This is a genomic window from Binatus sp. (SeqCode) (assembly GCF_049584895.1).
Classification (GTDB): Bacteria; Desulfobacterota; Binatia; order Binatales; family Binataceae; genus Binatus.
In genome coordinates this window covers 57672-114050 of sequence record NZ_JBAUYR010000030.1, presented here as the reverse complement: position 1 = coordinate 114050, position 56379 = coordinate 57672, and the positions used below count along the sequence as shown (strand labels likewise).

At 59.4% G+C, this 56379-nt stretch carries 57 protein-coding genes and 1 pseudogene (2 of these 58 running past the window's edge); 28 read left to right on the top strand and 30 right to left on the bottom strand.

Features of this window, described 5'->3' with window-relative positions; translation table 11 throughout:
- The 4 genes from WB650_RS05535 to WB650_RS05520 all read right to left on the bottom strand — a co-directional run.
- Window positions 1-623: the 5' portion of a hypothetical protein gene (locus tag WB650_RS05535; RefSeq protein WP_423959715.1), read on the bottom strand. The gene continues 91 nt to the left of window position 1, outside the view; 623 of the gene's 714 nt are visible here — the first part of the coding sequence; the start codon lies at window positions 621-623; its stop codon lies beyond the left edge, outside the window.
- Window positions 624-661: 38 nt separating this feature from the next.
- Window positions 662-859, bottom strand: a complete 198-nt coding sequence (locus WB650_RS05530; protein WP_423959713.1) for a hypothetical protein — start codon at window positions 857-859, stop codon at window positions 662-664.
- Window positions 860-887: 28 nt separating this feature from the next.
- Window positions 888-2336, bottom strand: coding sequence for a hypothetical protein (locus tag WB650_RS05525; protein WP_423959711.1), 1449 nt, complete (start codon window positions 2334-2336; stop codon window positions 888-890).
- A gap of 134 nt (window positions 2337-2470) precedes the next feature.
- Window positions 2471-2686 (bottom strand): hypothetical protein, encoded by a 216-nt coding sequence (locus WB650_RS05520; protein WP_423959709.1) that lies wholly within the window; start codon window positions 2684-2686, stop codon window positions 2471-2473.
- A gap of 136 nt (window positions 2687-2822) precedes the next feature.
- On the opposite strand from WB650_RS05520, the gene WB650_RS05515 reads away from it, so the two are divergent.
- Entirely contained in the window at window positions 2823-3038 is a 216-nt protein-coding gene (locus WB650_RS05515; RefSeq protein ID WP_423959707.1) for a hypothetical protein, read from the top strand.
- Between the two features lie 17 nt (window positions 3039-3055).
- On the opposite strand, the gene WB650_RS05510 is transcribed toward WB650_RS05515, so the two are convergent.
- From WB650_RS05510 to WB650_RS05480, 7 genes are all read right to left on the bottom strand, one after another.
- A complete protein-coding gene (locus WB650_RS05510; protein ID WP_423959705.1) occupies window positions 3056-3334 on the bottom strand; it encodes a hypothetical protein in 279 nt (92 codons plus the stop codon).
- Window positions 3331-3837 (bottom strand): ERCC4 domain-containing protein, encoded by a 507-nt coding sequence (locus tag WB650_RS05505; protein WP_423959704.1) that lies wholly within the window; start codon window positions 3835-3837, stop codon window positions 3331-3333. The genes WB650_RS05510 and WB650_RS05505 overlap by 4 nt, the downstream gene beginning before the upstream one ends.
- A gap of 251 nt (window positions 3838-4088) precedes the next feature.
- Complete coding sequence (locus tag WB650_RS05500) at window positions 4089-5186, bottom strand: phage/plasmid primase, P4 family (RefSeq protein ID WP_423959702.1); 1098 nt, start codon at window positions 5184-5186, stop codon at window positions 4089-4091.
- A gap of 4 nt (window positions 5187-5190) precedes the next feature.
- On the bottom strand, window positions 5191-5604 hold the full coding sequence (locus WB650_RS05495; RefSeq protein WP_423959701.1) for a hypothetical protein: 414 nt from the start codon (window positions 5602-5604) through the stop codon (window positions 5191-5193).
- Window positions 5601-6482, bottom strand: a complete 882-nt coding sequence (locus WB650_RS05490) for a bifunctional DNA primase/polymerase (RefSeq protein WP_423959699.1) — start codon at window positions 6480-6482, stop codon at window positions 5601-5603. The genes WB650_RS05495 and WB650_RS05490 overlap by 4 nt, the downstream gene beginning before the upstream one ends.
- A gap of 602 nt (window positions 6483-7084) precedes the next feature.
- Complete coding sequence (locus WB650_RS05485) at window positions 7085-7321, bottom strand: helix-turn-helix transcriptional regulator (RefSeq protein WP_423959697.1); 237 nt, start codon at window positions 7319-7321, stop codon at window positions 7085-7087.
- 81 nt (window positions 7322-7402) lie between these two features.
- The gene (locus WB650_RS05480) at window positions 7403-8599 is read right to left on the bottom strand and encodes a tyrosine-type recombinase/integrase (RefSeq protein WP_423959695.1); all 1197 of its coding nucleotides are present in this window, start codon (window positions 8597-8599) and stop codon (window positions 7403-7405) included.
- Between the two features lie 301 nt (window positions 8600-8900).
- On the opposite strand from WB650_RS05480, the gene WB650_RS05475 reads away from it, so the two are divergent.
- The 4 genes from WB650_RS05475 to WB650_RS05460 are packed head-to-tail and all read left to right on the top strand — an operon-like array spanning window position 8901 to window position 12547.
- Complete coding sequence (locus tag WB650_RS05475) at window positions 8901-9563, top strand: TetR/AcrR family transcriptional regulator (protein WP_422305019.1); 663 nt, start codon at window positions 8901-8903, stop codon at window positions 9561-9563.
- Window positions 9560-10447: an efflux RND transporter periplasmic adaptor subunit gene (locus tag WB650_RS05470; protein ID WP_422305021.1), complete on the top strand. Its 888-nt coding sequence runs from the start codon at window positions 9560-9562 to the stop codon at window positions 10445-10447. The genes WB650_RS05475 and WB650_RS05470 overlap by 4 nt, the downstream gene beginning before the upstream one ends.
- Window positions 10401-11411 carry an ATP-binding cassette domain-containing protein gene (locus WB650_RS05465; RefSeq protein ID WP_422305023.1) on the top strand — a complete coding sequence of 337 codons (1011 nt, stop codon included), beginning with the start codon at window positions 10401-10403 and terminating at the stop codon, window positions 11409-11411. Before WB650_RS05470 ends, WB650_RS05465 begins: the two co-directional genes overlap by 47 nt.
- A gap of 11 nt (window positions 11412-11422) precedes the next feature.
- Window positions 11423-12547 (top strand): ABC transporter permease, encoded by a 1125-nt coding sequence (locus WB650_RS05460; protein WP_422305025.1) that lies wholly within the window; start codon window positions 11423-11425, stop codon window positions 12545-12547.
- Window positions 12548-12798: 251 nt separating this feature from the next.
- On the opposite strand, the gene WB650_RS05455 is transcribed toward WB650_RS05460, so the two are convergent.
- From WB650_RS05455 to WB650_RS05435, 5 genes are all read right to left on the bottom strand, one after another.
- On the bottom strand, window positions 12799-13167 hold the full coding sequence (locus tag WB650_RS05455) for a response regulator (protein ID WP_422305027.1): 369 nt from the start codon (window positions 13165-13167) through the stop codon (window positions 12799-12801).
- A gap of 4 nt (window positions 13168-13171) precedes the next feature.
- Window positions 13172-14590 (bottom strand): two-component system sensor histidine kinase NtrB, encoded by a 1419-nt coding sequence (locus tag WB650_RS05450; protein ID WP_422305029.1) that lies wholly within the window; start codon window positions 14588-14590, stop codon window positions 13172-13174.
- A gap of 116 nt (window positions 14591-14706) precedes the next feature.
- Window positions 14707-15510 (bottom strand): response regulator, encoded by an 804-nt coding sequence (locus WB650_RS05445; RefSeq protein ID WP_422305031.1) that lies wholly within the window; start codon window positions 15508-15510, stop codon window positions 14707-14709.
- A 221-nt stretch (window positions 15511-15731) separates the two neighbouring features.
- Entirely contained in the window at window positions 15732-16742 is a 1011-nt protein-coding gene (locus tag WB650_RS05440) for a mechanosensitive ion channel family protein (protein WP_423959692.1), read from the bottom strand.
- Window positions 16743-16835: 93 nt separating this feature from the next.
- Entirely contained in the window at window positions 16836-17444 is a 609-nt protein-coding gene (locus WB650_RS05435) for a TraR/DksA C4-type zinc finger protein (RefSeq protein WP_422301647.1), read from the bottom strand.
- Window positions 17445-17930: 486 nt separating this feature from the next.
- Between WB650_RS05435 and WB650_RS05430 the strand changes: the two genes are divergently transcribed.
- The 8 genes from WB650_RS05430 (at window position 17931) to WB650_RS05395 (ending at window position 25869) form a co-directional block, all read left to right on the top strand.
- Window positions 17931-18464: a hypothetical protein gene (locus tag WB650_RS05430; protein WP_422301649.1), complete on the top strand. Its 534-nt coding sequence runs from the start codon at window positions 17931-17933 to the stop codon at window positions 18462-18464.
- A 95-nt stretch (window positions 18465-18559) separates the two neighbouring features.
- On the top strand, window positions 18560-19177 hold the full coding sequence (locus tag WB650_RS05425; RefSeq protein WP_422301651.1) for a hypothetical protein: 618 nt from the start codon (window positions 18560-18562) through the stop codon (window positions 19175-19177).
- Window positions 19178-19234: 57 nt separating this feature from the next.
- Complete coding sequence (locus WB650_RS05420) at window positions 19235-19702, top strand: CYTH domain-containing protein (protein WP_422301652.1); 468 nt, start codon at window positions 19235-19237, stop codon at window positions 19700-19702.
- A 34-nt stretch (window positions 19703-19736) separates the two neighbouring features.
- Window positions 19737-20312 carry a CBS domain-containing protein gene (locus WB650_RS05415; RefSeq protein ID WP_422301654.1) on the top strand — a complete coding sequence of 192 codons (576 nt, stop codon included), beginning with the start codon at window positions 19737-19739 and terminating at the stop codon, window positions 20310-20312.
- A 72-nt stretch (window positions 20313-20384) separates the two neighbouring features.
- Window positions 20385-22784 carry a cation:proton antiporter gene (locus tag WB650_RS05410; RefSeq protein ID WP_423959690.1) on the top strand — a complete coding sequence of 800 codons (2400 nt, stop codon included), beginning with the start codon at window positions 20385-20387 and terminating at the stop codon, window positions 22782-22784.
- A gap of 236 nt (window positions 22785-23020) precedes the next feature.
- Window positions 23021-23659: a DUF4142 domain-containing protein gene (locus WB650_RS05405; RefSeq protein ID WP_422301657.1), complete on the top strand. Its 639-nt coding sequence runs from the start codon at window positions 23021-23023 to the stop codon at window positions 23657-23659.
- A 20-nt stretch (window positions 23660-23679) separates the two neighbouring features.
- Complete coding sequence (locus WB650_RS05400; RefSeq protein WP_422301659.1) at window positions 23680-24240, top strand: hypothetical protein; 561 nt, start codon at window positions 23680-23682, stop codon at window positions 24238-24240.
- Window positions 24241-24255: 15 nt separating this feature from the next.
- Window positions 24256-25869 (top strand): DUF748 domain-containing protein, encoded by a 1614-nt coding sequence (locus WB650_RS05395; RefSeq protein ID WP_422301661.1) that lies wholly within the window; start codon window positions 24256-24258, stop codon window positions 25867-25869.
- Window positions 25870-26163: 294 nt separating this feature from the next.
- On the opposite strand, the gene aqpZ is transcribed toward WB650_RS05395, so the two are convergent.
- From aqpZ to WB650_RS05375, 4 genes and pseudogenes are all read right to left on the bottom strand, one after another.
- On the bottom strand, window positions 26164-26904 hold the full coding sequence (gene aqpZ, locus WB650_RS05390) for an aquaporin Z (RefSeq protein ID WP_422301663.1): 741 nt from the start codon (window positions 26902-26904) through the stop codon (window positions 26164-26166).
- A 161-nt stretch (window positions 26905-27065) separates the two neighbouring features.
- Window positions 27066-27663: pseudogene (locus WB650_RS05385) on the bottom strand (YceI family protein).
- Window positions 27664-27733: 70 nt separating this feature from the next.
- Entirely contained in the window at window positions 27734-29032 is a 1299-nt protein-coding gene (locus WB650_RS05380) for an MFS transporter (protein WP_422301667.1), read from the bottom strand.
- The gene (locus tag WB650_RS05375) at window positions 29025-29780 is read right to left on the bottom strand and encodes an enoyl-CoA hydratase/isomerase family protein (protein ID WP_422301668.1); all 756 of its coding nucleotides are present in this window, start codon (window positions 29778-29780) and stop codon (window positions 29025-29027) included. Before WB650_RS05375 ends, WB650_RS05380 begins: the two co-directional genes overlap by 8 nt.
- Before the next feature lie 151 nt (window positions 29781-29931).
- Between WB650_RS05375 and WB650_RS05370 the strand changes: the two genes are divergently transcribed.
- The 12 genes from WB650_RS05370 to WB650_RS05315 all read left to right on the top strand — a co-directional run bounded on the left by WB650_RS05370 (window position 29932) and on the right by WB650_RS05315 (window position 42443).
- Complete coding sequence (locus WB650_RS05370) at window positions 29932-30633, top strand: TetR/AcrR family transcriptional regulator (protein WP_422301670.1); 702 nt, start codon at window positions 29932-29934, stop codon at window positions 30631-30633.
- On the top strand, window positions 30633-32147 hold the full coding sequence (locus WB650_RS05365) for a 4-hydroxyphenylacetate 3-hydroxylase family protein (RefSeq protein ID WP_422301672.1): 1515 nt from the start codon (window positions 30633-30635) through the stop codon (window positions 32145-32147). The genes WB650_RS05370 and WB650_RS05365 overlap by 1 nt, the downstream gene beginning before the upstream one ends.
- 128 nt (window positions 32148-32275) lie before the next feature.
- Window positions 32276-33346: a Rieske 2Fe-2S domain-containing protein gene (locus tag WB650_RS05360; RefSeq protein ID WP_423959686.1), complete on the top strand. Its 1071-nt coding sequence runs from the start codon at window positions 32276-32278 to the stop codon at window positions 33344-33346.
- Window positions 33346-34038 carry a TetR/AcrR family transcriptional regulator gene (locus WB650_RS05355; RefSeq protein ID WP_423959684.1) on the top strand — a complete coding sequence of 231 codons (693 nt, stop codon included), beginning with the start codon at window positions 33346-33348 and terminating at the stop codon, window positions 34036-34038. Before WB650_RS05360 ends, WB650_RS05355 begins: the two co-directional genes overlap by 1 nt.
- Entirely contained in the window at window positions 34020-35474 is a 1455-nt protein-coding gene (locus tag WB650_RS05350) for an aldehyde dehydrogenase family protein (RefSeq protein ID WP_422301677.1), read from the top strand. Before WB650_RS05355 ends, WB650_RS05350 begins: the two co-directional genes overlap by 19 nt.
- 76 nt (window positions 35475-35550) lie before the next feature.
- Window positions 35551-36402: a fumarylacetoacetate hydrolase family protein gene (locus WB650_RS05345; protein WP_423959682.1), complete on the top strand. Its 852-nt coding sequence runs from the start codon at window positions 35551-35553 to the stop codon at window positions 36400-36402.
- Window positions 36403-36421: 19 nt separating this feature from the next.
- Window positions 36422-37315, top strand: a complete 894-nt coding sequence (locus tag WB650_RS05340) for a VOC family protein (RefSeq protein WP_422303799.1) — start codon at window positions 36422-36424, stop codon at window positions 37313-37315.
- Between the two features lie 56 nt (window positions 37316-37371).
- Window positions 37372-38553, top strand: coding sequence for an acyl-CoA dehydrogenase family protein (locus tag WB650_RS05335; protein ID WP_422303798.1), 1182 nt, complete (start codon window positions 37372-37374; stop codon window positions 38551-38553).
- 6 nt (window positions 38554-38559) lie between these two features.
- Window positions 38560-39699 (top strand): acyl-CoA dehydrogenase family protein, encoded by a 1140-nt coding sequence (locus WB650_RS05330; RefSeq protein WP_422303797.1) that lies wholly within the window; start codon window positions 38560-38562, stop codon window positions 39697-39699.
- Between the two features lie 34 nt (window positions 39700-39733).
- On the top strand, window positions 39734-40549 hold the full coding sequence (locus tag WB650_RS05325; RefSeq protein ID WP_422303796.1) for a DUF1932 domain-containing protein: 816 nt from the start codon (window positions 39734-39736) through the stop codon (window positions 40547-40549).
- A gap of 173 nt (window positions 40550-40722) precedes the next feature.
- The gene (locus WB650_RS05320; RefSeq protein WP_422303795.1) at window positions 40723-41655 is read left to right on the top strand and encodes a hypothetical protein; all 933 of its coding nucleotides are present in this window, start codon (window positions 40723-40725) and stop codon (window positions 41653-41655) included.
- A 65-nt stretch (window positions 41656-41720) separates the two neighbouring features.
- Window positions 41721-42443, top strand: coding sequence for a DUF4410 domain-containing protein (locus WB650_RS05315; protein WP_422303794.1), 723 nt, complete (start codon window positions 41721-41723; stop codon window positions 42441-42443).
- Between the two features lie 91 nt (window positions 42444-42534).
- Here WB650_RS05315 and WB650_RS05310 read toward each other — a convergent pair whose 3' ends face one another.
- The gene (locus WB650_RS05310; protein WP_422303793.1) at window positions 42535-44010 is read right to left on the bottom strand and encodes a PLP-dependent aminotransferase family protein; all 1476 of its coding nucleotides are present in this window, start codon (window positions 44008-44010) and stop codon (window positions 42535-42537) included.
- A gap of 125 nt (window positions 44011-44135) precedes the next feature.
- On the opposite strand from WB650_RS05310, the gene WB650_RS05305 reads away from it, so the two are divergent.
- Genes WB650_RS05305 through WB650_RS05295 form a run of 3 tightly spaced genes read left to right on the top strand, consistent with a single transcriptional unit; the run spans window position 44136 to window position 46022 of the window.
- Window positions 44136-44549 (top strand): PaaI family thioesterase, encoded by a 414-nt coding sequence (locus tag WB650_RS05305; RefSeq protein WP_422303792.1) that lies wholly within the window; start codon window positions 44136-44138, stop codon window positions 44547-44549.
- A 33-nt stretch (window positions 44550-44582) separates the two neighbouring features.
- Window positions 44583-45395 (top strand): glutathione S-transferase family protein, encoded by an 813-nt coding sequence (locus tag WB650_RS05300; RefSeq protein ID WP_422303791.1) that lies wholly within the window; start codon window positions 44583-44585, stop codon window positions 45393-45395.
- A 9-nt stretch (window positions 45396-45404) separates the two neighbouring features.
- Entirely contained in the window at window positions 45405-46022 is a 618-nt protein-coding gene (locus WB650_RS05295; RefSeq protein WP_422303790.1) for an alpha/beta fold hydrolase, read from the top strand.
- A gap of 6 nt (window positions 46023-46028) precedes the next feature.
- On the opposite strand, the gene WB650_RS05290 is transcribed toward WB650_RS05295, so the two are convergent.
- The 9 genes from WB650_RS05290 to WB650_RS05250 form a co-directional block, all read right to left on the bottom strand.
- Entirely contained in the window at window positions 46029-46394 is a 366-nt protein-coding gene (locus tag WB650_RS05290; RefSeq protein ID WP_422303789.1) for a hypothetical protein, read from the bottom strand.
- A gap of 11 nt (window positions 46395-46405) precedes the next feature.
- The gene (locus WB650_RS05285; RefSeq protein ID WP_422303788.1) at window positions 46406-46792 is read right to left on the bottom strand and encodes a hypothetical protein; all 387 of its coding nucleotides are present in this window, start codon (window positions 46790-46792) and stop codon (window positions 46406-46408) included.
- Between the two features lie 217 nt (window positions 46793-47009).
- Window positions 47010-48176: a hypothetical protein gene (locus WB650_RS05280; RefSeq protein ID WP_423959678.1), complete on the bottom strand. Its 1167-nt coding sequence runs from the start codon at window positions 48174-48176 to the stop codon at window positions 47010-47012.
- A 63-nt stretch (window positions 48177-48239) separates the two neighbouring features.
- The gene (locus WB650_RS05275; RefSeq protein WP_422303786.1) at window positions 48240-52622 is read right to left on the bottom strand and encodes a G8 domain-containing protein; all 4383 of its coding nucleotides are present in this window, start codon (window positions 52620-52622) and stop codon (window positions 48240-48242) included.
- Between the two features lie 227 nt (window positions 52623-52849).
- Window positions 52850-53368: a hypothetical protein gene (locus tag WB650_RS05270; RefSeq protein WP_422303785.1), complete on the bottom strand. Its 519-nt coding sequence runs from the start codon at window positions 53366-53368 to the stop codon at window positions 52850-52852.
- A 1-nt stretch (window position 53369) separates the two neighbouring features.
- On the bottom strand, window positions 53370-54125 hold the full coding sequence (locus tag WB650_RS05265) for a hypothetical protein (protein ID WP_422303784.1): 756 nt from the start codon (window positions 54123-54125) through the stop codon (window positions 53370-53372).
- A 30-nt stretch (window positions 54126-54155) separates the two neighbouring features.
- Window positions 54156-54998 carry a hypothetical protein gene (locus WB650_RS05260; protein WP_423959675.1) on the bottom strand — a complete coding sequence of 281 codons (843 nt, stop codon included), beginning with the start codon at window positions 54996-54998 and terminating at the stop codon, window positions 54156-54158.
- Entirely contained in the window at window positions 54995-55810 is an 816-nt protein-coding gene (locus WB650_RS05255) for a potassium channel family protein (protein WP_422303782.1), read from the bottom strand. Before WB650_RS05255 ends, WB650_RS05260 begins: the two co-directional genes overlap by 4 nt.
- 10 nt (window positions 55811-55820) lie before the next feature.
- A protein-coding gene (locus WB650_RS05250; RefSeq protein WP_422303800.1) for a DUF2950 domain-containing protein crosses the window boundary here: on the bottom strand, window positions 55821-56379 show its 3' portion. It continues 368 nt past the right edge of the window; only the last 559 of its 927 coding nucleotides appear in the window; the start codon falls outside the window, past its right edge; it ends in the stop codon at window positions 55821-55823.

The window sequence follows — 56379 nt, the reverse complement described above, 5'->3', positions numbered from 1 at the left end:
GCCATGAAACGCTCGATGTTAAGGCGCTCGTAGAGTTGTCGACCGTAAGTGCCATGCTCCATCTCTCGTAAGCGCGGCGGCGCGTTCACTTCGGAGCGCAGGTAGGCCTCGACTGCGATCAGGTCGCAGAAGTCCTCCGAGAGGTTACGATACAGCCCCCAATTGCTCGCATTGCGATCTCCGGCCGCCTCCACAAAGTCTCTCTGCGTCGCGAACACGAGCTTCGCCGCCGGAATCACGGCGTCGATCGCGACGGAGAGTGCACGCACGGCCTCTTCGCACTTCTGCTTTTTCTCTTCCGCGATATCGCACTGAGCCTCCAGCTCTGCGATCATCTCGCGCTCGGTCGCGTTGGCAATCTCGGGGCCAAGTGACTCACACTTTGCGGTTAGCCTGTCGCGCTTCGACCTGAGTTCCTGCAGCTCGCGGCCGGCCGCCTCGCCTCCATCGGGAGACTCGATCGAATCGCGTCCAAGCCGCTGCTCGCGTGCGAGAATTTCCGAATCGAGGCTGCTGACCTCCCCGAGGGCCTCTTCCATCGCCTGGGCGAGCACGCTGCTATCTAGTGCGTCGGGCGCCGCGCCTAGCTTCTCGCGAATGAACTGTACGATCCCCTTCGCCATCGTCGTGACTCCTCTCGATTTAGATTCGTCCTTTCCCGTTAACTGCGTTTGTGTTGATTCGGTGGCTCCGCCTGCAAGCGGCCTGCGGCTGCCTCAGACGCCAGCGCGTTGCCGTGCTTCTCGTTGAAGCAATCCGGGCAGAGCCAGCGGCCATCACGCGCGCCCTTTCTCTGCTCGACGGGAAAGCGCCGATCACAATCCGCGCACTGCTGCATATCTTTGATTTCAGTTGCCATCGTCGTAACTCCTTTCGTTCGCTTTCGTTTAAGGGATGTAGCCTTTTTCGCGCGCGAGCCGGATCACCCGCCGCGCATCGTCCGCGCTTAGCGGACGGATCGGCGGAGGCGGGGTTGCGGGCTTTACATACTTTCCAAGTCCGACAGCTTCGAGGTCGGGTTGGTTGTCCTGGATAGCCTTCACGCGCGACGCCCGCAGTTTGGCCGGATCGCTGACTCCATAGGTCAGGGCGTTGTAGTCGTTGATGGTGTTAGTCCGCAGATCGTTCATCGTGGGCAGACCCTTGATGGCCGCCAGTCTGTTGTAAAAGTCAGGACCGATTCCGACTGCTGTCACTCCCGGAAGAGATTGAAACGCTCGCTTGATTTGGTCGTTGTCCAGCCGCCGCTGCTGGCCCTCCACCGTCGTGAGTTGCCGCTTCTGATTCTCGATCGCTGCGTTGAGCGGGATCGCACCCTTGCCATAAAGCTCGGCATTCATCGGCCCGTTGATGGTGCCGCGCAAGGTCTCAAGATCATTCTCATCGTTCGTCGCAGCGATCTGTTTTTGCATGGCGGCAATCGCACCAGGATTCCCGGGCGGCATAAAGGCGTAACCAGTTATCTGCTGATAGTGCTCGGGGCTGATCAGACGATGGGTCGCGGCGTTCTCTAGCCCCGCGGTGTCGAGATTGCCTTCATGGACCTGTTGCAAATATTTCTGCGTGAGACTCGCATCGAGATTTCCATTTGCTACGTCCATCATTTCCTTCGGGCGACGCATCGTCGCAGTTGCCGTAGCGATTGACGTCGCTTCCTGCGCAGGGTCGATCGAGGTCGCGTATTGCTTGAGATAGTCACCGAGGTACGGTGCGAGCGCAGGATTAACCGCGACGGCTCTAGCGCCCTCGGTAAAGATCGTGCGCGCCGCCAGCTGATGGTAGTACTGATTCTCGATCGGGCGCGCCGTAGGGTCGACGCCTTTATCGATGAGGGCCACCAGGCCGCCGTGCGGATTGTTCAACGCTGAGTTGGCATCGGCACCGAGATGAAACACCGGATGATCGTTCGGCCCGGCCGTTGAAGGATCGAAGGGCGTGCCATCCGCATTGAAGGCTTGAATTCCCTGCCCGATAGTCGCGGATGCCATCCTGATCTCGCTCTGCATCCTGAAATCATTGTCCTGATGGACTCTTTCTGCAGCCTCCGTTGGGAAGGAACCGAACTGCTCGGCAAGGTGTTGCGCCATCGCGAGTTGTAGATTTCGGGCGACGGCTCGATTCGGTGGATTCGGATTCGCGGGGTCTGTAGTGCCGGTCAGATGCTGCTGGGCGAGAGCATTGCTGGCCTTCTGGAAGTTGCTGATCATGTCCGGTATCTGCTGCCCGGAATTCAGTGCGGCGACCTTCGCCTGGCCGACGTCAGCCTGGAATTGCCCCATACGCTTCATCGTGTCGACTGCGTTGGCTTGGGCTTGCTGCTTCAGAGATATGTCCATCAATGGAGCGGCGGCCGCTTCTAGGGCTGGACCGGCGGTGTCGATTATTGGCTCGGGGCGAAATGGATCTCTGGGAAGGTCTGGACTAGGAGTCAGGGTGCGTTGCTCCACAGTCTGAATTGGCGTCCCGCTGCTCATTCGATTGGTCTCCCTTTCTCGAGTTCGATTTGTTTTCCGTACACCGAGTGTAACAACCGCATCCGCTCTTCGTGCTCTCGATCGCGCTCGCGGTGCTCGGCGGTTGGTGTCTTGGGCGCGTGCACTTCTTGTTTCTCGGCACGCCAGCGGTCCAGTGAAATGACTTTCCCCATGGTTGCGCCCTGCCTATAATTCCGTTCCGTGAAGCGCATCCTGGCAGCCCTCTGCGCTTGCTTGTTCGGCTACGGCGTAGCTGTTGGGGCCTTGGTCGCGGAGCGCCCCCTCGACACGCCCGCTTTCGCCGCACCATTCATGAGGTGGTGCTACAAGGATAGTCCGACGATTCTCATGTTTCCCGTTAAGGTCGAACAGTCGTGGACGGCGCCAATAGTCTTTCGAGATGAGGATAGCTGCGAACGGTTCCGGCTCGCCGAACCTGTCGACGATCTGATGCGGCAATCCTTCTGCGCACCAATGGCGCTCCTGCCGGGCGCTTCGTATCGTGGACTCGATCGCGAACATCTCGCTGTCTCGCCGACCGGGATCTGGTTTTATCAGCAGTGAAATCATCCGGTCTGGCCTTAGAATGGGATGTCGTCATCCATCGGCGCGGGCCCGGTCGCTTGCCTGGCGCCGGCATGGTTGCCGTTCGCCGAATCCTTGGGCCTCACGCTCAAGCCGTAGAACTTGCCCTTGTCGGATTCATTGAGCCAGCCGGACAACCAGAAGCTCGAAGCTCGGTTGCAGTGCGGGCAGACTACGTTGTCGAGCGAGCCCGAAATGTCGGGATCCTTTTTGCCCTGGCGCTTGCGCTTGTTGGCGCTGATGATGCCACTGTTCTTGTAATCGCTTCGTGTCATGAGAGACCTCGTCCTTCGGGTTCAACTGCCGGGCCCGCGATGCCGCAACCAGTGCGTGATGCAAGCTCGTACCGTGCGTGACGGAGCAGGGTTGCTACCGTGGTGGCTGCGAGCGCTCGATTACCTGCGAAGATCGGGGCGACAGAATATTTGAAGGTCCAGGCCAGCACGGAACCCATTACCTGACTTGCGGTAAGCTGTCTGCCAGCCGTCGCCGCGACGAGATCAGCGAGCGTCCCCTCTATGACCAGCGCTCGATAGTGGAATTGCGCGAGCCGTGCGAGTTCGCGCTCGAAGCGGTCACGCTGGCCGCCGATGCAACCCAGCAGGTCGCTGACCGATTTGCGCTCGATGCCGACCACGTCGCGCATGTCGACGCCATCGGCGAGAACGCTATAGTCGCCGGTCTTGAGGGTGGCGCGTTCCGTGGTGACGCCGCCGGGGAACAGCAGCGGGGTCTGCTCTCTCGAATCGATCAGCACGGTTAAGGATAGAGATCGCATACCTATCGCCTATTCATGGTACCTAAAGCGGTACCTATTCCAAATACTCCCCGAGAAACTTGTTGAAAATCCTACCATATTCTGATTAAGCCCCACTGACTCGGTCTCTGAGAATCGCGCGCCAATCCCATGCTTTCACTCGAAGAGTGCAGACTGTGCAGACGCCCCAGTATTAGGACGTACGCACGCGCGCGTGTGACGCTCCGATATAGTAAGTCTGCACGGTCTGCACTCCGTTGAGGCGATGCTCCTCACAGCAGTTCCTCGGAGCGGGTGAGGCGAGCACGTTCTGCGCCGGTCAACTGGAAGCCAATGGGCACCATCCCGGCGTTGGTTTTGAATTTCCCCACGTCGTGGTCGCCGAGCATCGTGCTGAAGGCGTTGTAGCTGGCCGGGCGCTCGCGCCGAGTCCCGCACCACTCGTTGAACGACTTGATGAGAAGGCTGATGAGGTCGCGGCCTTTCGCACCGTGCGGGTCCACGTCTTCGCAGCACTCGGCGCGCCACTGGGCGAATATGTCGTCGTTAGAAATTGACTCTGAGCTGTCGGCGATGACCTGCGGCGGCGGTTTCAATCCGATCCGTTGCCACTCTCGGCAGCCGTCGATCATCCATCTGAAAATTGCCGGCCATTCGGCGCGTAGCTTCGCAGCGAGCCCGTTGTCGCGCCGTGCAATGCGCTCAGGCGGAAGGTCGGGCGATGCTGGCGCACCGTCGGGGTCGATGAACTGCATCCTGAACTCGACCAATAACAATCGCTGAATGGCGGCGGCGTTATGACTCTCGAAAGTCGGTCGGTGGTTTCCGAGCACCATCAGCTTGCCGACTACCGGGAAGGTAACCGGGTTGCCGCGCATCGGATTTGCCGTCAGCATATCGCCGCCGACGATCTCCATAAGGCGCGACTGATTCCAGCACGCGCCCTTGCGGATCTCGTTGGCGACGATGAGGCGCGCACCGCGAAGCGGCATGAGTTCAGCTCGATGAGGTTCGACGGGGCGCTGCATCAATACTTCCGATGGTAGCCTCACCGCGTAGTCGCGCAGGATTCCGAACGGCTGGTCGGCGAAGAGATTTTTCCCACTGCGGCCGGTGCTGTGCAGGAAGAGAAATTTTTGCTCAGTCGTCAGACCCGTGCACAGATAGCCGCACCATCTTTGAAGGAAGGCGATTAGCTCGAAGTCGGGCCCGCTGTGGTCGCGGAGCGGAAAAGTCGTCTCGAGGAAGCGTTGCCATTCGGGCGCTGGGGTTCCTGGCGGCGCCGAATCGACAGCGCACCGTTTGGAAATGAAATCCTCCGGGCGTGGCGTGCGGAGGCCGTCTTCACTGGAACTCTGGTCTTGCAGCATGGCTCTATTCACCACCTAGACACACAGTCTTAGTCGGGGCGCCGAGCAGCAGCGGGTCGGCGTCGAATTCATTGGACAACATTGAAATGCTCTGATCGTCGGACGCCAGCGAGCTGACAGCGTATCGGGCCTTTGCAGAAGTGAGAGAGCGCGCGAATTGCTCGTATCGCTTGATTGCGAGCGCCGCCGCTCCCGCACGCCGGCAAATGTCGCGGGCCCAGTCAAATACTTGACGGCGTTGGTCGCGGCGCCAGCAGGTACCATCGAAAACAAACCATTCATTCAGGTCGCCTACGAAGCGCGCCTCGTGGCGATGTTCGTTGACGAAGTCGAGCGCCAACTTCTCTTCTGAGAATTCATGGATCGCGATCGCTTTTGCCGACTTGGGCTTCGCGTTCAGCTCGAAAACGTTGGTCACGGCGCGGCCTCCGTAGCCGGCTCAATCCACACCACATCCCGGAGCGGCCGTTGCCGCGGGTGGGCGAGACCGGCTTCGAGGCAACGTGCGATCGTATCGTGGGAGTGGCTCGGATTCGGCCATGCATCGGCGATTGCGTGCAACGCCGCTCGAAGCTCAGTGGCATCCGCTTCCCCACCGCCTGCGAGTTGGCCGAGTTTAAACGCGGTGCGGCTGAGCCGGTCGTTGCGGCAACCTTCGGTAGCTGCTGCGAGTTCGCCGAGCTCGTCATCGATGATCTTGCGCGCCCAGGCGCCGACGTGTCCGTCGAATTCCTGCGGCCGAAGCGGCATCACCGCGACTTGCCGCTTAACCTGTTCCTGCAATAGCCAGTCAATTAGCCAGTCGGGCGCGTCGGCAATAGCTACTTCGCCGAGCGCGTGTCCTGAATCGTACTGATATTCAAAGCCCTGGTTGTGGGTGCCAGCAGCAACTGCCATTCCGCCGGTGCCGCGAACATCTATTCCTGGCGCCAGCGCGCCCGCAGAATTTCTCACTTCGATTCCTGGGCATCTGAAGTAGTAATGCAACCCCTTGCGCGTGCGCACCAAGACCGTCACGGGCATGCCGCGCATCTCAAGCCACTCGATCGCGTCAGCGCTATCGGCGTCGACGACAAAGATTTTCGTCGCGAGGCCGGTGGGGATAGCTGCGCCTGCATCAGGAAATCGCCGGCACCAGTCGGCGACCTCGCCGTCAGAGGGCGGTTGCGATTGGAAGTCGCGCCACTTAACCAGCGGCAACTTGCCCGCTTCGCTGCATGCGATGGGGAATGCCCACAGATTGTGCTCGGCGAGATGATCCAGAATGCGCCTCAAGCGCCGCAACGTTGGTCTCATTGCAGCACCGTGTTCGGTGGCCGAAGCTGAAGCTGCGCAGTCGCTCGCGCGAGTCGTGCCCGGAGCGTTTTGTTTTCGGCGATCAGAACTACAAGGGATTGTCGCTGTGCCTTGATGACGCTGTCCGCGAGACTGACGAGAACGTCGACGGGGATTTCGGCGCCACTTGTAGCCCTCGGCGCACTATGACAAGGTGATGCGAGTTTGGCGGGTCGTGATTTTGCCACGGCTCGGCCTCCTGTTTGAAAACGCTGCGGAGTGTAGACCGCGGCGTTTTCGTTTCTGTGGAATTGATTGACTTAGTTGAGCGGGGTCCGGGTCCGGTGCAGGCGCTCGGGCAGCGCTGCGCGTTGCCGGGCGTCGTGTGCGTGGGCGCCTGGCTGAGCGCATGATCAAGGGCATCATCAGCCGCCAGACCATCTGCAGGAAGTCATGCAGACGCCGCCGGCGATCCAGACCGCGAAGTTCGCGCATGTGTCGCGCCTTCAGCGCGGTGAGCCGGACCTCGAAGGCGCTCGGTTGAAGTAAGAGTTCTGTGCCGGCGCAGAGTCCAGAAGGCGCGCGCGATCGCGCATAATCGCGGAGCAAGCTTCGCACGGTGGTTAGGCCGCGCGCGCGGCGCCGTAGGCGGCGTGTGGGCGAGTCGCCAACCAGTTAATGATCTCGCTACGGAGCCACCCGTTTTTCCTGCCGGTGATTTTCATCGGCGCTGGAAACTGGCCCTCTCGGCAGAGCCTCCAGATCGTCACTTGATGGAGTCCGACCAGCTCAACGACGTCGCGGGTCGCGAGAACGGGGTCTGTAATCTCAGGTGATTGTGAGTTACTGCTTGATCTCATTCCATTTTACCTACTGGTTTGAGGATCAAGTTCAAGCCCATCGCGCAATTATTATCCACTCTGGCTAGATGACAACGGTTGTCACGCTCGTAGGTTTACCACCTTCTTTGCAGCGGGCGTACTGGAGACGATAGCGGCGAGTCGCCGGTCCCATTTGAGCAGCGCCGCGCGCTTCTCCTTGTCGTAGCTGTGCCGGTCGTAGACCTTCGTCACGCCGCCCTCCGTATGATTCAGAATTTTTGAGACCGTCAGCCGGTCGACCCCGATCGCTGTCATGCCCGAGGCCGCAGTGCGGCGCAGGTCATGAAAGCGGAAGTCGACCAACTTCGCGCGCTCGCGGATGCGAACAATCCACTTCTGAGGATTGGCGACCGCGCGCCCGATCCTGCCACCAGTAAATACAAATTCAGATCGTTTATCGACTGGGAGTGAACGCAGAAGGCTGACCGCGGTGGGCGCCAGCGGGATGCGGTGTTCTTCGCCGTTTTTGGATCTGGCCGCCGGCAGCGTCCACATCGAATGATCGAGATCGAGTTCTGACCACGCTAGTCCTAAGATCTCCGTTTTCCTGGCGGCTGTAAGTAGCGCCAACTTGTAGATGGCCCGCACCTTGAGCGGCTCGGGCTCAAGCGCTTTCCACAGTTCGCGGACCTCATCATCGGAGAGTCGGCGCTCGCGCGATTTTTCGAGAGCTGGCCGCGGCACCTTGTGAGCCGGATTGAACTCCATCAGATCGCGGCCGATCGCGAAGTTGAAGATCGTCGAACATAGAGCCCGTACGCGGTTGGCGTGAATTGGCGCGCCCCGAGCGACAATTTCATCCAGCAGTGCGATGACGTCGCGTCGGCGAATATCCGGCAGTTTGCGATTCTTCCAGACGGGCAGCAGGTCGGCGTTCAGCATGTATACGTCCTCGGCCACGCTGCGCGGTTTCTTTTTCGGCCGGGCGTGATGCTTGAGGTAGAGATCGGACAGCTCGCCGAAGGTCGGATCCACTTTGGCCTGAGCCCGTTCTTGTGCTGGATCTGCTCCTTTGACGATATCACCGAGCTTGCTAGTCGCCTCGTCGCGCGCATCTGCGACGGACATATCGGGGAACCGGCCAAGCGCGAGGCGCCGCTTGCGGCCGTGCTGTCGATACATCAGCAGCCACGTCTTGGTGCCCCCCTTCGAGACGCGAATTCCGAATCCAGGCTTGCGCGTGTCCCAATAATCGATCTGACCCGTCGCAGGCGATTTCAATGCTGCGACCGCTGTGGCAGTGAGGTTCTTTTTCATCAGGGGCTCCTACGGATTTAGGTACCAGTTAGGTACCATCTTGGCCGCAATAGCCTGCAATGTCAAGAATCGATTAGAACGCAGAACACCGCGTCCACGTTGGGGTATCAGCTCAATCTATGATTGCGGCTCATAGCAGCAAATTGCGAGATAAACAGACTTCGGATCTGAGGGTTGGGGGTTCGAATCCCTCCGGGCGCGCCACCTCCCGCCGCGATAGACGGTCTCTAGCGCACGATCTCCGGGTGCCCGTTGACTCGTCGCCCTCCCCCATTCAATATTATGACTGACTGGTCAGTTTATGGATAAAAACAACACAAATTCGTCTGGAATTACAAACGGACGTCCTTTTCATGTTCACGACGAACAGGCTGCCAAGCGCGAACGGATACTCGCTGCCGCGCTCAAGCTGTTCGCGCACGAGCCCTACCAGGCGGTCACGATGGACCGCGTCGCCGTAGCTGCCGGGGTCGCCAAAGGGACGCTATATCTCTACTTTCCGTCGAAGGACGCGCTCTATCTCGGCGTTTTGAGCGACGGCCTCGACACCGCCTATCGCACCTATCAGGCCAGCGCCGACCCGAAGCTGCCGGTGGTCGAGCGGATGCGCCGTTCGATTGCGGTGATGGTCGAGTTCTACGATCAGCGGCGCGATTTTCTTCAGTTCTATGCGACCGAGGAGCCGCGGCTGTCCGAGGCGCGCAATCGGATCATCGAAGGATCGCGCGAACGCGCTTTCAATTTTTTCGCGTCACTGATTGAAGAAGGAATCCGGGTCGGCGTGTTTACGCGGGTCGATCCGCGGCTCGCGACCTTTACGATCCAGGGCGCGATTCGGTCGGTGCTCCTCTACTACGGACCGAGCCGCCCGGTTTCTGAGATAAGCCGCGAGCTTGGCAACCTGATGCTCCGATCGCTCGGCGCAGACCCGGTGCAGGTCTCGAAGCCGGTGCATCCGCAATGATTCGAACTCTTGTTCGCAGAGTCATCCGGCTGGCTATTCTCGGCGTCGTTATCTTCGGATTCTATATGTTCGGGCACGCCTACCTGTGGCCGCCCGAGGATCGTTCGAACATCAAGGTGGTCGGCATGGTCGAGGCGCCCGAAGTAAATATCACCAGCCGAATCGGCGGGCGCATCAAGCAACTCGATTTGCTCGAGGGCGACCACGTCAAGAAGGGACAGGTGGTCGCGTGGATCGAGGACATCGATCTGAAGAATCAGCTGGCCAAGTCCAACGCCGATCTCGCTCATGCGCAGGCCAACCTGGCGCAAGCGCGGCGCGACCTTGCGCGCAACGAAACGCTGGCGAAGGCAAATGTGGTTGGGACCAAGGTTCGCGATGATGCTATCACCCTCGTGCAGCAGGACGAGGCCGACGTGCTGAGTGCGCAGGCCAATTCGAAGTTCTATGCCGATCAAATCGTAGACACCGAGATAAAATCGCCGGTCGATGGGGTCATCGTCAGCAAGGCGCTCGAGGTCGGTGAATGGGTGACTCCGGGCGTGCCGATTCTGACCGTTGACGATCTCTCGACGATTTGGGCGCGGGTCGACGTCGAAGAGACCGACCTTGGTTCGCTCTACATCGGTAAGTCGGCGCAGGTCGAGTTGCCGACGAATCCGCCGCAGATTTTCACCGGGCGCGTGATGGCAATCGGGCAGGAAGGCGAGTTCGCGACCGAGCGCGACGTGCGGCGCGGACGCCAGGACATCCGCACCTTCTACGTCAAGGTCCAGGTGTTGCAGGCCGAAGGCGAACTCAAACCCGGGATGACCGCGGAAGTCACTTTTCCGCGCAATGATGGAACCCGACTCACTAGCAATACAAACCAAAGACCTGACTAAGCGCTTCGGCGCTTTCACCGCGGTCGACAAGGTCAACTTCGAAGTCCGTCGCGGCGAGGTCTTCGGACTGCTCGGGCCCAACGGCGCCGGCAAGACGACGCTGGTGCGGATGCTGACCACGTTGATACCGCCGAGCGGCGGGCAGGCATTCGTCGCGGGCTTCGACGTTGCGCGCTATCCACGCCAGGTGCGCGAGAATATCGGCGTCATTCCGCAGGCGCTCACCTCGGATCTCGATCTGACAGGATGGGAGAACGTCGATATCTACGGCGAGTTCTTCGGCCTGTCGCGCCGCGAGCGCCGCGAACGAGGGCATCGCCTGCTCCACCTGGTCGGGTTGACCGAGCGCGCGAATGATCTGGTCGCGACTTACTCCGGCGGGATGCGCCGACGCCTTGAAATCGCGCGCGGCCTGATTCATTCGCCCGACGTGCTGTTTCTCGACGAGCCGACGATTGGACTTGATCCGCAAAGTCGCCGCGCGGTGCACGACCTGCTCGAAACGCTGCGCAAGGAAAGCGAGATCACTATCTCGCTCACGACGCACTACATGGACGAGGCCGAGTCGCTCTGCGACCGGATCGCGATCGTCGATGGCGGCAAGATTATCGCGCTCGACACGCCGGTCGGACTCAAGTCGATGGTGCCGGGCGCGGACCGGATCGATCTGGTGGTCGAAAAAAATCCCGACGCGATCGCCGAGATGCTGCGGCCGATGCCGTATCTGCGCGAGGTGAATCGCGACGGCGGCAACCGCTTGCAGCTTTCCTCCAACGATGGCGCACACGCGATTCCGAAGATCCTCGAGGCGATCGACGCCGCCGGCGATCGCGTGACTTCGATCACCGTGCAGAAGCTCTCGCTCGAAGACGTCTTTATCCATTACACCGGGCGCACGCTGCGCGACGAGCCGGCCAAGAAGGTCAGCATGTTCGTCGGCGCCGGGATGCCGCAGCAGCGCTGAGGAGGCCGCCGATGTTTGGGCTCAAGTTCCTGGCAATCATGCGCCGCGACCTCAAGAAGCTGACGCGCAATCCAATCACACTGGTCTCAGTCATCCTGATGCCGATCGTGTATCTCGTGATCATCGGCAATTCGTTCCAGGGCCAGCTCAAGCATCTGCCGATCGTGGTCGTCGAGCAGGATCACGGACTCTACGCGCGCCGCATCGTCGAACAGTTGCTCGCGCTGCAGGCGGGACCGAAGACCGTTGACGTCACCTTCGAAACCGATCCGGGCAGCGCCGTTGACGAAGTGCGCGACGGACTCTTCAAGGGCGTCGTCGTCATCCCGCCCGACTTCAGCCACGACGTCGCCGAAGGCCGTATCGCGCAGATTGGACTGTTCACCGACAACGTCGACAGCATCAGCTCGCAGACCCTCGAAGGCGTGCTCGACCAGGCCGCCGCAACAATCAAAGTTGCCTATGTCACCGCGCGCGAACCCAAACTCAACGACATCTCGCTGCGCCCGAGTTGGCTGTTCCCGTACGTCGACTACGATCGGTCGCTTATCCCCGGCGTTATCGTGATGGCCATCTTCATGGGCTCGCTGATGTCGGGCGTGTTCAACTGGGTGATGGACAAATTCATGGGCGTCACCGAGTGCTACCTGGTGACTCCGCTCTCGCGATGGGACATCGCCGGCGGCATCCTGGCCAGCGGCGTGACGGTGACCAGCATCGGCGGGATACTGGTCTTGTTCCTGGGCCTGATGATCACACGCGGGCGAATCCTGGGCGGTCCGATGGCGCTGTTGATGCTGATCGGAATAATCATCATCAGCGCGACCGGCCTGCTCGCGATGACGTTCTCGATGCTCGGGCGCGCGGGCCATCCGCGTCTGGTCGGCACGTTCTCTGGGTTTCTGAACGTGATCCTGTTTTTCCCGAGCGGCGCGATCTATCCGGTCGAGAGTTTCCCGCCGTGGCTAAGAGCCTTCGCGCATTTCAATCCTGAGACTCATTCAGTGAGCGCAATCAAACAGATCCTTTTCAAAGGCGCAGACTTCACCGCAGTAAGCGGCGACATCGCATTCCTGCTGGTGTTCATGGTGCTGATGCTGGTGCTGGCGAGCGTCTCGTTCAAACGGACGCTGTAGTTTCTCCGCGCAGGTGGGTCCCTCTCATCTGGTCCCCCTTCCCGCTCGGGAAGGGGCTAGGGGTTAGGTTGCTGCGCGTCAACGGCAACGCTGCATCAAAAGAAGGAGCGCTGCGCGATTTCAGAGACCGGAACCGGGTTCGCGTCGCGCGAACCTGTCCGGAGGCCAGAAGCCATTTCCTGCCGCTCGCGTTGCTCGCTTCGTCAGGATGAGAGAATTTGCTCGCGCTGCTCGTTTCGTCGGAGATCTACTCACCGCCCAAGCGCTTCGACGATAACCCTTTGCAGTTCGGCGATTGAGACTGGTTTCAACAGCGAGATGTTTGCTCCGGCGGCGTGGGCGGCGTTGTTCAGTTCGGGGGCGTTGTGTCCGGACATCACGATAATCGGCGTGGTCTCCGACTTGGCGCGGATGTGACGGATGATCTCGATGCCGCTGGTGTCGGGCAGGCTCAAGTCGGTTATGACCAGGTCGGGCGACTCGGCATCGATCAACTGGATCGCTTCGTTCGCATCGAAGGCCGCGATGCAATTGTGGCCCGCGCGTTGGAGCAGTCTCACGTACGCGTCTACCAAGTCGCGCTCATCGTCCACGATCAATATTTTGGCTGGCGCAGGCATCGGCCTAGCGGCCCGATCGACTGCTGTGTGCGGCAGTCATTTGCGGTGGCGGCGACGTTTCTTCGCGCGCCGTAAGCTTCGCGCGTCCCGATGACGACTCGCCCATCGTCGGCAGCGTTATTGCGAAAGTGGTGCCTTTGCCCATCTCGGATTCGACGGTGATGCTGCCGCCGTGGTCTTGCACGATCCGTTGGCTCAACCAGAGACCCAAACCGGTCCCTTTCGCCTTGGTCGTGAAAAACGGCTGAAACAGTTTGCCGAGCACGTCGCTCGGGATTCCCGCGCCGTCGTCCACGATTGCCAGGCGAAGATGGCCCGCGCGTCCCGGCGCAGGAGCCACCTCGATTCGTATCAGGTGCGCGCCCGCGTCGCGCGCGTTCAGAATAAAATTGATGAGCACCTGCTCGAGGCCAGTTGGCTCCGCCATCACCGGCGGCAGCGAGCGATCCAGGCTGGTCTCGTATCTCAACGCGCTGCCCTTGGCCTCGGCGCCGACTATCAGCATCGCCTCTTCGACCGCGACGTTCATATCCACCGCCTGGCGCGAGCCGGGGCGCTGACGGGCGAGCGAGAGCATGTTGTGCGAGATGCGGCTGGCGCGCTCGATGTTCTTTTGCAGGACCAGCAAATCGTCGCGCGTTTGCTTGCTGAGATCCTGATCCGACGCCAGCATCAGCTCGATTCGCGAGGCCATCACGGCCAGCGGGTTGTTGAGCTCGTGCGCGATTCCGGCGGCGACGGCGGCGAGCGCGTCGACGGTTTCATTACGGCGCGCTTCTCGCTCCATCGCCCGGCGCTCGGTGATATCTGTGATGAAGGCGATCACCAGCTTGCCGTGATGGGTATGCACGACGTTGAGACTGACCTCGACGGGAAATTCAGTGCCGTCCTTTCGGCGCCCCGCAATGTCCATCCCACGGCCCATCGCGCGGGATCTTGGCGCTCCAAAAAAAGCGCTGCGATGCGCCTCGTGGCGATAATGGAAGCGTTGCGGCACCAGGATTTCTATCGGCTGACCCACCAGCTCCATTTCATGGTAACCGAACATCTCCTGCCCGCGCGGATTGAGCTGCCGAATCATTCCGTTGCTGTCGGCGGAGATAATTCCCTCGACCGATGACTCGAAGTAGCCGCGCGCACGCACGAGAGCTTCCTCGCGAGCCGCAACCGAGACGCGGATGGTCTGCATGTAGCGTGCGGCGACGAGGTAGAGCAGGAGAGCGTTGACGCACACGAACATCAGGCGGTTGAGGTCGTTCGAATGCGCCGGCATCAGCGACAGCACCCGATCCGACATGGCAACCCAGATTAGTCCGCCAAGCGCATAGTAAAACGCGATGCGCAGGGGCCGGCTGCGATAGATCGGCACATGATTCAATGCGCCGTGTTCGGTCAGTTTGTGGGTGCCGTTATCGTGCGCCATCAGGACGGTTACTTTAGTCCTCCGGCGCGCTCCAAGGTAGCGGGGTCGTCTTAGGCCATCTTCAGGTCATTTGGGCCAATTCGAGAGCCTTCGATATTCAACGACGACAGTTCCCGCTAGTGGATGCTCATTACTGGCGCGTGGCGCGGCGGATGAGATTCATGCCGCGCACTGGGGATCCCGAGGTCGCGCGTCACGTTGCCAAGAGCGGTTGCGATGAACGCCACGTTGGAAATTCGACGTTCGTCCTGGCGCATCGGTACTATCGTCATCGAAACCGGGATTTCGGCGCCGTCGCTTCGGACCTGCCAAGTTGGGAACCGTGGGATGATTTCGCCGCCGAGCGCTCGATCATACATTCGGCGGATTTCTTCGCGTCGACCAGCAGGCAGCAGAATCTCGTTGGCGAGGCCGAGAATCTCGAGCTCGGCGTACCCGTACATTTTTCGAGCCGCCAGGTTAATCGCGGTGATCCTGCCGGCGACGTCTACGCTATGAACTCCGTCAGGAATCGAATTGACGACCATCGCCATCAGCTCGTTGAAATCTTCGCGCCGCTTGCTCTCCATCGCGGCCCCGGTCACCGCCGCCAGCTCTTCGAAGCCGTCGGGCTTTAGCAGGTAGTGATACAGCCCGTGCTTGAACGCTCCCGCCACCACCTCTTCGCCGCCGTTGCCGGTGAGCATGATCACGCGGCTTCGCGGCCATCGCTTGCGCACGCGCTGGAGGATCGACAATCCGTCGCTCCATCCAAGCCAATAGTCGGTGATCACGATGTCGCAGCCGTCGCGTTTGAGGTGCTCGTTCATCCCAATGGGATCGTCGGCGGCCAGGATCTCCGCGTTCGGAAACGCATGGCGGAGCCGAGCCTGGATAACCATCCGATCGGTAGGGTTGTCTTCCACCAGCAATAAGAACATGCGGAAAAATCCTCGCGCGCGTGAGACGGCACTACGGCATTTCAAAGGAGAGCAATCACTATGCCGAGCGGAAGGGAATTCGTGACGGTTCTGAAAAGCACGAGACGGCTACGAAACAAGGCCGAGGGCCGCACGTAGCGCGCAGTGCCGTCAATTGGGTGTTCCGTAAACTGACCGAGCCGCGTCCTGCAATGAGACACTTCCCGGCACGTTGCTCCCGCTCAGGCCAATTTAATGTCCTTTTGCCGATACCCTTCGGCTACGCGCTTGAAGAACTCGTGGCGTACTTTTTCTATTGCTGCACTGTCGCCGACCCGCAGCAGCACTGCCAATCCCAACCCACTGGCGCTCGCGCTCTGAAAATATACCGAAGGTTCAAATTCAGCGCCGTCACCGTTGACCGACTTCATCGCCGCCGACGCCGACTCGCGGGTCACATCCTCGATGAGCTGGAGATCGGGGCCGGCGGCCACGTTCAGATCGACCTCAACGTTGAGCGCGCCGTCCGATGCGCGCTGGTTGGTTAGAATTGCGTCCACCAGTTGCGAGTTGGGGACAACCACCGCATTGTTGTTCATCATCCGGAACTTGCTGCTGCGCCATCCGAGATCGGTCAGCCATCCCTCCTGGCCGGTCGAGAGCTTCACGTAGTCCCCGACCATCAGCGGCTTGTCGATCACCACGAAGAAGCCCGAGAGCGTGTTCTTCAAAGTCTCCTGGAGGGCCAGCGCGATCGCCAGCGAACCGATACCCAGCGTCGCCAGCAGCGGGCCGATTGAAATTCCGGCGCTTTCCAGGAACATCAGGACGCCCAGGCCGAACACCAGCCCACGCGCGAAGCCAGTCATCAGGCCGTAGCTCTGGCCCAGCACTGGAAATCGAATCGCGGCTCGCCGCATCCAGGAGATCAGGAGACCGTCGGCGAACACCACCAGGGCCAAAATCGTGCCAGCTGAGGTGATTCCGGCGATGACTCGATTCCAGCGATCGGGAATCGGCTCGAGACTCAGCGCCACAATCAGCGCGAGCACGACTGCTCCTATCTTGAGCGCGGGCGAGAGCGCGCTCAGGAGAGCCTCCATCCAATCCCGGTGAGAACCGGTCAGACGCCGGATCAAGCGCAGGACAATCCGGGTGGCGACGAGAAAAATAAACGCCAGCGCGAAAAACGCGCCGACCACGATCGTCCACTTCCAGAAAAAGTACTGAGTCAGGTTTGCCGGTAGACTCATGGGACGCAGGATTACCCCCGCCCTGGGGTAGAGCGAACCCACGTTGGGGTTCGCTGCAAGCAACCGGATCCCGTCGGATTGATTACCGGGGGTCTAGCGCGCCTTTTTCTGCAGGGGCGGTTTCTTTGCTTTCGGCGGACGTCCGCGACGACGCTTCTCGACGCCGGTCGCTTCGAGCTCGTCTTCGTCGGGGCCGAATGCGCTGTCCACCTGCACGTCGTCGTCGGCGGTGGGAACCCGTTCGACGTGCTCTTCAGCGTCGTCCGGATTGTTGAGCTCTTCGGGTCCGGTCCATCGACCGCCGAACGGTTTGGAGAGTCCGCTTTGACCGCTTCGAGCTTCGGTGTTCGCTTCGTTCTGGCAATCGACACAAAATTGCGCGAACGGGATCACCTGGAGACGCGCCAGCGGGATTTCATCGCCGCATCGCGCGCAGGTTCCGTAGACTCCGGCGCCGAGCCTAGCGATTGCCGCGTCGATCGCGCTGAGCCGTTCTTGCGCGCGATCGAACAGGGCAGCGTGCGTCTCGACTTCCGACAACGATCGCGCCACGTCCATTTCGTCAGCGGGAGGCTGGCCGCCATTGCGGGCCTGCTCGCGCATCAATTCTTTGACCCGGGCGAGCGTATCGGCACGCTCTTTAGCGAGCAGACGCTTGAGCGCATCGATTCTTCGTCCGCCGGTATTAACTGCGGATGCCATCTTAGTCTTCTGCCTCTTTACGATTTTTGCAGGTGAAGTTTTTGCAGGTCTATTTTTTGTTCGAGTCTTCATTTTGTCCGACCGTTCAACTTCGATCTTTTAATATCAGCATTGATCGTGCCTCGCGCCACTTTCTGAGAACGAGCGGACTTAATACTCTTTCCACGCACGATTCGAGTCCAGTAGTCTCATATACGGAAATTGTTTCAATTTGGTTGCTTACCGATCCCCGGAGCGCGGCAGTGTATCCGGATCTGAGGGCGGGCGCGAGAGGCTTTCGAAGATCAAAGACGCGCCTGTGCAAAATCGATCGCTTAGCGGACAATCGCACTGATGCCGCATAATTGAGCAGCATCCGATGCCGTTGAACCGTCGAAAACGCTGATTTCCTTGTTGATTTCTCGTTTAGGTTGCTCAAAGAACGTTGGCACAGACAATGCTGAGCAGGCAGGAGTTTTAATTCGGCTCAAGGAGGATCCAATTCGAATGTCTGCAGCTGTATCAGAACAGGTTCTCCAATACGGCCCTTCGAATCAAACTCGGGTAATGAACGAATGCTCGGGGCCTGATCCGTGGCTGAGCGCGCGCTTCGAGCCGGATTTTCTGGTGCCGGTTCAGTTTTTCGATCTCACGCGGCGCCGATCGATGCTCGATGGCGAAACGCGGCTGGTGTTCGCGGTGCTGGAAGACGCGGTCCGATGCTACGTCAAGACAGTGAACTCGATGCGGCGAAGCGACCGCGAGCAATACGAGGAAGTTCAGCGATGGTTCAACGCGGAAGCGGGAATCCATAGTCCGTTTTCTTTCGAGTACGTTTGCGACGTGCTCGGAATCGAAGCGGCGTCATTGCGCGGGCGGCTGGGGATGCTGAGTGTCGACGATCTGCCGACCAAGCAGATGCGATCGGTCGGGCGGCGGCAGGTTGTGCGCGCCGGGCGGTCGTCGCGCAAGCGATCGAATGGGGGAGAGCGTGGATCGTCTGGACGAGGGGTAGGAATGCGGGAGGGCGCGAGCCTTTAGCAACTGAAGGGCGAATCACGCAGCCTGATTTTTCCCAAGCCGGGCGAAAATGTTATCGTGTTAGTCAGCCGCGATAGAGTCTCGGCGCGACGACGATGAGTAATCCGCTCGGAAGATTCGAATTCCGGATTTGGGGAAATCACCTTAGCCCCTTTCGAGATCGGCTGACCGCGATCGCGGTGCCGTCGGAACCGGTTGAAAGCGCGGAAACCTATATCCTGTCGCGTACGACCGACACCGCCAACGTAAAAATTCGCGCCGAGTTGACGGACATCAAGCTGATGACCGAGCAGGTCGGGCGGCTCGAGCGATGGCGGCCGGTGCTGAAGTCCGCGTTCCCACTCGATGCGCGCACGATCGTCGAGCAGGTGTTTCCGCATCTTGGGGTGCCGGTCGAGCAAATCACACAGCCGTCTTACACGCATGGCGAATTTCTTCGCGACCTGGTGCGGCCGCATCGCGATCTTTCGATTGTGCCGGTGGTAAAATTGCGGTGCCAGTTCAGGTCGGAAAAGTTCACGGCGGAATTTGCGGAAGTTCAAATCAGCGGCGGCGCCACTTCGGAGACTGTTGAGATAGAATCGGACGACCCTGCTGCGGTTCTTCGGGCGATCGCAAAACTTGGACTAAACTCTCACGCGAATATAAACTACGTTCGTCACCTGAAGCTGATGACGGGAATGACACCGCGCGCGAGCGCCACGGCCAGCTAGGCGCAGGCGCGAAAGCATCGACGGCATTCGGCTGTCGCGGGGTGGGCACCGAAAACAATGGCGAAGGAAATCGAGCGTAAGTTCCTCGTTCATCCACGAAAATGGAGCGACCTTGGGGCCGGCCAGCCAATTCGCCAGGGATACCTGTGCGCCACGAAAAAATCGTCAGTGCGGGTGCGGACGTACGGAGACCACGCGTATGCAACGATAAAGGGACACACGTCGGACATCACTCGCGACGAATACGAATACGAGATACCGGTGAAGGACGCGAATGAGATCCTGGACAACCTGTGCGAGCATCCACCGATCGAAAAGACCCGCTACCGAATCCTGTACAAGGGCCACACGTGGGAGGTTGATGAATTCGGCGGCGCAAATCACGGACTGACGCTCGCCGAAGTCGAGCTGAAGGATCCCAAGGAAGATGTTGAGCTGCCAGATTGGATCGATCGCGAAGTGAGCGACGATCCGCGCTATTTTAATTCGAACTTGTCGGCCAAGCCGTTCTCCACCTGGAAATAATCACGGCGAGAGCCGACCTCAGGAGTACAATTCTTTGAAAGTCGCCGACTTGATGACTCGTGACGTTCACACGTGCACGATAGATGATTCGTTAAATGGGGCCGCGCGGATAATGTGGGACCACGATTGCGGATGCGCGCCGGTGGTCGATGCGCACGGCAAGCTGGTCGGAATCGTGACCGATCGCGACATCTGCATGGCCGCGTACACCCAAGGCGTGCCGCTCGATGCAATCCGGGTCGAGCGGGTGATGTCGGCGCGAGTGATTTCATGCGGGCGTGGGGACGAGCTCGAGACCGCGCATCAACTGATGCGGACGCACGAGATTCACCGCCTTCCCGTGGTCGATACGCGCGGCCGGCCGATCGGAATCCTGTCTTTGAGCGACGTCATCAATCATTGGCATGGGGATCGCGCAGCCGAGCAGGCGGTCGAGATCGCGGCGACGTTCTCAGCGATTCGGCGCCGTCGCGAGCGCACAGCGGCCGCGCATGCGGCGTCGAATGGAGATACGCCAAACGGAGATGCGGCATCCTCGCAAGTATCGGCCAAGCCGCCGCCGAAAAGAAAACGCACGCGCGCCTCGAAGCCGTCGGCCGATCTTAGCTAGCATTCGCTACCTGATTCGCCACTGATTTTCGCAACGCTGCGCATCAGGCTCGTACTCTGGTAGAATCCGCCAATGGCTGAAGGGCAGCCGCGAATTACCAACGCGGGCACGCGCGCCGCCGCCGTGTACGGACTGATGATCGGCGCGTTGGTGCTGCTGTATCTGTGGATTCGGTCGTACGGCGACACGCTCGGCGCACCCGGTCCAGTCGACAGCAACGTCTTCGGATCGGCCATCTCGCGATCGAACGAAGGCGACCTGCTGCATCTGCTGCTCGCCCTGGTGGTAGTGATCGCGACCGCGCGCGCGATGGGCTGGGTCTTCCGTAGCGCAAAGCAACCGCAAGTGGTCGGCGAAATTCTCGCCGGGATCGTGCTTGGTCCGTCGTTGCTCGGACGTCTCGCGCCGGGCGCGGAGGGATATATTTTTCCGGCGGCGGTGGGTCCGTATCTCAACGTAATCGCGCAGGTCGGCGTCATCCTTTATATGTTCCTGGTCGGGCTCGAGCTCGATCCGGCGCTGCTGCGCAAACGCGGGCACTCGACGGTTGCGATCTCCCACGCGAGCATCGTGCTGCCGTTCCTGCTCGGCGCGACGATCGCGCTGTACCTGTATCCGAAGCTCTCGACCAGAGACGTGCCGTTCACATGCTTCTCGCTTTTCCTGGGCGTTTCGATGTCGGTGACGGCGTTTCCAGTGCTCGCCAGGATCCTGACCGATCGTGGAATTCATAAGACCAGAATGGGTGCGATCGCGCTGACCTGCGCGGCGGTCGACGACGTGACCGCGTGGTGCATGCTGGCGTTCGTGGTCAGCGTGGCGCGGGCGGAGGCGGCGGGCGCGGTGGCGACGATCGCGATGGCGCTCGGATTTATCGTGCTGATGATCGTGGTGGTGAGGCCCGCGATGGCGCGCCTGTCGCTGTTGTATGGAAATCGCGGACGGCTGACGCAGGGTGTTATGGCGTCGGTATTTATTGCGCTGCTGATCTCCGCGTCCGCAACCGAATTGATCGGCATCCATGCGGTGTTCGGAGCGTTCGCGCTCGGCGCCGTGATTCCGCACGACAGCGGGATGGCGCGCGAGATGACGGACCGCCTCGAAGACATCGTAATCGTGCTGCTGCTGCCGGCGTTCTTCGCTTACACGGGATTGCGCACGCAAATCGGGCTGGTCAATGGATCCGAGCAGTGGATGATGTGCGCATTGATCGTCGCGGTCGCGTCGGCGGGCAAATTCGGCGGCAGCGCGATCGCGGCGCGAATCACGGGACTCAACTGGCGCGACTCGACGGCGCTCGGCGTGCTGATGAACACGCGCGGCCTGATGGAATTGATCGTGTTGAACATTGGGCTGGAGATGAACGTCATCTCGCCGACACTGTTCGCGATGCTGGTGATCATGGCGCTGGTCACTACCTTTGCGACGACGCCGATTCTACATCTGATCACACGCCGACAAGGCGCGGAGCTCGAGCCGCTTTCCGAGCTCGGCACGTTCTCGCCCGAGCCTGCGGTCGCGCCACAACCTCCGAACCGCGTCGCTCCGTTTCCTGCGCCGCATCCCGCGCCACATAGCAGTCCGCGGCCTGCGCAGCCGCCGCCGCGCCCGATGCTGGTCGGAACCGAGCACAGCGCCATCCTGGTGCCGGTATCGAATCCGGAAGGCGTGGCCGTTCTGATCGAACTCGCGCTCGCGGCGACGCCGCATGACGCGCCGCCGCCGCGCGTGCTCGCACTGGTGAAGACTCCGTCGGGCGGAGTGCGATCGGGACTCCGCGAGGCCGACCAGCGGGTACCGCCCCGCTCTCCCGCGCTGTCGGCAGCGTTGGACCTCGCGCTCGCGCGTGGCAGCATCATCACGCCGCAGGCAGTTTGGACGACCAACCCCGCGGCAGACATCCTGGCGTTCGCGAGCGAGCCGCAAATCGGATGGCTCCTGATGGGATCGCATCGCGCAGTCTTCGGATCAGACTTCATGGGCGGCGTGGTCCGCGAAATTCTGGACAAGGCTCGCGCGTTGCCGGTTCACGTCGCTGTGGTGATTCACGGCGGCGAGCGTCCGATGGATCGCGTCTTTGCAGTGGTCGACCGCGGGACGCACGGTCGCGCGGCGCTGGATCTCGCTTTGAGAGTGGCGTTGCAGAAGAAGTCGGGACTGCACGCGGTGCTGGTGCCCGAGGACGGGAACGCGGAGGACGCTGAACTGCTCGATCTGATCCGCGATGCCGGCCGCGCGCTCGGACGCCGGCTACATACTGACGTGCTAAGCGCGCCGACGGCGGCGCAACTTGCGCGTCAGACGCCGGGCGGCCTGATCGTGGTCGCGACCAACCTCGCAGACAAGTTCGGACTCTCACCGGACAATCGATCCGACCCCAAACGATGCGTCGTGGTAGTGCAGGGATCGGAAAGCGCCCCCGCCCGAATAGGCGCCCGCACAATAGAGCATCACCGAAGCGCGAAACCCTGAAACTCTTTCGCCCTTTCCGAACGGGAACGTCAAGGAGTGTAGTTCCTTCACGGTGCGGAACGCTATTCCCGTCATTGCTGGGAATTTTTGAGGCATATCTTTTGCTCGTTTTGCTGGTGTCTTAAAACGCTTGGGGCGCGTGGCGCCGCTTGCGTCGTCGCAGGCTTGCGGCTCGCGAGGCTGATCGCCCGATTCCCGCCCCCTCTTCATTGGGGTTCTCTTTGAGGACAGCGACTATGGGCACACAGAAAAAGCTTAAAGTTTCGCGGCATTTTTTCGTTGCAGCGCTGGTTGCGGCGACGATCGGGGGTTGCTCTGCCAAACGGCAGCAGCCGACACCGGACGCCAATGCCGCCGTAGCTTCGCCGGCGGCGCAGGCGACCCAAGCGGCTGAGGCCAAACCGCGGGTGACACATGTGGCGTCGGCGGATGTTTCGAGCAAGAACACCAGTGCGGCGATCCTGGAGCAGATACATCAGGCCAATCTGAAGGAGATCGCGATCGGCCAGCTCGCGGAAGAAAAAGCTTCGAGCGACGAAGTTCGCGCCTACGCGGTTCAACTGGTGAACGACCATACGAATGCCGATCAGATGGTAGCTGCGACGGCGCAGAAGAAGGGCGCTCATCTGCGCGATTCCCAAGGCAGTCACGGGAAAGTGGCGCAACAGAAACTGTCGGCGGCGAGCGGCGCTCAATTTGATCGGCTCTTTTTAGAGCAGAGCAGTGCCAATCACAAAAAGCTCATCAGCGAGCTGCAGCAGGAGCGCGAGGATGCCAGCGACGATGACGTCGAAGCGTTGATCGACAAGATCGTGCCGATCCTGCAGCAGCATCAGGACCTCGCGCAAATTCTCATGAAGAAGGAGCAGGCCTAACCGGCCCGATTCGGAAAACCATGGCAACAGACACGACAAGTTTTGACGCCAGGGAACGCGTTACGGATCGCGTTTCATGGGGCAGGCGGCTGGTCGCCGGAATCGCCGACGGAATCCTCAGCGCCATCCTGATGATGGGCTTCATGATGGCCTATTCGAAAGCAATCGGTGAGGGCCTCACGATGCCGCTCAGGGCGCTCGGTGCGCTCGTATATGGAGTTGAAGCGTTAGTCGCGGGATCGATGGCGATGCTGGCCGGCGCCGGCATTCAACTTGGATTTTCGATCGTGCTCGGAATCCTGTTCGCGCTGTGCACGTCGCGGCGAACGTCGATAGTAGCGGAGATGTTGGTCGGGATCGTGGTTGGCCTCGTCATCTGGGTGGCGATGGAGTTGGTGGTGCTGCCGTATATGAATCCGACGATGGCGGCGCGAATCGCGCTGATGCCGCTGGCATATTTCATCGCACACTTGCTGTTCGGTATCGGCCTCGGGTTGACGCCCGTGTTCGTGCGGACCTTCGGCGGGAAGCGACGCGAGCAGCGTCGGATGCAACGTCCGGCCGAAGCTTTGCCGACTTGATCGAGTGGCGGCGAGATGAGCGCCTATCGAAAGCATCCGGTTCTTTTCTGGGTTGGCGGATTTTTCGCGACGCTGATCGTCGCGGTGTTTATCGCGTCATTCTTCCTCGATGACATAGTGCGCGCGCGCACGCAGGCGGCGATGAACCAGAAACTCAAGGGCTACCATGTGGCGCTCGCGCATGCGCATCTGCAATTGATCGGCGGCGTTCTGACGCTGAACGGTCTCAAGGTGATACAGGAAGCGCATCCGCGCCCTGCAGTCGCCGATATCGCGACGATGCGCTTCACGATCCAGGTGAAGGAGCTTTTTTCGCGACGTGTGGTGGCCGACGTGCTGCTGTCGCGGCCGAAGATTCATATCGATCAGACGCAGGTGGTGGCGGAAGCGAAGAGCAGCGTGCCGCTCCGGCAGAAGGGATGGCAGGACGCGCTCGAGGCGGCGTATCCGTTCAAGATCAACCGGTTCACTATTTACGACGGGGATGTGGTCTATATCCAGGACCGGGTGAATCCGCCGCTACACCTGGCAAATCTCAACTTCACCGCGGATAACATCCGCAATATTCACGCGCCTGAGAATGATTACCCGTCGCGGTTCCACGCCAACCTGGTGATCTTCGAAACCGGCAAGGCCACAATTGATGGGCATGCGAACTTCCTCGAAGAGCCTTTCCCGGGCGCGCGCGCGAAGTACACGATCGAAAACGTGCCGCTGAGCGCGTTCGATCCCGAGATTCGCGAGATCAATCTCGAGGTGCACGGGGGGCGGCTGTCGAGCAACGGTCTGCTCGAGTACTCCCCGAAGATAACCAGGGTCGAGGTCGACAACGCCACAATCGATGGGGTGGACGTGGGCTATGTTCATACGCCGGCGACGCAAGTGGCAGAAGCGAAGCGCGTCAAAGAGACCGGCAAGGAGATTGAGAAGCAGAACAACCGTCCGGCGGTAGAAATCAGCGTGCTCGATTTAGATATCGTTCACAGCAATTTTTCGTTCGTCGATAAAACCACCAACCCCAACTACAAGCTTTTCATCAATGGCACTGAACTGACGATCAAGAATCTGTCGAACCATCAGACTCATGGGCCAGCGGAGTTGACGCTGCGTGGCAAATTCATGGGCAGCGGCGATACCAACGTGGCGGGTGATTTCCTGGCGAGCGGGCAAGGACCGGCCTTCGACCTGAAGGTCGCGATTCAGAACGCCGACCTGACCGCGATGAACGATCTGTTGCGCGCGTTCGGGCGCTTCGATGTCGCGGCGGGACAGATTTCAGTGTACTCGCAGGTCGCGATCAAGAACGGGAACATCGACGGCTATGTAAAGCCGATGTTCGCGAACCTCAAGGTGTACGACTACCAGAAGGAAAAAGGCACCGGCGTGCTGCATCAGGCGAAGGAGCTGGCGATCGGCGGCGCGTCTCATCTGTTCAAGAATCATAGAACCGAAGAGGTGGCGACCGACGTGGACCTGAAGGGGAAGCTGACGAGTCCGGATGTAGATACATGGCAGGCGCTCGGCCAGGTGCTGCGCAACGCGTTTGTCGAGGCGATAATACCAGGGTTCGATCGTGCGGTCGGGTTGAACGCCGGCGCCAATCCCGTCAAACAGGCTGAAGCGCATTAACCGTCGCGGATTGTCTGTCGATTGGCGTCAAAAGTAAGGCACGCCCGATCCGCTAACAGGTGGCGCTACCGAGCGTGCCATCGCCTGGAGTGGGGGAAACAGGGGCCAGCCGACAATTAGATTGTATCGAGGCGCCTGTTTGACGCAATTTATTTTGTCAAGCGCGAAGACTCAATTTTGTGTTCTCTAGAGAACAAATGAAATTCGTTGGTTGTAAATTTTGCCCAATTACAAATCGTGGTCACGATCGCCGGTCGCGTCAAAACAATGCTCCTACACAAAGACAGGAGGAGGCTACGCTGCGGTCTTTCTATCTTCGCGGCCCAGCTCTTCGGTGATCACTTCCTCGGTGCCGAACCAATTGTAGAAGAAACCGCCGACAGCGGCGCCTGCGATTGGCGCGATCCAGAAAAGCCATAGCTGCGAGAGGGCCCATCCGCCGACGAAGAGCGCGGGACCAGTGCTGCGCGCGGGATTCACCGAAGTGTTGTCAATCGGGATGCTGATCAGATGAATCAGCGTGAGAACCAGTCCGATGGGAATCGGTGCGAAGCCGACAGCAACCCGCTTGTCGGTCGAGCCGAGGATCACAATGAGGAACATAAAGGTGAGCACGAATTCAGCGACGAATGCTGCGCCAAGGGTGTAGCCACCGGGCGAATGCGCACCGTAACCGTTGGCGGCGAACCCGTTGCTCAAATCGAATCCCGGGCCGCGGCTGGCGATTACGTAGAGCACGCTCGAGGCGAGGATTGCGCCAATCACTTGCGCGATGATGTACGACGGAACCTCGTGCGCGGGGAATCGTTTGCCGGCCCACAATCCAATTGTGACGGCGGGATTGATATGGCATCCCGAAATCGTGCCGATCGTGAAGGCCATCGTGAGAAGAGTCAGGCCGAACGCGAGCGCTACTCCCAGGAATCCGATTCCAGTTTTCGGGAAGCCGGCGGCAAGCACAGCGCTGCCGCATCCTCCGAAGACCAGCCAGAAAGTGCCGATCAACTCCGCTGCGAAACGCCGCGACATGTTCATGGCGGACTCTCCCCGAGAAGCCTGAGACGTGAGAACTGTTTCAGGCGTATCGCGGGGCCTAGTTGAACGCAAATCAGACCAGCGTAGCTGCTGTACGCAACCAAATATTGGTGCTTTCAGGAACCAAATCAGGCTGGCGCATACGCCCCGAAAACGAATCGCTACTTCTTGATTGCCTCGACGTCGATTGAGATCGCGACCTCGTCACCGACCATCACGCCGCCCGACTCGAGCACCTTGTTCCAGGTCAGGCCGAAGTCACTGCGCTTGATTTTTGTCGTCGCAGATGCGCCCGCGCGCGTGTTGCCCATCGGATCGTGAATCGGCGCCCCGCTCTGCTCAACCTCGAGCACAACCGGCTTGGTGACACCGTGAAGCGTCAGATCGCCGGTCACGTTCCACTTGCCGGGACCCGCGGCTTCGACCTTGGTCGATTTTGAAAGTGATGGTCGGGTACTTCGCGACGTCGAGAAAGTCCGGACTCTTCAGATGTGCGTCGCGCTTCTCGACCCGGGTGTCGACCGACGACGCGTCGATGGTCGCATCGATTTTCGCCGAAGCTGGATCGTTGCCGTCGGCGGTGATCGTTCCCGAGGTTTTTTGGAACTGTCCTTTCACGTTCGAGATCATCATGTGCCGCACCGTGAACTCGACGTTCGTATGCGCGGGATCGATATGCCACGTGTCGGCATGTGCAAGGAAGGGGAACGCGAGCGCGATTGCGACCGCGAATGCGGTTTTCGAGATCCGGGACTTCATGAGGCAGGCTCCTTCATCGGGCGATTAGCGAGCATTGAACACACCAAGTGGGCGTCTGGCAAGGAGAAGATTACGAGGGTTCCTCGTCCATACCGACTGACTTGAGGCTGGTGAGCAGCACGATGCCGGAAACCAGAATGATCGCGCCGCAAATGACTACCGCCTTCATCGGGCCGAGGTGCGAGCCCATGTAGCCGACCTCGAGCGCGCCGACCGGAGTCATACCGACGGCGGCGAGCTGGTAAGTGCTCATCACGCGGCCGCGCAGATCGTCATTGACGAACATCTGCACGAGGGTGTTGTTGCTTGCTCTGAAGTTGGTCAGGCCCGCGCCGATTACAAACTGCGCGGCCAATGAGAGCGGGAACGAACGCGAGATTCCGAAGACCACGATTCCAATCGCGGAGAGAAAAAGTCCAACGAGCAGATTGTTCCGCATCCCGCGCGTCGATACGCGCGAGGCCAGCGTGACCGCGCCGATGACCGAGCCGAGTCCCTGTATCGCGACCAGGAATCCGTAGGTGCGTGCGTCGCCGTGCAGGACGTTTTTTGCGAACAGCGGAACCAGCACCAGGTACTGGTACCCGAAGCCGTTGGTCACGGCGGCCAGCGCCAGCTGGTAGAAGAGCGGGCGATTGCTCCAGACGTAAGCAAGGCCCTCGCGCAGTTGATGAATCATGCGCGTGCCGCCCCCTGCGATCACACGGGTGGGAATCTCCATCTGAGTCAGGCTCCAGATGACGGCGAGGAAGCTCACGCCATTGAGAAAAAAACAGGTGCCGATGCCGAGCCATGCGATAAGTAGCCCGGCGGCTGCGGGACCGAGCATGCGCGCGCTGTTGAACATCATCGAGTTGAGCGCGATCGCGTTGGCGAGATCGTCGTAACCGACCATCTCGACCACGAACGATTGGCGGCCCGGCATGTCGAAGGAGCCGACGGTGCCGTTGAAGGCGGCGAGCAGAATGACGTACTCGACGCGCACGGTGCCGGTCCACGTCAGCGCGGCGAGGGTGAAGGCGCTAAGCATCAGCAGGATTTGCGTGGTGATTATCAGGCGGCGGCGATCGACGCGATCAACGATGACGCCGGCGAACAAACCGACGAGCAGGATCGGAGTGAACTGCGCGAAGGATACGACGCCGAGCATCGTCGCCGAGTTGGTCAGCTTCAGCACCAGCCACGCCTGCGCGGCGCTCTGCATCCAGGTGCCGGCGAGCGAGATGAGCTGGCCGAAGAAATAGAGGCGATAGTTGCGATGGCGCAGCGCGCGAAACGCGCGGCGGCTCACGCTCGAATCTTCAACAGGCGGTTGGAGCGGGTCGGGCGGACCGGTCTCCACCGCGGGCCCGGGGTCCGACTCAGGCACGGCGCGCCGACTTGTTGTTGAACGCGGCGATACGCTCGCGCATGTCAGGACCGACGCCGGGGTTTCGGTACACCTCGTGCGCGAGGCCGGCGCCGAGCGGCAAGCCGTCGGTCTCGATTAGCAGGCGCTTGTTGGCGCGATGACTGAACCACGAATTGGCGAGGATGGTGTCGGCCAGTGCGCGAAGTTCCTTGTCGAACGAATCGTCGGCCACGCAGATGTTCGCGAGTCCCATCGCGGCGGCTTCGACGCCTGAGTAGGTGCGGCAGGTCAGCATCATCTCGCGCGCCTTGGACGGGCCGACGCGTCGCGGCAGCCGCTGGCTCATCCCCCAGATGGGAGTCAGCGCCCATCGCGCGTGAGTGTCGGCGAATTTCGCGGACTCCGCGGCTACAATGAGATCGCCAGCGAGGGCCAACTCGAGCGCGCCGGTGTAGCAATGTCCGTGCACCGCGCTGACGACCGGTTGCGGAAGGTCCGCGAGGCGCTCGATCGTCTCGGACTGAAAATTCGGCTTGGGCGGGCGCTCGCCCTTTGCGATATCGGCGAGATCGTGTCCGGCGGAGAAGCATTTGCCGGCGCCACGCACGACGACCAGGCCGATGCGATCGGTCTCGCGCGCAAGCTGATCAATGTGGGCGCGCAATTCGACGAACATCTCGATGTTGAGCGAGTTCAATTTCTCGGGACGATTCAATGTGAGCGTGGCGAGACCGTCCCGGTCTTCGCGAAGTACCAATCCAGCCATGATTTGTCCTCCGATCGATCGCAGATTAATCAGCGCGGCGCAGCTTCGCAAATAAGCGAGTCCGAAATTCCTCCAGGCGTTTGACAGATCGGCCGGATCTTTAGTACACATTGAGCATGCTCATAACTGAGTACGCTCATTTTTGAGGATAATGCAGAACCAGAATTCCGGCCGGATCGAACGCAGCAAGCGTGACAAGCTCGAGCGGATAAAACGCGCCGCGCGGAAATTGTTCGGCCGCAAGGGTTTCGAAGCCACCACCACTCGCGAAATCGCGGCTGCGGCGGATATCGGCGCCGGGACTCTGTTCCTCTATGCGGGCACCAAAGAGGACCTGCTGGTGCTGCTCTTCCGCGAAGATATGAGCCGGGTTGTGAGAGATGCGTTCGCGACGATGCCCGCGCGGCCGTTGCTCGATCAGGTACTGCATCTGTTCGGTGCGATGATCGCGTTGCACGAGCGGGATCGCGGATTGGCACGCGTATTCGTGAGAGAACTGCCCTTCGTCGAGGATCGCCGTCATGGCGTGGCCGAACTGATGGCGTCGATGCTCGGCGGGATTGCCGACCTCATCGAGCAAGCGAAGGTGCGCGGCGAACTTCGTGCAGACGTCCCCGCGTCCCGCCTCGCGCACAGCCTGTTCGGCCTCTACTTCTTTCAGATGCAGCGGTGGTTGGGCGGCGACCCGATCACGAGCCGACAGCGCGATGAAAGGTTGCGGGCCGCGCTCAAACTGCAGCTCGACGGTCTGCGCAGCGACCACTCGAAAATGCCGGCAATCAAAAAGTTCAATCCGGCCCGGCGCGCCGCTTCCACAGCTGCCGCGAGGCGGAACGGACGAGGAGGTCGCTGATGGCAGCACGAACAGGACGCGAGTTTCTCGCGGGACTGTCCAGTCCGCGCGAGCTATGGGTCGGCGACGATAAGGTGACCGACATCGTGTCGCATCCGGCCTTTGCGGGCGCGGCCGATACGCTGGCGGAGATTTTTGATCTCCAGCATCAGGCGCGCGACGTCTGCCTGATGCCGGATCCCTGGACCGGCGAGCCGATCAACGTGAGCCATATGATTCCGCGCTCGATCGCCGACCTCGAGCGCCGTCACGCATGCTTGCAGACGATCGCGGAATTTACCGTCGGCCTGATGGGCCGCACGCCGGACTATATGAACGTCACGTTCGCGGGTTTCGCGGGACGCGCCGACGAATGGGCTATCAACGGCAACGAGCGGGGAGCTGCGAACCTTGTCGCATATCAGAAGTTCCTCGCGCGCAAGGACCTCGCGCTGACGCACACCATCGTTCATCCCACAATCGATAAGGCCAAAGGTGACGTGCCCGAGCCGGGCAACGACGTCGCGCTGCACAAGGTAGCAGACACTGCGCATGGGATCGTCGTCCGCGGCGCTAGAATCCTTGCGACGCTGGCGCCGTTCGCCGACGAAATAGCGGTGTATCCCGCGGTGCCCCTGCTCGCGGGGACCGACTCGTATGCGCTTTCGTTTTGCGTGCCGATGGACACGCCCGGGCTGAAGTTCATCTGCCGCGACAGTTGCGCCACCGCGCCGAATCGCTTCGACCATCCGCTGTCGAGCCGCTTTGACGAGCAGGACGCGTTCGTGATTTTCGACGACGTCGAGGTTCCGTGCGACCGCGTCTTCATCAACGCGAATCTCGTCGCCTACAATAGCGTGATGGCGACCGGATGGTATCCGAACATCATGCAGCAGACGATGATTCGGGCGCAGACCAAGCTCGAGTTCGCTTACGGGCTGGCGAGCAGGATGGCGGAAGCGATCAATGATGTTTCGCCGGCGACCAGGCAGATGCTCGGCGAAATCTGGACGTATGCGGAGTTCGCCCGCGCGGCGATACATAGCGCAGAGATTGAAGCGTTCGAATACGGCAACGGCGTGTGGTTCCCGAACGGCGGTCCGCTCGCGGCTTTGCGCGCGGCGCTGCCGACATGGTTTCCGCGCGTTGGCGAAATCATCACGCTGATCGGATCGCACAACCTGCTGGCCGCGCCGACGGAAGCGCAGCTTAACGATCCCAAACTACGGCCGCTCATCGACCGGTATCTGCGCGGCGCTGGTGAGACGAACTCCGAGCAGCGTGCGCGAATCTTCCGGCTGGCGTGGGACTTCGTTGGCAGCGCCCTGGCCAGCCGCAATGAATTGTACGAGCGCTTTTACCTGGCGTCGGGCGCGCGAAATTATCAGCTGGCCCATGCGCTCGCGCCAAAAGACCGGGCGCGGCGCCTGGTCGACGAATTGATCGGGCTGAAAGCGCGAGATGGTCGCGGGCAGGCGGAGTCCGACAAGAAGATCATCGGACTGCCGACGTCTGCTGAATTTCCGCGGAGATAGAGAAACTTATACTAATTCTTGACCATAGTCGGAATTGACTTCAGTCATGAATGGAGTTATGCCAGCCTTTGCGAAGCCGTATTCGTGCGGTCCTGCAAATCCGATTCACCCCGCGGGAGGAAATCTCGATGTTCGTCCGCAATTGCTGGTACATGGCTGGCTGGAGCCGCGACTTCGGAATCGACGAGTTGAAAGCGGTCACGATGCTCAACGAGCAGATAGTTATTCACCGCAAGAGTGACGGCGGCCTGGTTGCGCTTCAGGATCGATGCTGCCATCGCTTCGCGCCGCTCTCGCTTGGCCGTATCGAGAACGACGACCTTCGATGCATGTATCACGGACTGAAGTTCGCACCGTCGGGAAAGTGCATCGAGATCCCCGGCCAATCCAAAATCCCGCCGCAGGCGTGTGTTCGGTCCTATTCGATCGTCGACAAGTACAGCGGCGCGTGGGTCTGGATGGGAGAGCCCGCGCTAGCTGACGAGTCGCTGATTCCCGAGTTCGTCGGCATCGACGATCCGCGTTGGGCGATGCTGCCGGGCCGGATGGATTACAAGGCCAACTACATGCTGATCAACGACAACCTGCTCGACCTCTCGCACATCCCGTTTTTGCATCGCTACAGTCTGGGAGCGAGCCTCACGCCGGAAGGAGTGTCAAGGCCGGTCGTGACCAGGCTCGAGCGATCGGTGAGGATTCAGAACTGGCTCAAGGCAGAATCGTCGCAAATGATTGGATCCATCCGTGGCATGCGGACCGAAATCTGGCAGACCTACGACTTCGTGGCGCCGGGTGTGTTCCTGCTGCGCGCGGATATGTATCCGCTCGGAACGGCAGTGCAGTTCCCGGAGCGGGAGCCGTCGGGCGTCGAGCCGCTTCACCGACAATTCACCTGCCAGGCGGTGACTCCGCTGACGGAAAATCAGACCTGCTATTTCTTCGCATACGGACCGTGGAGGCAGGAAGCGGAGTTGATGGAGTCCTTCTACCAACTCGGCCTGAAGGCATTCAACGAAGACCGGACGATGATCGAAGCGCAACAGGTGAATATCAATCGGTCGCACGGCGCCGCGATGATCACGACGGTATCGGACAGCGCCCTGTCGCAGTTCAGAAGAATGATGGACAAGATGATGAAGGATGAGGCGCAAGGAATTGCCGCGGGATCGTCGTCGCTCGACAGCGAGGCGCGCGCGTGATGGCAGCTGCGGGAATCGTGGAAGTCGTTGGTCGCGCGGAACGCAACAAGCGGGACAAACGTGCGCGTCTGATCGCGGCAGCGCGAGAACTCTTCCGCACCAAGGGCTTCGAGCAGACTACCACGAGCGAAATAGCCGAGCGCGCCGACGTCGGGAAAGGGACGCTTTTCTTCCATGCTCGATCCAAGGACGAGTTGCTGGTGATGGTGTTCCAGGAGGATATCGGCCGCACCATCAATCGCGCGTTCGCGACTGTGCCCCAGGCGCCGTTGATCGACCAGGCGATGCACGTGTTCAACGCCATGCTGAAGCAGAATCAGCGCGAACTGGAGCTGGCGCGGATCTTTGTCAGGGAACTCGCGTTCGTGAAGGGCGATCATCACGGTATCGATGCAGTTATGGAAGCGTTCTTCAGTCGTATGAGTGTGCTGATCGAGCAGGCGCAGGGGCGCGGAGAAATCAGGGCCTCGGTCGATCCCGCGCTGCTTGCCTACAATCTATTTGCGCTTCACTTTTCATTCTTGGTCGTTTGGCTCGGTACCGGCTTGCGGACGCCGGATCCATCCAAGCCCTCGATGCGCCAGATGCTCGAACTGCAATTTCTCGGATTACTCGAATCGCCGGCGGAAATAAGAACGGGCCGTCGTAATACGAGACTCGTGGAGGTTACCAAATGGAAAACGCCAAAATAGCGGGAGTGGAAGTCTCAACCGCGCATTTCATCGACGGCAAGCGCGTCGCGTCGAAGCGGACGTTTGCGAATTGCTCGCCGATCGACGGCAAGCATCTTGCCGATGTAAGCGCGGGTGGCGCAGAGGAGATCGATGCGGCCGTGGCGGCCGCGCGTCGTGCGTTTCCGAAATGGGCGGCGCTCGGGCCTGACGGACGTCATCGCGTGCTGAAAAAGTTGGCCCAAGGGATCCTCGATCATGCGAAGGAACTCTCGGCGGTCGAGACGGCAGACAACGGATCGCTGCTGATGGGCAACCTGGCGCGAGTGATTCCGCGCGCCGCTCAAAATATAGAGTTCTTCGCAGACCGCGCGTTGAAATTGGGTCACGAGCAAATCGATTCGCCCGAGGTTGTGAATCACGTGCGCTTCGATCCTGCGGGAGTGGCTGCGCTGATCACGCCGTGGAACGCTCCCTTCATGCTGACGACGTGGAAGGTCGGGCCCGCGCTCGCGGCGGGCGACACGGTGGTAGTCAAACCGCCTGAGTGGGCGCCGCTGACGTGCTCGATGATGGCGGATATCGCAACCGAGGCCGGAATCCCCGCGGGCGTGCTCAACGTCGTGCAAGGAATCGGCGAAGAGGCAGGCGCGGCGCTCGCGGCGCATTTGGATATAGACAGGTTGAGTTTCACCGGATCGACCGACACCGCGAAATTGATCGGACAGTCGACTGCGCGATCGCTCACGCCAGTCAGCTTCGAGCTGGGCGGCAAGTCTCCTTATATAGTGTGCGCCGATGCCGACCTCGACGCGGCCGCGCAGACTGCCGCGGGCCAGTACATCAATGCAGGCCAGGTGTGTCTTGCGGGCACTCGGCTGCTGGTTGACGCGTCGGTGGCCGATGAATTCCAGAGCAAGTTTCGCATGGCTGCGGCGCACATGACCGTCGGTGATCCGCGCGAGAAGAGCACGCGCGTCGGCCCGCTCATTACGCCGGAACATTTCATACGCGTCGAGGGATTCGTCGACCGTGCGTTGAAATCGGGCGTCAAACCGTCGTGGGGAGGCAAGCGTTCCAGCGTCGGCGAATTGTACTTCGAGCCAACGCTCCTCGAGGGGGCGCGGCAGGACATGGAGATCGTCCAGCGCGAAGTGTTCGGTCCGGTGCTGACCTGGCAGACTTTTCGCGACGAGGATGAGCTGATTGCGCACGCCAACGGCACGCATTACGGACTCGCCGCGATGGTCTTCAGCAAGAATCAGGAACGCGCGATGCGCATCGCGAGTCGCGTCACGGCGGGCACGGTGTGGGTGAACTGCTTTTTCGTGCGCGAGCTCGCCGCTCCGTTCGGCGGCAGCCGCGATTCGGGCATCGGACGCGAAGGCGGCAACTGGAGCTTCGACTTCTACTGCGACGTCAAGAACATCGCAGCATTGAAAGGATCGTTTGCCTAGAAACCTAACCTCTAACCCCTTCCCGCTCGGGAAGGGGAACTGGAAGAGGTTAAACTGACTAATCGGAGAATAGCCAATGAGTGTACTAGACGTTCCGAGACAGGAATGGCGGCGAGTCCTGCATGAGGGACAACCGAAGTGGGTCCGTCCCGAGGGCGATCGTCTTCTGCTCGGCGACGGACGGCACCTCGCTGATTCAGAGGCGACGTACTTACCGCCATGCGACCCGACCAAGATTCTGTGCATCCATTTGAACTACGATTCGAGGCGGGTCGAGTTCAAAGCGCCGATGCTAGAGACGCCGACCTACTTCCAGAAGCCTGTCACAGCGCTGAATTCTCATCGCGGCATGCTGTGCCGGCCGGCCGGGCACAAGTATCTCAACTACGAAGGCGAAGTCGGGGTGATTATCGGCAAGCCGATGCGCAACGTCAGTCGCGAAGAGAGTTGGGACTATATCGCGGGATTTGCACCTGCGAATGACGTCGGATGCCAGGACTATCGCGACACCGACGCCGGCTCGATGCTCCGCGTGAAAGGTCAGGACGGCTTCTGTCCGATCGGTCCCGGAATAGTCAGTGGAGTAGATATTCGCAAATCTACTTTGCGTACTTACATGAACGGTAAGATGGTGCAGGAGGGCGCAATCTCGGAAATGCTATTCCCGATTGACTATATACTCGCCGACCTGTCGCGGTTCATCACGCTGCTGCCCGGTGACATCATATTATCGGGCACGCCGAAGAATTCGCGCCCGATGAACCCCGGCGATTTGGTTGAAGTCGAGGTCAGCGGCCTTGGGCGCCTGTCGAATAAGGTTGTCGAAGCCCCTGCACCCGTGCATAAAGTTGGTCATCAGCCGACTGATACGGATTCGGTTCGGCGCGTCGCTCTTGGTTCCGATTGGGTCCGCACAGAAGCTCGATAAACGCTCGGAGGAAATCTATATGGCTCATGTGACAGAGCTCGGGTACATGGGAATCGGCGTTAAAGACCTCGCAGCGTGGAAGGATTTCGCCACGAACATCGTCGGCTTCGAACTGGCCGACGACGGCGAGCCCGATCGATGCTATCTACGCATGGACTACCTGCATCATCGGATCGTTATCCATAATGACGGCAGTGACGATCTCGCATACCTCGGTTTCCGCGTTGCCGGCGCCGAAGAATTCGCCGAGATGCAGCGTCAGCTCTCTGACGCCGGAATCAAGTTCCGTCTCGGTTCCACCGAAGAAGCCGAGGAACGCCGCGTGCTCGAGGTCCTCAAGCTCGACGATCCCGGCGGCAACCCGATCGAGATCTTTCACGGACCGTTGGTGCAATTTGGCAAGCCGTTTCATCCCGGGCGCGCGATGCACGGCCGCTTCAAGACTGGCACCGGTGGTTTGGGTCACACCATCATCCGGGAACGCAACGCCGAGGCGGCCCAGCGCTTCTATCAGCTGCTCGGGATGCGCGGCGGCGTCGAGTACAAGTTCGGGCGCGGCAAGCAAGCCACGGGCATTGTCTTCATGCATTGCAACGACCGCGATCACACCGTCGCCTTCGGCATACCCGTCGACCGCCGCATCAACCACACGATGATCGAAGTCGATAACCTCGACGACGTCGGTATGACGTACGACCTGGTGTGCAAGAGCAAGGTCCCGGTGACAATCACGCCCGGCAAGCACTCGAATGATCACATGTTTTCGTTCTACTTCCTGAATCCGTCGGGATGGTCGTTCGAATATGGTTGGGGCGCGCGACCTGCCACCTACCAGTCGGAATACCATCCGGGCGACATGTACGGGCATCAATTCCAAACGGACGCATTCGGTATGGGCGGGCCGAAGAAGTGAGCGTATCCCAGGAACCTTGAATCGCGCGGGCAGACCGATTAACAGCTGATGTAGCTATGGAAAATCTTGAAAATTTTCGGAAAGAGACGCGTGCGTGGCTGGAGGCGAATTGTCCTCCAGAAATGCGGCGGCCGGCGCAGACCGAGGAAGACACTTGCTGGGGCGGACGGCATTGGAAATTTCAATCCGACGCGCAGCGGCAATGGCTCGAGCGCATGGGCCAGAAGGGCTGGACAGTGCCGGAATGGCCGCGTGAGTATGGCGGCGGCGGACTCTCGCGCGACGAGGCGAAAATTCTGCGCCAGGAAATGCGCGCGCTCAACTGTCGCTCGCCGCTCGACAGCTTCGGCATCTGGATGCTCGGGCCGGCGCTGTTGAAGTACGGGTCTGAAGAACAGAAGCGCGAGCATCTGCCGAAAATTGCGCGCGGTGAAATTCGATGGTGCCAGGGATACTCCGAACCGGGATCGGGATCCGACCTGGCGTCGCTGCAAACGCGCGCGGAAGACAAGGGCGATCAGTTCCTCGTCAATGGATCGAAAATTTGGACCTCATACGCGGATAAGGCCGACTGGATTTTTTGCCTGGTGCGCACCGATCCGAACGCGCCGAAGCACGAGGGCATCAGCTTTATCCTGTTCGACATGGAAAGCGCAGGCGTCTCGACCAAGCCGATCACTTTGATCTCAGGTGCGTCGCCGTTCTGCCAGACTTTCTTCGACGACGTGCTGGTGCCCAAGGCGAACCTCGTCGGCAAGCTCAACAAAGGATGGGACATCGCGAAGTACCTGCTGACGCATGAGCGCGACATGATCGGCGGGATGGGCAGCACGTCGGAAAACCGATCGCTCGGCCAGATTGCGACCGACACGGTCGGCACCGACAACGGCGTGCTCTCGGACACCGTGCTGCGCGGGCAGATCGCCGCGTTCGAGATCGACGCGCTCGCTTTTCGACTGACGATGGATCGCGCGGGCGACATGGCTAAAGTCGGGCAGGCTCATCCCGCGGTATCGTCGTTGCTGAAGTACTACGGCACCGAACTCAACAAGCGGCGGATGGAGTTGGTGATGTCGGCCGGCGGCACGGACGCGCTGGAATGGGAAGGCGAGCGGTCGCGTGAAGGCCGCACGGCGCGCGCATGGCTGCGCTCGAAGGCGAACTCGATCGAAGGCGGGACCAGCGAGGTTCAGCTCAACATCATTGCAAAGCGCATCCTGGGCCTGCCTGGTGCGTAGCCGCTGATGGCGCTAGTTCTTAACGACGAACAGACGATGCTGCGCGACAACGCGCGCGGCTTTTTGGCCAGGAATGCGCCGATCGCTCATCTGCGCGCGCTCCGCGACAATCGCGACGCAGACGGATTCTCACGCGCGCTCTGGAAAACCTTTGTCGAGATGGGCTGGGCCGGGATTCTAGTCCCGCAGGACTACGGCGGCCTGGGACTCGGTCATGTCGAGGCGGGAGTCGTGGCAGAGGAGCTGGGCCGTACGCTCACGCCCTCCCCTTTTCTCTCGACGGCAGTTCTCGCTGCGACTGCGATCGCTCGAGCTGGCACCGACAAGCAGAAAGAAAATTACCTGCCGAAAATTGTGGCCGGCGAATTGATCGCCACGTTGGCGTTCGACGAAACCGCAAAGCATCATCCTGAGAAAACCGCGATGCCCGCGGCTCGCGCCGGCAATGGCTTCAAGCTTGGCGGCGCCAAGACTTTCGTGATCGATGGCCACGTCGCGAACCTTCTGATAGTGGCCGCTCGCACTGCTGGTAACCCCGGCGATACCGCCGGCATCACGCTGTTTCTGGTTGACGCGAACGCGCCGGGAGTTCGCGCCGAGCGTACTGCGACCGTGGACACCCACAATGCCGCGCGGATCACGTTCGAGAACGTGAACGTCAGCGCCGACAACGTGCTCGGCAAGGTTGACGCGGGTTGGGACGTGCTCGAAGGCGTGCTGAATGTCGGCCGAGCCGTGGTGGCGTCGGAGATGGTCGGCGCCAGCGAGGAAGCCTTCAGCCGCACGGTCGCTTACTTGAAAGAGCGCAAGCAATTCGGCAAAGCGATCGGCGAATTCCAGACGTTGCAGCATCGCGCGGCGCATCTCTACTGCGAACTCGAGGTTACGCGCGCGGCTGTGCTCAAGTCGCTGCAGACCCTCGACGATTCTTACGACCACGCCGGCGCGATCGTGTCGGTGGCAAAGGCGCGTGCCGGCCTGAGCGCCACGCTCGCGGTGCAGGAAGCAGTGCAGATGCATGGCGGGATCGGGATGACCGACGAATTCGACATCGGCTTGTTTATGAAACGGGTTCGCGTATGCCAGGAACTATTCGGCGATTCGAACTTTCACGCCGATCGCCTGGCGCGCATCAACCGCTACTGAAATTCCGCAAATAAAATTTGCAAGGGGTGCTCCGATGAGCGATCGAGACTCCGTGACGGTTGCGATCGTCGGCGCCGGTGAGATGGGCGCCGCGGTAGGCCGCAGGCTGCGTGAATCCGGTGCGCGCGTGGTGACATCGATCGCCGGGCGCAGCGCGGAAAGCGTCGCGCGCGTTCGTAGTGCCGGCCTCGAGGTGGTCAACGACGACGATTCGCTTGTGCGCGATGCGAGCTTCGTGCTTTCGATTGTTCCGCCTGGCGTCGCCGTCGAAGTCGCCGAACGTCTTCGCGCTCCAATCAGCCGCGCGAAAGCACCCCCGGTCTTTGTCGAATGCAACGCGATTTCGCCAGCGACTTGCCGTCGCATCTGCAAACTGTTCGATGCCACAAACTTCATCGATGCCGGCATCATCGGCGGACCGCCCGTCGCCGGCACTCAAGATCCCGCAAAGGGTCCTCGCTTTTACGCATCAGGCCGCGACGCTTATCTGATGACGCGGCTCGCCAGCTTTGGTCTCGACGTAGCGATTCTCGACGGGCCCGTTGGCGCCGCGTCCGGCTTGAAGCTGTCCTACGCAGGGCTGACCAAGGGCTTCACCGCACTATGCGCGACGATGCTCGGCGCGGCAGAACGCGAGGGACTGAATGATGCGCTGCGGGCTGAACTCGCGCGCAGTCAGCCGAATTACCTCAAGCAGCTTGATCGCTTCGTTCCCGCGATGCGTCCGAAGGCGTCCCGATTTGTTGACGAGATGCGGCAGATCGCTGAGTTCGTCGGCAGTCCCGATGACGGCGCCACGATCTACGAAGGCGCCGCCCTGCTCTACCAGCGTATCGCCCGGTCGTCCTGACGCTATACCGCTTCGCAAACAGCAATAGGACTCGTCCAAAACAGGGCAAGCGATAGATTTCCGTTGGAATCTGTCGACGGCAGGTTGCGTTTTTATTGATCTAAAGGACAACAGCCAAGGGATCGGATCGATGCTACAGGTACTCCAACCGAGAGTTAAGTTGGATAGATGTTGTGAGCTGTCTGGAAAAAGGGATCCTCGAATCCGGTTGCAGCCGTGAAGGCTATAGCCAGCCGGGCAAAGGATGCATCATCGCTTCCTTCAGTGTGTTGCTACTAATCCTCTTCTTTAGCTCGTCGCCCGGCTTAGCCCAGCAAACCGCATCGGCGAGTACAGCGGATGATGAAGCAGCGTTAGCTGAGAGGGAATACGATCCAACCGCCAGTCTGACGCAGTTTAAAATCCAGGACATCTATACTCCTTCGGAATACGGCACTAATGCTCAGCCGAACACGCTGCAACTTCGGCCACTCCTGGCCGTTCGGCCGCAATTGTTTACGCCGCTCGAACAACTGATACGGCCGTCGATCCAGATCGTCACGGTTCCTCGCAACAAAGGCGCGACAACAACCACAGCGCTCGACGACTTCCAACTTCTGGACCTGTTCGTGATGCCCTGGCCGAACGAACAAGAGACCCGCTTCCGTTGGGGCGTCGGACCCTACTTCGTATTTCCGACCTCGACCAGTCAATACACCGGGCGTGGGGCATGGCAGATTGGGCCCGCCTGGGCTTTCTCTTACCGGAAAATTCCTGGATTGAATATCGCGGGGTTATTCCAGCAGGCTACATCGTTTGCGTATTCGTCGTCGCACTCGGTACCTGTCAGTTCGCTCCAGATTCAACCAATGCTCTCCTATCAGCTAGGGCGAGGATGGTATGTGAAGTCGAGTGATGCGACCTGGACAATCAACTGGCGTCATAAGACCTCGACGCAGATGCCGCTTAGTGCGGGATTTGGGAAAGTTTGGAAATTCGGCGCGGGTTACGCTATCGACACATCATTCTCCACCGAGTGGATGGTCTATAGGCAGTTTTCGACTCAAACCGAACAATTCGCGTTGAGATTTCAAATGAACCTGCTATTGCCACAATTGCAACTGTGATTGGAATTGATCGAGAAGAGAAAGTTAGAAAGGATCCAACGTCAATCGAAAAGAGAGGAAACAATATGCCATCTACTATTCTTAAAGGAACATTAGCGCTGTTGAGCCTCGCGGCGATTGGTTGTGCGGGGGCTCAGGTTACCCAGCAAAGCTCCGCTGCCCCGATCACTGCGACACCGCCAACCGCGGTAGTTGTTTATCCGTTTGCCGTAGACTCATCCGATGTATCGCTTAACTCCAGCATTTTTCAGGTGGCCTACAGGAACATGTCCGGCGAAGACGAGAGCGCCGAACAAATCCAGCTGGCTCACCAGACGGCACAGAATATCTGTGTTCAGGTCGCGGCAAACCTCACTCAGAAGGGCATCACTACTACTTGCTTGCAGCGTGGAGTGCCGCCTGCGGGCAGCAACGTGCTGGTGCTGGATGGCCAGTTCACGGACATAAGTGAAGGAAACCGGCTTCGCAGGATGGTCATCGGGCTGGGCGCGGGAGCTTCCAAAGTGGACACAGTGGTGCAGGTTATTCAAAAGACGCCACAAGGTTCGAGCGAGTTGCTGGACTTCGCCACGAGCGCTGATAGCGGTTACATGCCCGGAGCTGGAATCACTGGACCGGCAGGCGCAGCGGCGGGTGGAGCGGCAGCGGCGGCTTCGCTTGGTGTGAACATAGCAGCGGGAGGCGTGAAGAACGTTACGTCGTCAACTGGCTACCTGGTCAATAAGACGACCGACCAGATCGTTCAACAGATGGTGAATTACTACAATCGACAAGGATGGTCGTCCTAGGGAGTGCCCTGATCTAGGCCCTAAAGGTCGTCGTGGATAGGTAGTCGACGATAACCTAAGGACTGACTATGGCTCAGAAGAGTAGCCACTCTTAGAGAGAGTTGACGATAGCAGCGAAGCGGCGGATGCCTTCGGCGATTTGTTTTTCAGGCATTGACGCATAGCCGAGCAGGAGTCCTATCTGCTTTGGCGGGCTCAGATAGAACGGCTCTACGGAGTACACGCCGACGCCGGCGCGTGCCGCACGCATTCGCAACTCGCGCGATCTCGAGGCCGGCAAGTCGCGCAGCCACAGCATCAGATGAAGGCCGGCATTGATTCCTGATACTTGTGCGCGGCTGCCGAGATGGCGCTCTATCGCTTCAAGCATCGCGGCGCGACGACTAGCATTGCGGGTTCGTGTGCGATGTAAATGCCGTTCGAAATGCCCCTCGCGAATAAAATTGACCAGCGCGGCTTGCGCGAGACTCGGTCCGCCTGTGTCCATCAGCGCTTTGACTGAGCGGATCGGCTCGACCAGGCGCTCGGGGAGAATCATGTATCCCAGCCGTAGGGAAGGAAACATCACTTTCGAAAACGTCGCGGCGTAAAGCACGCATCCGCTGTCATCGAGTGCGGCGAGCGCCTCGATCGGCCGGCCGGAATAGCGGTACTCGCTGTCGTAGTCGTCCTCGAAGATGCAAGCACCGGCGCGCCGCGCCCACGCGAGCAGCTCGAGCCGCCGCGCGAGTGGCATCACGGCGCCGGTCGGAAACTGATGCGACGGTGTCACGATGGCGAGACGGCTGAGCGTGCGGCGCTGAGCGAGTTCCGCGGTGCGCAGGCCGTGATCGTCCACCGCCATGGTTTCAATTTTCGCGCCGGCTGCTTTCATCACCGTGCGGGCGCCGCGATAGTGCGGTTCTTCCATCAGCACGACATCGCCTGGATCGACGAGCACGCGCGCGGCCAGGTCGAGGGCCTGCTGTGAGCCGTTGACGACGAGGATCTGATCAGGAGTGCACGCGATCGCTCGGGCACGTCCGGCGTATTCGGCGATCGCCTCGCGCAACGCGGGCAATCCCTCGGGCGTACCGTAGTCGAGATCGCGAATCGTCACACGGCGCGCTCGACGCGCCACGATGCGGCACCAGGTCTCATGCGGAAAATCGGTGAACGATGGCGGACCGTATCGGAAATCATAGGGCAGCACGTCGCGCCGCGGCGCCCACGTGAACTGCACGCCATGCGAGGCCTCGAGCACGCGGCGCGCGTATGCCGACAGATGGACGGGTGCGGCAGTTCGCGCGGCAACGGGACGGCGTCGAGCGGCGACGGTCGTGAGATGGCGCGGCAGTTCGCGCGCGACGAAAGTACCAGAGCCCTTGCGAGCTGTCAGGTAACCTTCGTCGAGTAGTTGGCGGTAAGCCATTATCGCGACGTTGCGCGAGACGCCGAGTTCGCGGGCGAGGTCACGGGTGGCAGGCACACGCGCTGCCGCGGCCAATCGTCCGCCGAGAATCTGACCTCTGAGGGCACGGTAGACCTGATCATATAAAGCGCCGTCCGCATCGAGCTTCAGAAACATCCGACCACCTCCGGAAAGTGACCGTACTACGCGTCTGCTGACGGCGAAAGTGGATCCTTTGATACTTCTTAAAGTGGCACCATCGATAGTCCACTCGTATTCGACTCCGAGTGCATGATTGACGCATGGATGCAATCGAACAACTCAATCGCGACATGCTGCCCTTCGCGAAGCTGCTCGGAATCAGGTTCGTCACGGCGACGCCTGAATGCGTGATGGGTGAGATGAAGGTTCGCGAGGACATGTGCACGCGGCCCGCGATTCTGCATGGCGGCGCGATGATGGCGCTGGCAGACACGCTCGGCGGCTGCGCGACCTCGTTGAATCTGCGCGATGGTGCGATGACCACCACGATCGAATCGAAGACCAACTTTATCGGTCCGGCGATGGTTGGCACGACCGTGCGGGCGGAGTGCGTCGCGATTCATCGCGGCCGGCGCACAATGGTCTGGCAGACGCGGGTGACTTCGGAAAACGGAAAGCTGCTCGCGGTAGTCACGCAAACGCAGATGGTGCTACCGGGCGAGCCTCAAAAGTGATCTCAAACATTTCGCATGGAATGGAGGAAGGCAATGAAGCTCTACTATTCTCCTCTGAGCGTCTACAGCGCCAAATCGCGGATCGCGATGTTCGAGAAGGCGATCGCGCATGAAACCCGGCTGGTGAACTGGACGCCGGGCACGGGATGGATCAAGCCGGAGGAACTGCCGCGGCTTAATCCCAAGGCACAGATCCCGGTGCTGGTCGACGGCGACGCGGTAGTTCCCGATTCGACGGTCATTCTGGAATACCTCGATGAGCGCTTTCCGAAGCCCGCGCTGTTTCCCAGTGGTGCGGTCGAGCGCGCGCGATGCCGGGTACTCGAGGATCTCGGCGATACGTTGATTGCGCCGAACCTTGGCGTGCTAGTTCGCGAAGTGCTGTTGAAGCCGGATGCGTCGACGCGAGATCGCGACGCAGTCGCGCAGACAAAGGCGGAGCTCGCGCGTCAGTATCAACGACTCGATCGCGAGCTGGGCAGGCTCGAATACCTATGCGGCGAATTCAGCGTCGCCGACATTTCATGCTTCTCGCCAATCAACATCGCGTCGTTGATGGAGGGCGCACCTTCGCCGGAGTTCAGCAATGTGGTGAGCTGGTTCTCGCGAATGAGCAAGCGGCCGAGCGTCGCGCGCTACCTGGCAGAGTTTTCCGAAGCGACCGCACCGCTGAGAGCATCGACGCCGGCCGCGTCCGCGCACGGATACCGGTTCGACGGGCATCGCATAGAAGAAAGTAGGAGTGAGCGAGCGGGAGCCAACAGCAGTCTCGCTCACTCCGTTCTCGGCACATACTCAAAAAAACAGACCGATTGGGTTTGCGCGGCAGCTGCGAGCGTTCGATGATTCAACGTCATGGCGGCTCAGCTGGTAGATGGACCAAAGGCGGCGGCGAAGACATTTTTGTTTGCGCATGGCGCCGGAGCGCCGATGGATTCGCGATTCATGCAACTCGTCGCGGACGGAGTGGCGGCGTCAGGGGTTCGGGTGGTTCGGTTCGAATTTCCGTACATGCAGCGTCGGCGGGAAACTGGCAAGCGAGGAGCACCAGATCAGCCGCGAGTCCTGATGCAATCGTTTCGCGACGCGATCGAGGAAGCCGGCGGGAGTGGCAAGCTCGTGATCGGCGGAAAGTCGATGGGCGGCAGGATCGCGAGCATGGTTGCGGATGACGCGGGCGTGCTCGGACTGGTCTGCCTCGGCTATCCATTTCATCCGCCGGGCAGGCTTGAGAAGACGCGAACCAGCCATCTCGAAAGTTTGCGGACTCCCGCCTTAATCCTCCAGGGAACGCGCGACAGCTTTGGCAGCGGGGAAGACGTCCGCGGCTACAAGCTATCGAAGGCGATCCGAATCGAGTGGATCGAAGACGGAGATCACTCCTTCAAGCCGCGCGCACGCAGCGGCCGCACCGAGGCCGACAACGTTCGCGCGGCTATAGCGCTCGTCGCTGAGTTCATAGCCCGAGCATAAAGACGGCTAGTTCTTCTCGGTGTGATCGGCTCTGGAATGCGACGTTTCAGTACGCGCCACAGCGCTATCACGATTGGCTACTCCGGCGTGCTGGTCGCTGATGTGATCTTCACGACGGTCGCGATTCGCGTCAGCTCGTACTCCGTTTTGGTAGCCAGTGTTATATGAATTTCCATAGCTTCGTTGATACGAGTAGCCATTGTTGTAGCCACGATAGGGATAGGCGCTTCCGTAACTACTGTAGCCGCTATTGTAGCCGTAGGGATTGTTGGAATATCCGGAGCCGCCGCCGCCGTAGCATCCTGCGGCGACAGTCGCGATCAGGATTCCACCGAACGTCAATGCGATTTTTCGATAGTTAGTCGTTTTCATATTTTTCTTCCTTAGGATTGGCGAGTGTTCTTGACGGACGCTTCAGATTTTATCGAAGCTTTTACCTTTTCGTTCTTAGCGGCCCGCACTGCTACGGCACCCAGACGATCTGATCCGCTGTCGCCGTAGTGCCGTCCGTGGAATCGGTCGGAATCACCGATCTGACCGCGAGTCCTGGCGTAGTTTTCAGTCCACTCGGGATGATGCGAGGTGACCCAGTCGTGCCGGTGCTGAAGCCACCAACTGGCGTCGTGCCATTGCTGTTGGTTGTCATAGTCGCCCCATGACTTTTGCCATGAAGTTGCTGCGGCGGGTGCAGCGAATGTCAGAAGCATCGCACCAGCGATGGTGAACGCGGCAAGAGTGTTCCGGATTGGATGGAAACGAGGTCGTCCCATTGGGGTCTCCCTCAAGCCTTGCTGTCTTATCGTTGATGTTGGTCTAGCAGAGCGTGGTCAAAGGCGAGCAGAAGGGCCACAGGTCGGGCTGGATCAAAGTCGGGCTCGATTCGTTTTTCGATTCCGACAAGGGACAGGCTACGCCCTTTGCTCGAACGGTGTCAAATTAGCGGCGCTAATTAGCTAGTGAGTATACAAAGTGAGTATCCAGTTAGTACTAGGGAATCGGGCCGAAGGTCAGCAGTGCAGGTTGATGGATGTTAGTCCCGAAGATGTCGGAATCAAGGAACACCGCGGGCGACGGGTTGCCCGAGCTCGCCAATTGCGCTGGCGTGAACTCTGCGAGGCTGCCGGCGTTGTCGCTCTCGAGATTGGCAACCCACAGATTTCCAGCAGGATCGAAGGCAAGACCTTCGGGAAAATCGAGACTCAGGGCGATCCCGTCCAGCGTCACCACTGCGGTCGCGGTGATTGTCACCTTCGGAGTCGGAGTGCCGCTCATGGCCAAATCGGCGGCGGCAAACTCGAGCAATTTACCGGTCGCATCGGAGAGCCAGAGATTGCCCGATCCGTCGAAGACAATGGCTCGGGGGTCACCGAAACTCGAGGACGAGATTATGATATCGGGATTAACCTGGCCTGAATGACCCAGGGCCGTGGCGAGGGTAGCTGCTTTGTAGGCCAGAACTTGCTGGTTCTGGTTCTCGACGATCCAAAGATTCGCACTGGCGTCGAAGGCGATGCTCGTGGGGCTGCTGAAGGACGTCGAAGTTATTGTGGTGTTTGGAGTTAGAGCGCCACCTACGGCGAGTTGCGCGGGACTGTAGCTCACCAGGTTAGGGATCAACCGGTTAGTGATCCACAAATTGCCGGCCGCATCGAATTGCGCGCCCCATGGGCAGTTAAGAATCGTGAAAGAGCCGTCGTCGAGCAGGGTCGTGTTGGGGTCCGGCGCGCTGTTGCTGCCGAGGTTCGCCAACTGCGCGGCGGTGAACTCGGCGATGGCGCCAGTACCCAATGTAAAATCGGAGCAATTAGTGACCCAGAGATTCTGCGAGCTGTCGAAGGCCAACCCGGCCGGCAGAAGCAGAAACGCGCTTTCATTGGAGAATTGCGGAGATGGGTTACCGCTTACGGCGCGCGCGGGCGGATCGAATTCGTTCACCGATGGTCCGAAGAGATTCGGTACCCACAAGCCATCAGTTTTAGCAGGAGTCGAAGTGGGAGTAGCGGTTGGTGCGATAGTCGCAGTAGCAGTCTCAGTCTGAGTCGGCGTCGGTGCGATGGTCGGCGCCACTGTGGGCGTCGGCTTCGGACCATGATTGGGTGAGCTATTGCTACTTGAGTTGCATCCACCAAGAGCGAGGGCGAGAGCTACAGCCATCGCAAGGACACTCGACCACAAACGCGAAAAGCGACTTCCCCAATTTTCCATTCGTTACCGCCCTTAGTTCGTGTCGTCAGGAGCGGTTGTGTCCGGACTACTACTTGAATCATCGGGGCCAGCGCCAGTCGGACTAGTGCAGAAGGTTGATGCATTGGTCGAGGAGTAGTTACAAGTTGAACTATTGGTCGTCGGAGTCCAGTTGACGTCGTAGGGTGACTTTGCCGGCAGCATTGGCTTGGTCAAGCACGCGACACTCTGCGGTACCGGGCTCGGAGGGTTGTCACTGGTCACGAAATTATCCGAGAGCTTGACTCCAAATCCGTAGCAACCGCCCTGGGGACAGCCGACATCCTCGGTGCCCCAGTGGCAAATGCCGTTAGTCTTGGTGCATTCGGCGGCTTGAAAAGTTGAAGTCGGGGGCGAGAATATTGAGGTGGCGCATTGACAGTTGTCCTGATCCATCTCCGGTTTGTCGATCCATTGGCAGAAGGTCGCCGGTTGGCATTGGTTTTTCTGCTCGGCGGAGTATTGGGTCGCGAAGTTCGGAAACTTACTCATGTCCATAGTTACCGTCAGGACACCCGTGGTCGAGTCGTAGCTCGCTAGATCCTGCGGAAAGGCCTGTGGCGGCTGAAACTCATAAGAGCTGGGCAGCTGTACACGCGTCAGCCAGAGCTGATCCATCTTCGTCTTATCGAAGCCCGTTCCGACGTATATGTCATAGGTCTGCTTGGTCGTTGACTTGGCAAAGAGCAGGAACACGTAATACTTGCCGCCCTTGTGGAAGACGCTGTACAACTTAATATTCTTTTGTGGTGGATTGATGGCCTGCTGCGCCGCCAGGCTTGAGCTGGTATCGATGTAGTACTTTCCGTTATTGACCGTAAGACTGCTCCTCTGGAAGGTGGCTTGGCCCATGAGCCGAATTGGAACTCCCATGGGAGAAGTCTCGATCTCGCCGGGAATTAAATTTTCCCTGTACAGAGGGACTCCGTAGCAATTTTGATTGGTACAATCTGCGTTCCAAGGTGAAAGAGAGCCTGCCACGTTCTCGGCGGTGCACTTTCCTCCCGAGGCAGCGCAGTTTGGAAACACGACGGTGGTCACATAGTCATAGGGACTGGTAACCGCTGTGCCCGCGTAGAGTTTTGGATTGGTTACAGAGTTCGAAGGAGTTACGTTTATGTCAGACAAGCACTCCGGAGTTTGAAGGGGCGCATTGAAAAACGGGTCCTGGTTGACTGAAACCGATCCTACGAGCCCGGTCTGCGCTTCGGGACCAATAAGACCGGTCAAAGTGCCGTCGTCGTCATTGAGCTCGGTCTGCCGATCGATATCAGTAAAACCGGTGAACATCGATGGGTCATAGGTACAATATCTCGCTCTGGATTGGACAGGATCGCTTACAAACAGGTTGCCTGGCTTGAATAACGGCTCGATGACGAAGTGGCGAATATCGACGTTGTTGAAAAAAAGGTTGTCCGAGTGGAAAGCAGGCGGGTAGTAGAACCCGTTTGGTTGTTTCCACGCGATCGCGGCGTTGGGCAGATAGCAGACCTTGTTGACTGGGTCATACGGCATCCCCAACATCTTGCCGGCCTGCGAATAATGGCTATTGGCGCAATTGTGGTCGGGGGATGGGTCTGTGGTGGGTTGCGGGTTGCATCCTTTGATTGGATCGTTAGGAAGATTCGCGCGCGTGATATCGAGATAGGCGTTGGAATCTTCGTAAGCGGGACCGTCATAGATGCTGAACATGCGTTGGTTGTTAGCGAAAGTGGCTAGCGCGAACGAAATGCCATCGTTCGCATCGAGACAATAGTTGCCGGGCTTGCCGATTCCAACTGCCTCCGCGCAGGTGAGCCCGGTCGCCGGATTGAAGGGCCCGACGTTCGAGGAAAACTTGTTAGCCGCGGGATCCTGGGTATTGCCTATGAAGACGTCCTTGCGGGCGAGGGCCCAATGTCCGTTGATGGCATCGGATTTGGTGTAGCCGCCTCCGGTCACGAAGGTAATTCCACCGTTCTGCACATCGGTAAGGGCGCTGTTAATGAACAAGTACCACAATGGCCGCAGCCAGATTGCAGCGAAGTTAGTCGCCTGCCAATTGAACGAGCTGGTGTAGTGGTCGATGTTTGTGATTACGCAATTCGACTCATCCTGGGTGCTACATATTTTTTGCTTACTGCAATCTCCGGTGCCAGTACACCTGGTTGGAAAACGTCCGCCACCGCCGACGTGCGGATAGTAGTTGTCGGTGGTGAATCCATTCTTGTCAGGAGGCATGTCCTTTGAGGATGGCGCCAGATTGTAGTCGGGCGACGAAGGCACCGCGGCTGACTGGTTCAAAACCGGAAACGCCGCATTGTCTCTGTTCGGTCCGATTTGAACTCCATTACAAGCCGTCGTATTTGCTACGGTTAGAAATGAAGACATGGCCGAGACGCAACTGTTGCCGGTAAAGATTTGCAGCGGCGTGGTACCGCCGTCTGTGTCCTTGTCGGGCAACTGTTGCTCGGATGCGTAGGAGGTCCAGTTCATGCTCCGCGATCCGCCGCTGTTGATACCCGGCAGCAGCCAGTAGCAGACACCGCAGGTGCCCGCGCCGTCAGCCATGTTGTTCTCGAAGTCGTTCCAGCCGTTCATGATCCAGAACACGGTCGGATGGTCCCAATCCGTATGGTAGGGGACCACGTCGTCCGAAGGACCAGTCTGCAGAGGGCCTCCGTTCTCGGGAGGGCGCTGGATGATTGGATAGTCGGGAGCGGCCAGTATGCCCGGGACGTTACGCGGATTCTGGGGGTTGGTGACCGCGGCGCGCGCAAAAATCCCTATGTTGGCATATAGCTTGTTGTCGGTCTCGGTGCCATCTTCCAGGTAGTAGCCGTGACCGATCGAGGCATAACCAACGTTGCGCGCCATCAACACGCCCTGGGTAGCGTGTAGGACGTACCATCGAGTCATCGAATCCCAAACGGAGTTGTCCTTCAAAAAGGTAGCGGTTATTCCGGTCGAGGGAACCTTGCGCGCCATGTGGAAATGGACCGGGTAGTGACCGATCTTTCCACCCTGCCCCATCTGGTAGAACTCGACTCCCTGGATCTGAACCTCCTTGAAGCCCTGGCGGATTACCATGTGACCGCCGAACCAGTAGCCCTGGGTGGCGGGAGTTATCGGCGGCGTCGGCGCAGCAGGAAAAGGAGTTCCTATGGTGTCGTCATCTGAAACGATACGAATGCTGCGGGTCAGCAGCGCTACCGACGCACGAGTGTCGACCGAGGTCCAGCCAGTTGGCGCCTGTCCACCAGTGACCTTGCTAAGACTGTAAACTGAGGCGTTGTGAGGAAAATTCAGCGCCGGCGCAAAGGTCATCTTTCCTGGACACTTCATGGGATCATTGACGCAGCTGAGCTTCACCTGCTCGGCATGGCCGGGCAAGTAGTCGGTCGAGCCGATGACGATGTTGTCGTTCATCTGCCAATCAACCGGTTTCGACAATACCAGCGTGTTGGCGCCGGGTTGCAGCACACCCTTGTTGCACTGCTTGGTGGGATCACTGACGCTCGGATTGCAGTTGTTCAGGCGAACCCAACTGGTGCCGGTATTGGTCGGGTCAACAGTGGTGTCGTAGGTCGCGCCTTTTTTTCCGTAGAGCTGAAGGGTTGCGCCATAGCCGACGCCCAGCACCTTGTAGCCGTAGTAGCCGCAGTTTCCGTCCTTGGCAGAACACATCCCAGTGCCGCCGGTAGTCTTGCCGTAGTCGAAGGGCATCGGGTCGTATTGGTAGAAGCAGTCGTCGACACCGCTGTCTCCAATGTTCTTTGTGCTCGTACAACTGCCCGGGTACATCTTCATGGACATGTTGGATTGCCATATGCCGCTGGGTACGCCGCAGCTCGCGTCGGTTTTGCAACTTGCGCCAACGCCGCCCGGCCCTTGATTTGCACCGTAAAGGTGAATCGTGAGCGGCCCGGTGATTGGCGTTATGTTTCCGGCGTTGTCGACGCTGCCTGCGCGCATCGTGCCCTGGTTCTCGATGATGATATTGGCGGCGTTGAGGGTGATATTCGCGTCGCTGAACTGCAGAATTCCGCCTTTGAGGACGTTGATGTTGTGGTACATGTACGTACCGGCGTTGACGACGCAGGTTCCATTCTGCACCACGAGGTCGACGTTGGCGGTGCCGGGTCCGAGTGGGTCGCCGTTGGGATCCGGGCATGTCGCGTCGCTTCCGGTTTGGAATGTCTGATCGCGATGGGACGAAAGGGAGGTGTCACTCGCAAACGCGAGGCATTCGGGAACCGACGCGCGATTCGACGAAAAGGAGGCTCCGGAGGCAGAAACTGCACAGATGAAGCCGAAAAAAGAGACGATCGCAACTGAAACGAATTGAGCAATTCCGCGTTGACGCAATTTAAGCCAACGGGTCGAAACCCATGCCATCTTTTGAACAACCCCCGAAATAATGTATCGGAGTGATTTGTACCATCGTTAAATGCAGAACGCCACCCCAAAAGTGATCGGAGATGCAAAAATTTCGTCAAGACAGGGAAATTCAAACCAATACGAACAGTTGCGCAATACAGTAGAGCGATAAGAATTGCGCTTGTATCGGGGCGGGATTTTACCTGCGTAATCAGGAGTTGAGCGACTCGATTACTTTGCCGATTTTAAGGCTTATCAAAAAACAGGGACCAGACGGCGCCTTCGCCCATTCGCTCGTTTATTTCAGACCACACGAAATAAATCGCGAATATGAGAGTTACTCCCAAGACCCACGCGAAGAACCGATAGATATTTGCCTGGTCGATCATTTGCCGGACCGCCCCGTCGAAGCTGCGTGACCGGTGAAGGGCCTCGAGAAACCTCTCCAAGTACCCCAACAATAGCGTTCCGAATCCGTACAGGAGCGTCTTAATGGCTACCGCTACAATCTTGCGATAGCGCTCAAGAACGTGTCCGATGTGCGTTTCATCGATTATCAGGACCGCCTTGGCGGCGAACAGCGCACCGACTACAGCCTTGGAAAATGCGGTTATCGGGATGGAGAATTGCGCAACCGCCAGTTTGATGATCAAGAACTGAAGTAGAAACGCGACCAGAAAAAATATGAATACCGGGCGGGCCGCGACGAACTCGCGATGTAGCCATTTGCCGGTTGTCACGATGCTTTGTGGTACGGCGCTCATACTACTTGCCGATACTGGCCAAGGCGTTGCGCAGCGGAGCGCTGGAAATCTGAATCACCCCGCCAAATGGCCGGTCCAACTCCATGATCAGGAAGATCGCGCCCGAAACCGACAGCGCACACAGGAATAGAGTTACCACAACGGTCGCGTTGCGTGGCGCGAAAAGCCCGAAGCTCAGGAAAATAACAGTCACCCAGAAAATCAGCAACACGAGAAAGGGCATCGGGATCGAGCGGCCGCCCTGCTCGAAGAGCAACAAACGCGCTTGCCCAATCCCTATGCTCAAAGTAATGGCTTGGGCTTGGAGCGCGTGCTGTACCTCGTTTTGCGGAGTCAGTTCCTGGATCTTGTCGAAAAATAATTCTCCGCTCGCAGTGGTAGGCCCTAACTTCGCAGTCTGGACCGGGTCGTTGGGCCACATTCGATCGATCATGCCGGCGACGGAGAGCTTGAGAAGATCGCGAGCTTCTTTCGTCTCTGGGCCGTAGTGCTCGAGCACGCGATCGAGCAGGATGACATTGGCGGCAACTTGCGTCACTTCGTTTCTCTGAGTGTCGTAAGAACCTTTGGCCGAGTTAGTCAGTAGGGCCAGGACCAGGGCGGACATCGTCGCAATCAGTCCCATCCCTAGCTTGATTACGTCCTTGGATTCCGCGTTCAGATGATGCTCAGGCAGAAGGGTGTGGATAGTCATCCCGAGCATCGCGCCTCCAAAGACGCACACCAGCACGATGCAACCGACGTCTATTGGGTTCACGAGTATTTGTTTCTAGCTTCAACGCCCATGCTAGCGCACCAGCGAACTCCAGAAATTAGGATACAGCAGCGCGAATCCAAATGTGATTGCGTACCTCGGAGCAGGGCCGTCCCCTGATACGTTCCAAGCTGGTTCGACGAAGGCGTTCACGTACTGTCGGCCAATTTTGAAGACCCAACCAATACCCGCGTCGATCGGCAACTGCTGCTTGTTGGTCACCCAGTCGAAAATCATTTGCGGCTCGGATCGGAGAAACCAGCCATGACCTAACTGGTAGGTAATAAAAGGTTGAAGGAACAATGCGTTCGCGTCTGGAAACTTCGGATCTCCCGCGAATGCGATCGGATTTTGTGCGAGCACTCCAAAAAGCCAATTGCGCGGTGCGTACGCCGCAGCCGCCGCGGGTCCAATCTGCCATTTGCCTTGACCGGAGCTAAGTTCGTTGGCGGTGGGGAAGACAAAGGTGGGGCCGATTCCAAAGAGCAGGCTGTGGCCTGCATCAAGGATTGCGAGATCGACAAAGCGGATGTCGCCGAAACCGGTCGACGAGCCCAGGGGAAGCGGAAGGGTGACTGCCGCGGGAATCGTTAACAGCGACAATTGTGGAAATGGCAGGAACCGATATTGCGGCAGTGGCATGCCGATGGCGATCGAAAAGAAATTGCCTTGACCCCGCAGTGCGCCCTGAAAAGCCGGCGCATATGCGTCCTGCAGCCGAATCTGGAAGAGACTCGAAATCGGAGCGTTCGCCTGATTCACCAGCTCCGACTGGCTAAGAGCCGGCGCACTTCCACCGTCAGCTCGCACGACACGCACTTCTATAGCTATGGCCAGCAGGCAGGCCAGGATCCGTACAACTGCGCGGGCCCTCATCGCCCTTCTGTGCCGGAGTCGATGGCCTTTTGTGTGGCGCCCTGACTTGGCGACTGAGTCATCTGCATTCCCACCAGCCGTGCGACCAAAATCGCCAGGTAGAACTGTCCGGCGATTCCTTCCGCGACTGCCGCGTAGCGGGCTTGAATAGTCACTGGAGTGATATCGCCAAAGCCGACAGTGGACAAGGTCGTCAGGCTGAAGTAACCGAAAATCGGGAAAAGATGCTGGAACTCAGTCGTCCTGACTTGGGCTCCGGTCACGATGCCTGAAAAGGCTTCCGGATGCCTCTGGTATATGAATGCGTACAGAAGCGCCCAGGCAAAGCCGAATAACAAATAGACTGAAACCGCCATGCAAATGGTTTCTCCGGTCACCGCTCTTTGCCTCAGAACGCTGCGCAACTGACTGGCCGCGATGAACACGACGAATAGAAACCAGATAATAGTACCCGCCATGTCCAGCATGGGATTGTGCACAAATATTGTCGCTATACGTTCCAATCCGGCTGCTATCGCGAGCATCCAACCCAATAGTCGCCGATGTTTGGCTTGAGTCAGCAGAAGACCTCTTTCACCGACCAGCTCATCGACGTTGATGTTATAAAGGGCCACCAGCAGGAGAACTACGAGCGCGATGCTAAACAGTAAAAAACCCGCACCTGTGTCGCCGATCAAAGGGCGCGCTACAAACGCAGTGATGAGTGCATATAGCAGGGCGCTATGTCGGTGCGGCGCGAATCGACGATGGACTTCCTCTCGAAGCTGAGCAAAAAGGCTGGCCTCGATCGGCTTGTGTCTTTGGCGCGCCATCGCTACTGGCCTATTCGTCCACTTCCTGCCAGGTCTTGTCTGGATTGTATTGAGTCGTTTTACCAGCCAACGTGGCGGTGTCCGGCCCAAGGTCTTTTTGAACAATGACACCGTCCTGGTTGATCATGAATGTCATCACACCTGATGCGCGATACTCGGCGGGATAGGCGATGAACGCAAATCCATTGGTCATCTTACCGTCGACTAGATACTTCTTTGCGCCGCCCGGAGCATTCCTGCCCTGCCCTTCCAATACTTTGTAGTAGTAGCCGTGGAACGGGACAGGATTTCCGCCACTGTCTTTCTTGTAACCCTCTGCTGATGCGGTCGCGACGAGTGGTCCTATAGGACTTTCGGGCTGACCCTCGGCAGCTTCCCAATACAAGCCATTCTGCTTCCCGGGATCGCTCAGGATTTTCTGCGCGAACTGACCTTCGCTGCCATCGTGCTCTTGGCTGGCATATTCCGATTGTGCCTTAGCGAGGTCTTCGAGCACTTTTATAGTGAACAGCTCGTTTCGACCTATCCGTCGGAAGAGTAGCTCCTCCTTGCCTGCGGCCGTGTCGAAA

Coding starts and splice junctions, on each gene's coding strand:
- WB650_RS05530 (WP_423959713.1), bottom strand. CDS start 859: ATGGCAACTGAAATCAAAGATATGCAGCAGTGCGCGGATTGTGATCGG.
- WB650_RS05525 (WP_423959711.1), bottom strand. CDS start 2,336: ATGGACATATCTCTGAAGCAGCAAGCCCAAGCCAACGCAGTCGACACG.
- WB650_RS05520 (WP_423959709.1), bottom strand. CDS start 2,686: ATGCGCTTCACGGAACGGAATTATAGGCAGGGCGCAACCATGGGGAAA.
- WB650_RS05515 (WP_423959707.1), top strand. CDS start 2,823: ATGTTTCCCGTTAAGGTCGAACAGTCGTGGACGGCGCCAATAGTCTTT.
- WB650_RS05510 (WP_423959705.1), bottom strand. CDS start 3,334: ATGACACGAAGCGATTACAAGAACAGTGGCATCATCAGCGCCAACAAG.
- WB650_RS05505 (WP_423959704.1), bottom strand. CDS start 3,837: ATGCGATCTCTATCCTTAACCGTGCTGATCGATTCGAGAGAGCAGACC.
- WB650_RS05500 (WP_423959702.1), bottom strand. CDS start 5,186: ATGCTGCAAGACCAGAGTTCCAGTGAAGACGGCCTCCGCACGCCACGC.
- WB650_RS05490 (WP_423959699.1), bottom strand. CDS start 6,482: ATGAGACCAACGTTGCGGCGCTTGAGGCGCATTCTGGATCATCTCGCC.
- WB650_RS05485 (WP_423959697.1), bottom strand. CDS start 7,321: ATGAGATCAAGCAGTAACTCACAATCACCTGAGATTACAGACCCCGTT.
- WB650_RS05480 (WP_423959695.1), bottom strand. CDS start 8,599: ATGAAAAAGAACCTCACTGCCACAGCGGTCGCAGCATTGAAATCGCCT.
- WB650_RS05475 (WP_422305019.1), top strand. CDS start 8,901: ATGGATAAAAACAACACAAATTCGTCTGGAATTACAAACGGACGTCCT.
- WB650_RS05470 (WP_422305021.1), top strand. CDS start 9,560: ATGATTCGAACTCTTGTTCGCAGAGTCATCCGGCTGGCTATTCTCGGC.
- WB650_RS05465 (WP_422305023.1), top strand. CDS start 10,401: ATGATGGAACCCGACTCACTAGCAATACAAACCAAAGACCTGACTAAG.
- WB650_RS05460 (WP_422305025.1), top strand. CDS start 11,423: ATGTTTGGGCTCAAGTTCCTGGCAATCATGCGCCGCGACCTCAAGAAG.
- WB650_RS05455 (WP_422305027.1), bottom strand. CDS start 13,167: ATGCCTGCGCCAGCCAAAATATTGATCGTGGACGATGAGCGCGACTTG.
- WB650_RS05450 (WP_422305029.1), bottom strand. CDS start 14,590: ATGGCGCACGATAACGGCACCCACAAACTGACCGAACACGGCGCATTG.
- WB650_RS05445 (WP_422305031.1), bottom strand. CDS start 15,510: ATGTTCTTATTGCTGGTGGAAGACAACCCTACCGATCGGATGGTTATC.
- WB650_RS05440 (WP_423959692.1), bottom strand. CDS start 16,742: ATGAGTCTACCGGCAAACCTGACTCAGTACTTTTTCTGGAAGTGGACG.
- WB650_RS05435 (WP_422301647.1), bottom strand. CDS start 17,444: ATGGCATCCGCAGTTAATACCGGCGGACGAAGAATCGATGCGCTCAAG.
- WB650_RS05430 (WP_422301649.1), top strand. CDS start 17,931: ATGTCTGCAGCTGTATCAGAACAGGTTCTCCAATACGGCCCTTCGAAT.
- WB650_RS05425 (WP_422301651.1), top strand. CDS start 18,560: ATGAGTAATCCGCTCGGAAGATTCGAATTCCGGATTTGGGGAAATCAC.
- WB650_RS05420 (WP_422301652.1), top strand. CDS start 19,235: ATGGCGAAGGAAATCGAGCGTAAGTTCCTCGTTCATCCACGAAAATGG.
- WB650_RS05410 (WP_423959690.1), top strand. CDS start 20,385: ATGGCTGAAGGGCAGCCGCGAATTACCAACGCGGGCACGCGCGCCGCC.
- WB650_RS05405 (WP_422301657.1), top strand. CDS start 23,021: ATGGGCACACAGAAAAAGCTTAAAGTTTCGCGGCATTTTTTCGTTGCA.
- WB650_RS05400 (WP_422301659.1), top strand. CDS start 23,680: ATGGCAACAGACACGACAAGTTTTGACGCCAGGGAACGCGTTACGGAT.
- WB650_RS05395 (WP_422301661.1), top strand. CDS start 24,256: ATGAGCGCCTATCGAAAGCATCCGGTTCTTTTCTGGGTTGGCGGATTT.
- aqpZ (WP_422301663.1), bottom strand. CDS start 26,904: ATGAACATGTCGCGGCGTTTCGCAGCGGAGTTGATCGGCACTTTCTGG.
- WB650_RS05375 (WP_422301668.1), bottom strand. CDS start 29,780: ATGGCTGGATTGGTACTTCGCGAAGACCGGGACGGTCTCGCCACGCTC.
- WB650_RS05370 (WP_422301670.1), top strand. CDS start 29,932: ATGCAGAACCAGAATTCCGGCCGGATCGAACGCAGCAAGCGTGACAAG.
- WB650_RS05365 (WP_422301672.1), top strand. CDS start 30,633: ATGGCAGCACGAACAGGACGCGAGTTTCTCGCGGGACTGTCCAGTCCG.
- WB650_RS05360 (WP_423959686.1), top strand. CDS start 32,276: ATGTTCGTCCGCAATTGCTGGTACATGGCTGGCTGGAGCCGCGACTTC.
- WB650_RS05355 (WP_423959684.1), top strand. CDS start 33,346: ATGGCAGCTGCGGGAATCGTGGAAGTCGTTGGTCGCGCGGAACGCAAC.
- WB650_RS05350 (WP_422301677.1), top strand. CDS start 34,020: ATGGAAAACGCCAAAATAGCGGGAGTGGAAGTCTCAACCGCGCATTTC.
- WB650_RS05345 (WP_423959682.1), top strand. CDS start 35,551: ATGAGTGTACTAGACGTTCCGAGACAGGAATGGCGGCGAGTCCTGCAT.
- WB650_RS05340 (WP_422303799.1), top strand. CDS start 36,422: ATGGCTCATGTGACAGAGCTCGGGTACATGGGAATCGGCGTTAAAGAC.
- WB650_RS05335 (WP_422303798.1), top strand. CDS start 37,372: ATGGAAAATCTTGAAAATTTTCGGAAAGAGACGCGTGCGTGGCTGGAG.
- WB650_RS05330 (WP_422303797.1), top strand. CDS start 38,560: ATGGCGCTAGTTCTTAACGACGAACAGACGATGCTGCGCGACAACGCG.
- WB650_RS05325 (WP_422303796.1), top strand. CDS start 39,734: ATGAGCGATCGAGACTCCGTGACGGTTGCGATCGTCGGCGCCGGTGAG.
- WB650_RS05315 (WP_422303794.1), top strand. CDS start 41,721: ATGCCATCTACTATTCTTAAAGGAACATTAGCGCTGTTGAGCCTCGCG.
- WB650_RS05310 (WP_422303793.1), bottom strand. CDS start 44,010: ATGTTTCTGAAGCTCGATGCGGACGGCGCTTTATATGATCAGGTCTAC.
- WB650_RS05305 (WP_422303792.1), top strand. CDS start 44,136: ATGGATGCAATCGAACAACTCAATCGCGACATGCTGCCCTTCGCGAAG.
- WB650_RS05300 (WP_422303791.1), top strand. CDS start 44,583: ATGAAGCTCTACTATTCTCCTCTGAGCGTCTACAGCGCCAAATCGCGG.
- WB650_RS05295 (WP_422303790.1), top strand. CDS start 45,405: ATGGCGGCTCAGCTGGTAGATGGACCAAAGGCGGCGGCGAAGACATTT.
- WB650_RS05290 (WP_422303789.1), bottom strand. CDS start 46,394: ATGAAAACGACTAACTATCGAAAAATCGCATTGACGTTCGGTGGAATC.
- WB650_RS05285 (WP_422303788.1), bottom strand. CDS start 46,792: ATGGGACGACCTCGTTTCCATCCAATCCGGAACACTCTTGCCGCGTTC.
- WB650_RS05280 (WP_423959678.1), bottom strand. CDS start 48,176: ATGGCTGTAGCTCTCGCCCTCGCTCTTGGTGGATGCAACTCAAGTAGC.
- WB650_RS05275 (WP_422303786.1), bottom strand. CDS start 52,622: ATGGCATGGGTTTCGACCCGTTGGCTTAAATTGCGTCAACGCGGAATT.
- WB650_RS05270 (WP_422303785.1), bottom strand. CDS start 53,368: ATGAGCGCCGTACCACAAAGCATCGTGACAACCGGCAAATGGCTACAT.
- WB650_RS05260 (WP_423959675.1), bottom strand. CDS start 54,998: ATGAGGGCCCGCGCAGTTGTACGGATCCTGGCCTGCCTGCTGGCCATA.
- WB650_RS05255 (WP_422303782.1), bottom strand. CDS start 55,810: ATGGCGCGCCAAAGACACAAGCCGATCGAGGCCAGCCTTTTTGCTCAG.